Source organism: Planktothrix prolifica NIVA-CYA 540 (genome assembly GCF_963864145.1).
GTDB lineage: Bacteria > Cyanobacteriota > Cyanobacteriia > Cyanobacteriales > Microcoleaceae > Planktothrix > Planktothrix agardhii.
This window is the reverse complement of the sequence record NZ_CAWLTW010000001.1, coordinates 3,824,469-3,882,139: the sequence shown is the minus strand read 5'-3', so window position 1 is coordinate 3,882,139 and position 57,671 is coordinate 3,824,469. Positions and strand designations below refer to the sequence as shown.

Here is a 57,671-nt window from a genome sequence, read left to right as displayed (position 1 = left end):
CCCGTTGTTGCGCTTCAGCGCACTCTGAAGATGGTGCTAAAGCACAACAACGTAAAATTTTATTCCCCCGTTGTTGCGCTTTAGCGCACTCTGAAGATGGTGCTAAAGCACAACAACAAACAACAAACAACAAACAACAAAGGATGATTTATATTCCCCAATTGGAAATAAATAAAGCCTATGTCAAATCAATTTCCCCTTCTTTCGTTTAAACCATTGTTTAAAAAAATTTCCCTGAGAAATCTTCTGATTTTTCCCTTTGTTTTCCAAATTTTTATCGCCGTTGGATTAGTGGGTTGGTTATCATTTCAAAATGGACAACGGGCGGTTAATGATTTAGCAAATCAACTCCAAAATGAGGTTAGCGATCGCATTAGTCAAAAGTTAGATCATTATTTAGCATTGCCCATTCAGGTGAATGAAGTTAATCTTAATTTGCTCAATTTAGGATTGTTAAATTTCCAAGATTTAGACAGTATTCGACGCCATTTTTGGAAGCAGATGAAAGTCTATCCTTCCCTGAGCTATTTTAACTTGGGTACTGTGGATAATCTGTTTCTTGGAGTTGGTCGAGAAGATGATGGAACACTCTATTTAGAATTAATGAAACCCACGGATAAATTTTATTATAACCGTTATTTATTAAATGATCAAGGTGATCCCACAACCCTAATTACCCGTGAAAAATATCTTTACAAAGAAGATAAATGGTATAGTGATGCAGTGGCGGCAGGAAAACCGATTTGGAGTGAAATTTATCAGTGGGGCGATCGCCCGGAAGTGATTTCTATTGCTTCTAGTTCTCCTATCTATGATCAACAAAAAAAATTAGTAGGAGTGATCGGAATTGATCTGATTTTAACCCAAATTAGTAATTTTTTAAAACAGTTAGAAGTGACTCCTTCGAGTAAAATTTTTATTGTGGAACGCAATGGTTTAATTGTTGCCAGTTCCAGTCATGAAAAACCCTATTTAAAAGTTAACGGAGAAGCTCAACGGTTGAGTGCTTTTCAAAGCAGTGATCCCTTAATTAAAGCATCGAGTCAATATCTCCTAAACCGATTTAGCGATTTGAGTAAAATTCAAAATAAACAGAGTATCAATTTTCAATTAGATGGGGAAAATATTTTTGTCCGGGTGCATCCTTGGCAAGATCAATTTGGCTTAAATTGGTTGATTGTGGTGGCTGTTCCTGAGTCGGATTTTATGAAAGAAATTGATCGGAATACCCGCCGAACTGTTATATTATGTTTAATGGCATTAGCGATCGCAACGGGTATGGGAATTGTCATTGCCCATTGGATTACGGAACCGATTTTGAGCCTAAATCGAGCGTCTCAAAAAATTTCCACAGGGGACTTGAATCAATCGGTTAAAGTCAGACGGATTATTGAACTGAGACAACTGGCTTATTCTTTTAATAAAATGGCGGATCAACTTCAAGATTCCTTTGAAAACTTAGAACAAAAAGTTATAGAAAGAACGGCGGAACTAGCCTCTGCCCATGCTCAAATTTTAGTTTTAAATCAACGGTTAAAAGCCGATAACTATCGGATGAGTGGTGAACTAGACTTACTTAAAAGAATGCAGCAATTAATTCTACCCAAAGCCGAAGAATTAGCTTTAATTGAAGGATTAGAAATTGCGGTTTATATGGAACCTGCTTATGAAGTGGGAGGAGATTATTATGATGTTTTATATATGAATGATGTTGTTACTATTGGGATTGGAGATGTTACTGGTCATGGATTAGAAAGTGGAATTTTAATGGTAATGACCCAGGCTGCTGTTCGGGTTCTCAAGGAAATGCAAGAACGTGATCCAGTGAAGTTTTTAAATATTTTGAATCGAGCGATTTATCGTAATCTTCAAAGAATGAATTCCGATAAAAATTTAACTTTATCAATTTTAAATTATAAAAATGGTCATCTGAGTATTACTGGTCAACATGAGGAAATATTAGTGGTGCGTCATGGGGGAAAAGTTGAACGAATTAATACTATAGATTTAGGCCTGCCCATTGGTTTAGATGAAGATATTTCTGAATTTATTGGTCAAGTTATGATTGAGTTAAAGGTCGGAGATATTATTGTTCTTTATACCGATGGCATCACCGAAGCTAGAAATATCAAAAAAGCTCAATATGGTTTGGAAAGACTTTGTGAAGTTGTCGGTAAAAGTTGGGATAATTCGGCGGAGAAAGTTAAGCAGGATGTGATTGCGGATGTTAAGCTATTTATGGGAGAACAACAACAGCTTGATGATATTACCCTATTGATTTTAAAGCAACGCTAACGGACATTGGACATTATTAAGATAATACAAATTTTAGTTTCTATCAAGCAAAATCATGCTATAATAGAGAAGTTGTTATTTTATAATCTGATTTGTTCCACTAAAGGTTAAGTTATTATGATCCAAATTTTTGGAGAGTTTTTGCACCAATTTCCTCCCGATCATGATTCTTTAGAGTTGACCTTTACTCCCACATCCCGACCGATTAAACAGCGCTGGCGCAATAATCGATTATCAGCCCATTTTGTTGCTGATTACTTCTCATCATTTTTACCTTTGGATGCCGATAACCCTAGCCGGGAAAAAAGGATTCAAGAGGGTAAAGGAGCGGTGAGTTATGTCGCCAATGAGTTATTAGAAAATGCCATGAAATTTAATGATGAAAGTGTAAAATCTAAAATCAAATTTGGCATTCACTTTATTGAAGCTGAACATACGGTCACCGCCGCTATTTTTGCCACAAATTCAATTAATTTAGAAGGAGCAAAAAAGTTTCAGGATTTTATTCAAGAATTATTGCATCAAGATCCCAATGAGTTGTATTTTCATCAAGTTGAACGGAGTGTAGAAGATGACAGTGATAATACTTCCGGTTTGGGTTTACTGACGATGATTAATGATTATCAAGCTCAACTGGGTTGGAAATTTGAATCGATTTCCAATCAAGTGACTCTAGTTTTAGTGACCACAATGGCTCAAGTAACCGTGTAGAATTAATGTATTTACAGAATCAGATAGAGGTAGAAAACATGGTAATACAAGAAATTAAAGGTGAAGACCATATCGTTCAATACGATCCTGAATCCGTAACCATTTGTTTTCAAGGAGAACTCAGTTTAGGTGGGCCAGTTGAATATAAACCGATTAAAGACTTACTTGAAGAAGTAACCGCCACGGAACCTACAATCATGACGCTGAATTTGAGAAGTCTATCTTTTCTTAATAGTTCGGGGATTAGTTTGTTGTCAAAATTTGTCATGGGATTACGCAAAAGACCCAATATTCAATTAATTATTTTAGGATCTAAAGAAGTGGCTTGGCAAGATAAATCTTTACAGAATTTAAAGAAATTTTTACCTAGTTTAGAGTTAAAAGTTGAATAGTTTCTATTATTCCTATATAACTTAATCTCCTATCATCAGGCTTAATAATGCAGCTAAACCAAACCCAATAATTATAATTCCTGAAATCCGGTTAATCCATTGTAAAATATGAGTGTTAATTCTATTCTGAAATAAACTAACCCCACTGACTAAGATGAACCACCATAATCCCGATCCTAAAAAGACTCCTAAAACCAGGATTCCCGCATCCCAATAATTGTTTTTTATGCCTAAACCCAATCCAGCAAAAATAGCAATAAATGATAAAATAGTGATGGGATTGGTAATTGTTAGAAAAAAGGTTGAAGCGTAAGCACTTATCATTTTTTTCGATGTTTTTGCCACTTCTTCTGTTGGTTTTTCTAAGGCTATTTTAAATCCCAAATAACATAAAAATAATCCACCCATCAGTTTTAATCCCATTTGTTGACTCACCAAATAATTAGAAATGATGGTCAATCCAAATCCCGCAATAAAGCCATATAAAGCATCAGCAGTAGCGGCCCCCAATCCGGTAAAAAATCCCGCCCAATACCCTTGAGACAAACAACGACGAATACACAAAATCCCGATGGGCCCAACGGGGGCGGCAATGGAAAAACCAATGATTAAACCCTTAGCTAAAAAACTGATATCCATAATCAATTTAAGGACAAAAGGACTTAGATAGCCCTAAAGGGCTTACTACTATATGATCAGGAGGTAAACTCAGCATAACTCAAAACGGAACCATGATCACTAATAATACTTTAGTTTTAGCAACGGATTTAGATGGGACATTTTTAGGGGGTTCTCTACAGGAACGACAGAAATTTTATAACTATTTGCAGTCAAAACGCGATCGCTTATTATTGATTTTTGTCACAGGTAGAAGTTTAGAATTGACCCTGCGTTTATACGAAGAAAAAAACCTAATCATTCCCCGACCCGATTATATTATTGGGGATGTAGGAACAACTGTTTATGAGGGAAAAACCTTAACACCCGTGGCAGAAGTCCAAAATTGGATTGCCGATATTTGGGGAAATTCTAGCGAATTTGCTACCAAAATATTAGTCGATGAACCGGGATTAATCCTACAACCCCTATCCCCTAAATATCGAGTTTCCTATTATTATAAACCCGATCAAAATCAAGACCGAATTATTAAAAAAATTCAAGATGCCGGATTTGATTGTATTACCTCGGCGGATAAATATTTAGATATTTTACCCAAAGGCGTTGCCAAAGGTTCAACGTTGCTAAAACTAATGAATTACTTAAAAATTGCTTCCCATCAAGTGATTACATCTGGGGATTCCTTAAATGATTTACCCTTATTTGAAACCAGAATTAAAAGTATTGCGGTAGGAAACTCCGAATTAAAATTACTCGATAAAATCAAACCCTTAAAGAATGTTTATTATAGTAATTTCCCTGGAGTTACAGGAATTTTTGATGGAATTCAATATTATAATCAAACCTTTTAAAATCTGATGGGCTTTATGATTCAAGATTCTACTATTATGTCTGACTCCTCAGTATCAAATGAACCCTTAACTTTAGCCATTTTAGGTGCGGGGGCTTGGGGTTCAGCCCTCGCCCAATTAGCTCGTTATAATGGTCATACCGTCCATTTGTGGTCACGGCGTTTAGATAATTCCTTAGCCGAAAGTATTGACTCCATTGATGTCTTAGTTTCTGCAATTTCAATGAGAGGAGTTACCGCCACCATCGAGCAACTGCAAACCCTAAAATTACCCGATAAAATCCCGATTGTCACCGCTACAAAAGGTTTAGATCCTGATAGTACCCTAACTCCTTCCCAACTTTGGGGAATGGGGTTTCCTGACCATCCAATTGTAGTTTTATCTGGGCCGAATTTATCCGCAGAAATTGAACAGGGTTTACCCGCCGCCACGGTGGTAGCGAGTGAAGATTTAGAGGCGGCAAAGATTGTGCAACAGGTATTTGCTTCTAATCGCTTTCGGGTTTATACCAGTTTCGATCCGATGGGAACAGAATTAGGAGGAACCCTAAAAAATGTAATTGCGATCGCGGCGGGGGTTTGCGATGGGTTACAGTTAGGAACTAATGCTAAATCGGCATTATTAACTCGCGCCTTAACCGAAATTATTAGAATTGGAACCCATTTAGGGGGGAAAACAGAAACGTTTTTTGGATTATCCGGTTTGGGGGATATGTTAACCACTTGTAATAGCGCTTTAAGCCGTAATTATCGGGTAGGTTATGGATTAGCAAAAGGCAAAACCTTAGAACAAGTATTAACGGAATTAGGAAGTACGGCTGAAGGTGTAAATACTACTAATGTTTTAATTGAAATTGCCCATCGGGAACAGATTCCCATACCAATTTCCTGGCAAGTTTATCAGCTTTTAAATCATCAAATCACCCCCCAAAAAGCCGTAGAAGCCTTAATGGAAAGGGATTTAAAACCCGAATTTTATCGTTAGAAGGTGAAGGAAGAAACCAATTAGGTATCAGACCCAGCACTCCCAGGACTTACGCAAAACAACCATATCTAGTAGGGGCGAACGGCCGTTAGCCCCTACAGATGGTGTATAATTGGGTATTCTGCGTAAGTCCTGACTCCCCTCAAGATTCCGGTCAAACCAGACACCGTTTGATTGTTAAAGATTTTTCTGCTAATCTCTATCTATAGATAGAGGCACGACTAGAGGAGAGTCCCCTATATTGATAAGCGTACTAGGTGCAATCCTTTATTCCCTCTGGTTAGTCTGGTGGAAACAGAGAGTCAATTCAATCGAGTTATCGATTGTGACTCTCTATTATTTTTTGGGGGTTATTTTGTCGGAGTCTATAGCGCTACGCATTAAAGTTAGGACACTTCTAAATCCTGAAACTCATTCACTGCTTACTGATCCGGTGTTCCGGTGTTCCGGTGTTCCCTAGTGCGTAGCGCTATAGTGGGACAAATGGAAAATATCTGCAAACACTTCCCGCTCAGATAAAATTCGCGTAGGATTTGGCGAATCATACACCACTAATAAACCGGGTTGTCCTAAACTATTAAAAAGTTCTAATCCGTCTGCTTTATGGGTAGTGTTGACTATCATTATTTTGGCACTGCTAACTAGCAATATTACTTATAAGCAAAAACAGAAAAACCTTTAACAGTATATGAAGAAAAAGATGTTAGTCATGGACGAAACATTTGCAGAAAAAATTAAAGCACATTGGTTAATTGAAAATCAAGTACATTGGGTCAAAGATGTGAATTTTAATAAAAATAATGGCTATCTTTTGTTATCAATAAATATCAAAATCGTTCATGTTTAATATTTCCAAATTATTTGATAGAAACTAGAGAGAATTTGACCGAAAAAATCATCAATTTTTTTTGAATATAGCGATCGCATTTTTGAAAATGAAAAAACCCTGCCGTGCACGGGGGGTTGTTCCGGTGTTCCCTCTCTCAACTAGGTAATTTATTTTGTGCAATTACTTATATGAATAACTCAGAAATTGTGTCTCATTCTTTTGATAGATGATTTATGAAATGCTTTTCTATATAATCGGGAGTACAAATAGCTTTATCAATAAAAAATGTCTAATTTAATTGAATTTTATCTTTTCGCTCCTTATAACAAAGAAGTAGCTTTAATCGGAAATTTTTCTAACTGGAAAGATATTCCGATGCAAAAGGATGACAAGGGTTATTTTCGGACTCAAGTTGAGTTAGAAGACGAAATCTATCAATACAAATTTCGAGTCCGTTCAAAAAGTTGGTTTTTAGAACCCGATGAGTGGATAGAAGTTGTTGACCCCTACGCCACGGATATTGATGATGCGACTCAAAACGGCATAATTAGGATTAAAGATGGGGAAAAAATTGTTGATACTTATGTTTGGAAAAATGATGACAAACCCTTACCCCCCGATCATAAATTAGTGATTTATGAAATGCACGTCGGGGATTTTTCGGGAGGAGAAGATGATATCCATTCCCGGGGTAAATATCAACACGTTATGGAAAAGTTAGATTATTTGTATGAATTAGGGATAAATGCGATTGAATTAATGCCTGTTAAAGAACATCCAGGGGATCATAGTTGGGGATATAATCCTCGCTATTTCTTCGCGTCCGAGTCTAGTTACGGCACAACGGAACAATTAAAAAACCTGATTGATGAATGTCACGGGCGAGGAATTCGAGTGTTAATTGATGGGGTTTATAACCATTCCGAAGCATCCTGTCCTTTAACTCAAATTGATCATGATTATTGGTATCACCATAGCCAGCAAGATACGGAATATAACTGGGGGCCAGAATTTAATTATGAACAGTATGATGAAAAATTAGGCACTTATCCGGCTCGGAAATTTATTGGGGATACGGTGAGATTTTGGACTAAAGAATATCATATTGATGGTATTCGTTATGATGGAGCCAAGCAAATTGGCAACTATGATTTTATGGCTTGGGTCGTGCAGGAAGCTAAACAGGAAGCTGGGGTAAAACCCTTTTATAATGTGGCTGAATATGTGCCGGAAACCCCCACTATTACCAACAGTGATGGGCCGATGGATGGCTGTTGGCATGATAGTTTTTATCATACTCTCACGGATCATTTATGTGGCGATACCTTTGATTTAGAACAACTTAAAGACATTTTAGATGGTAAACGTCAAGGGTTTATGGGGCCGAATAATATTGTAAATTATTTGGGTAATCATGATCATAATCGCTTAATCGTGGAATTAGGAAATCGTGGAATTTTTGATGATGAAGTCTTTAAACGAGTGAAATTAGGGGCGGCATTATTAATCACGGCCGTAGGTATTCCGATGATTTGGATGGGAGAAGAATTTGGAGAATATAAACCCAAAAGCTTTGAATCTGCTAAACTGGATTGGAAATTACTGAAAAATGACAGTAATCATAGTTTATTTGAACATTATAAAGGCTTGATTTTTCTACGGGAAACTAATCATGCTTTATATAGTGGCAATATTGATTTTTTCCATGAAGATCCTGATAATAAAGTTTTAGCTTATACCCGATGGAATGATCAAGGTTCTCGGATTGTGGTGGTTGTGAATTTCTCTGACAATTATTTTGCAGGTTATCAAGTTTCTCACTTCCCAGCCAATGGAACTTGGCATGAGTGGACAAGTAATTATGATATTCAATCGGGAGATGATAATATTATGATCGATTTACCTGAATATGAAGCTAAAGTTTTTGTTTGGAAAGGATAAATAGGAGGGTTATGATCTACCCACACCCTGCCTTATCTATTAATAGTTTATATAGCAACCGCCAAGGCAGTTAGGACACCAGATGGATCTTGGAACCCAGACGGTGAAGTATTTTCCCCCCTGTTCCCTCCCCCCCTAGCCCCCCGTGCACGGGGGGTTTGGGGGGGCTGTTCCGGTGTTCCCAGATCCGGCGTTCCCTGCTATAGCACCTAACTTTGCTCAATTTTTTGGGCTTGATAGAGTTGTTTAAACAGGCGTTGTTGTTGATTATGATCGACAATAGGTTCGGGATAACCGCAGGATTTGCGATCGCGAGTTGATATCTTTCCGGTGACTAATTGTTCTATTTCTAAACTTCTTAATTCTGGCAACCATTGGCGAATATATTCGGCTTCGGGATCGAATTTTTGGGTTTGACTGGCGGGGTTAAAAATTCTTAATGGTTTGGTATCCATTCCACTGGACGCACTCCATTGCCATCCCCCATTATTAGCAGCTAAATCTCCATCTATTAGGGTTTGCATAAAGTATTTTTCTCCCCACTGCCAATTAATAATTAAATCCTTGGTTAAAAAATTAGCCACAATCATCCGACATCGGTTGTGCATCCAGCCACTTTCATTTAATTGTCGCATGGCTGCATCAACAATTGGATAACCGGTTTTTCCTTCGCACCAGGCTTGAAAATGTTGTTCATTATTATGCCAAGGAAAGGTTTTAAATGGTTCTCGATAGGGGCCTAATTCTAATTCGGGAAAATGATATAAAGCGTGTTGATAAAATTCCCGCCAAGCCAATTCCTGTTGCCAAGATTGAATTTGCTTTCGGGCTTCATCACTGCGACAAGTTTCCATCGCTTCGAGGGTTTTTTCCCAGATTTTTCTAATACTAATTACCCCAAATTTTAAGGCTGCACTTAGTTGAGATGTGCCATCAAGGGCGGGAAAATTACGCTGTTCGTCATATTCATATAAAGCGCGATCGCAAAATTCCTCTAGGCGTTCTTGGGCGGCTATTTCTCCGGGTTCTAAGATTAAGGAATTTTCCCAAATAAAGCCTAATTTTTGGGCGGAAGGTAAGGGAATAACGCCGATTTTTTGGGCTAATTCCTGTTCGGATTCAGTTAAACTAATTAAGCTGGGAGAGAGGGGAGGTTTGGGTTTAGCTTTCGGTTTAAGATTAAAATTACGCCAAAAAGGAGTATAAACTTTATAGGGTTCTTGAGATTGGGTAAAAATTTGATCCGGGGGGTGAAATAACTGATCCCAAGTCGTTTTTGTAATAATTCCTATCGAATTTAATGCTTCTGAAACGATGCGATCGCGTTCTCTAGCCAAGGGTTCAATATCTAAATTAAAGTAAACAGCTTTCGCCTTTAATTCCCTGGCTAATTTAGGAATTATTTCTTCAGGTGTTCCCTCTAATATTAATAATTGACTTCCTAGTTTTTGATATTGTTTCTGTAGATATTCTAAACAACCAATCATATAGTGAACCCGGACTGGGGCGATATCATCTCGGTTTAAAATATTGGGATCTAAGCAAAATAAACCGACCACTTTAGAACTATATTCACAAGCATTGAACAGTCCTAAATTATCATCAATTCTTAGATCTCGTCGATGCCAAAATAAAATTAAATCTTCAGACATGATTGGATTTCAGTATATAAACTCTCTTTATTTTATCCTATTTTAATTAAAATTAATAATTAGGATTGAAGATTAAATATTTAAAAATCGTTTGGCTAATAGAAAACTAGAAATAGTTTTAGCATCTACAGGTTCACCATCTAAAATTGCTTGTTCTAGTTCTTTTGGAGTCATTAAAACCGTCTCAATATCCTCATCCTCATCCTGTTGCGGGGGCGTTTCTAATTTTTCTAAATCTTGGGCTAAAAACGCATAAATAATTTCATCACAATAACCAGGTGCTAATATAAATTGTCCTAATTTTTGCCAGCGATGGGCGCGATATCCGGTTTCTTCTTCGATTTCTCGCTTAACAGTTTCGGCGGGATCTTCATTAGGTTCAATTGTTCCGGCGGGAAATTCTAAAGTTCGTCCGGCGACCGCAAACCGATATTGTTTGACTAAGACTAATTTACCTTCTGAAGTCACGGGAATAACTAACGCCCCCCCGGGATGACGAATACATTCCCAGTCCCCTTCTACTCCATTGGGAAGACGTAAAGTATTGACATCAAAACTAAACTTTCGTCCTTGATAAAACAGACGATTTTGTAAAATAGTTGGGGGTTCCGATCCGGGTTTTGTCATAATATTTTAAGAGTAATTAGGGTTAAAAAAATTAAAGTTTTTGAATTCCTGAACAATCAACGGTTTCTAGGAGTTGAAAGACAGTTTTTTGTGTCACCGGATCAATCCAATTCGGGGCGATTTCCGCCAGAGGAATTAATACAAACGCCCGTTCTCTCATCCGGGGATGGGGAATTTGTAAGGTCGGTGTTTCCCAGATTAAATTATCAAACAAAAGTACATCTATGTCAAGGGTTCTTGGCCCCCAAGGTTCTCGTCGCACTCGTCCGAGTTGGCTTTCAATAGCTAATAGTATTTCTAATAGACTATCAGGTTTGAGTTGAACTTCCAGAATAGCACAACCATTAATATAATCCGGCTGTGGAGGGCCAACAGGAGCAGTTTGATACCAACTCGAACAGGATTTAACTTGGATCTGAGGATGCTGATTTAGGAGAGTTAATGCGGTTTTAACTGTTGTTTTAGAGTCTCCCAAATTACTACCAAATGCGATCGCAACGGGGCTATACTTCATGGTTTTAAATAGAGGGAATAGTAATGGGTAATGGGTAATGGGTAATTGGTAATAGACTGAAATACTGATAGAGACGCGCCATGGCACGTCTCTACACTGATTAACTTCCTCCAGCAAATTGAATCGGACTACCTGGTTGACCAATATTGGCATCAAATTTAAAATCAGTGATACCATCAAGAATTGCAATCAATTCTGTCTCTTTTCCAGTTAATAAATATATCGCTGTTCCTTGGGGTAAATTTTCCGGCGCGGGGGCTGGTAGATAATTACCAGGGCCTAAAAGAATCACATCTTCGGTGGGATTAAAATTAACAATCAGCGCATAATCCACAAATCCAATGATACTTCCTGCCCCATTAACATAATAGGTTTGAGTTCCGTCTCCCAAAACAAAGGTATCATTCCCCACTCCTCCGCTTAAAGTATCAATTTCCACAAATCCCGCCGGTTGAGAATTCGGGTCAACCCCAGTCAAAACATCATTTCCTTTATCACCACTGACAAAATCATTGCCAGCACCGCCAATCAGGGTATCATCGACTTGACCTCCATAAAGGCTATCATCACCTTTACCACCATTGATTTGATCACTTTGCTTATCCCCCCGGAGAAAATCATTCCCTAGACCCCCTACAAGGGAATCTTCCCCCTGACCACCATAGATAAAATCATCATCCTCTGCTCCGAGTATGGTGTCATTATCCTCACCGCCATAAAGGGTATCGCTACGCAGTCCCCCATTCATACTATCGTCACCTTTATCACCTATAATTAGATCTCGACCATCCTCACCTAATAGGCTGTCATTATTAATCCCCCCATATAAGGTATCGTTATCCGCGCCTCCATTGATTAAATCATCACCTTTATTTCCTTGTAGTAGGTCATTTCCCCCTTCTCCGACCAGGGTATCGTTATTTTGACCGCCATAGAGAATATCATTACCTGCATTCCCATTCAGAGAATCATCTCCGGTAAATCCTGAAATCAGGTCATCCCCCCCTAAACCAGCGACTAAATCCGGTCTATCAGTTCCTAACAAAGTATCATTTCCCTCGCTTCCCTGAACCAAAGAGGATGTTATCGGAGTTGGTGTGGGAGTTGTCGGGGTAGGAGTTGTCGGGGTTGGGGTTGTTGGTGTTATAGGGCCTGTGGGAGTTGGGGTTGTTGGTGTTATAGGGCCTGTGGGAGTAGGAGTTGTCGGTGTGGGAGTTGTCGGTGTGGGAGTAGGAGTTGTTGGTGTCGGTGGTGTCGTGGGTGTGGGGGGAGGTGAAGGGGGAAGGGTGGGAATTGGGGGAGTTACGGGGGGCTGAGGTTGAGGAATAACCGGGGTAGGAGGTTCAAGAATATCACCAGTGCCCTCCCTACCTTGGGGAATGGGAGAGAGAATTTCGACCTTTGGGTTAAAGCTGATGGTAACTTCAGGTTGATTATAAAAGGAAGGACTAGAGTTTAACAGATTAAATACAATATTTGTGCTATTATTTTCTCGAATACGGTGGGCTTGGAATTCATTCATAGAATTAACCTCGGTTCTCGGTTAAGATTAGCTTAATCCTTATATATCTCATAAGTTGAACAACTTGTAAAATTTTTTTTGATTAATTTTCTATTTATTCATGTTTTTTAAATATTTTCAAAGCTCGATTCAACTTTTTTTCAATAGAAATATTTTAAAAGTTTCCGTTCGTTTTTTCCTGGCGATCGCTCTTTTTTTATTCATTAATTTTCAACAATCTTGGAGTCAGGGTCTACCCCATTCCCCTGAAATTCGGGGGGTTTGGTTAACTAATGTTGATAGTGATATTTTATATTCTTCCCAGCATTTAACTTCTGGATTACAACGCTTAAAATCCTTAAATTTTAATACTATATATCCGACTATTTGGCAAGGAGGTTATACCTTATACCCCAGTCCCGTTGCTCAAAGAGTGTTTGGAGTTGCAATTGATCCTAACCCGGGATTGAAAAAAAGAGATGTTTTACAGGAAATCGTGACTCAAGGACATCAACAGAATTTTACTGTTATTCCCTGGTTTGAATTTGGGTTTATGGCCCCTGCTAGTTCAGAATTAGTTAAAAAACATCCAAGTTGGCTCACTCGAAAACAAGACGGTAGTTTGATTAAAAAAGAAGGAGTTGAAGAACGGGTTTGGTTAAATCCTTTCCATCCTGAAGTTCAACAATTTATTTTAGATTTAATTGCTGAAGTTGTTAAAAATTATAATATTGATGGGATTCAATTTGATGATCATTTCGGTTTACCTGCGGAATTTGGCTATGATGATTATACCATTAAATTATATCAAAAGGAACATAATGGACAATCTCCTTCTCCTGATTTTTATGAAACCTATTGGGTCAGATGGAGAGCCGATAAAATTAATCAATTCATGAAAAAAACCTTTGAAACCATCAAATCAATTAAACCCAATTGTATTGTATCTTTATCCCCAAATCCTCTACATTTTTCCTTACCTGCTTACCTACAAGATTGGTTTACTTGGGAAAGAAAAGGATGGATAGAACAATTGGTTTTACAGATTTATCGTCCTGATTTAAACCGATTTATCACGGAGTTAGAACGTTCGGAAGTCACCTTGGCAAAAAATCATATTCCCGTAGCTATTGGAATTTTAAGCGGGTTAAAAAATCGTTCGACTCCGATGAATATTATAGAACAACAAATAGCAGAAATCCGCAAACGTAAATTTGCTGGGGTATCTTTCTTTTTCTATGAAAGTTTATGGAATTGGTCAGAGGAATCTGAACAACAACGTCAACAAAAACTAAAACATTTATTCCCCACTTCTGTCAAACCTGATTAAAATAGATTTTGCGACTACCCTATCAAAAAATCAAATTATTTTTTAGAGCAAATCGGATTAACTCTGTACGATTATTACTATCTGTTTTCCTTAATAAACTACTCACATATTTCTCAACAGTTCTGGGACTTAGGTGTAAGTGATCGCCAATGGCAATATTAGAGAGTCCTTCGGATAACAACTCTAGGACTTGATGCTCTCGTTCGGTTAGACTAATCTTTAAAGCGGGTTGTAACCTCCTTGCTACAGGATCTAAATCCCCATCAGGGAAATCCGCAACCGGATCAGATAGACGGACTCGCCATTCCGACTCAATTAATTGCGATCGCTCTAATAAAGCCCGGATCACGACCCCCAACTCCTCTAACTCAAAGGGTTTGGGCAAATAATTATCACATCCGAGTTGATACCCTCGAATTCGTTCTTTGGTACTGGTATGGGCGGTTAAAAAAATCACCGGAAGCAGACGAAAAACAGGACGAGCACGGACTTTCTTGATCAGTTCATAGCCATCCATCTCAGGCATACCAATATCTGTCACGATCAGGTGAGGCTGATATTGCTCCACTAGGTGCAGCGCCTCCCGACCATTCTCCGCGGCAATTACCGAATAGCCCGAAATGTCCAAGTAATCACTAATCGAGAGGCGAGTCCCTAAATCATCATCAACAACTAGAATTGTTAGAGGCATAGGGGCAGAGGGTCAGGGGGAGCAGGGGCAGGGGAGGTAGGGGGGCAGGGGTTTAATTTAGGAGAATTCTCTCTTGACCATTCTTTTACTATTTTGCTTAAATCCTTCTCGTCTACTCCTCTCATCACCCTCCTTATTGTTGAATAAGATGGCATTCCTTGGCTATAGATATTGAATGTTCTTTTCAGGATAACTTCGTTGGCTTTGACAAAATATTCCATCTCTCGATATCCTTGATGCCCTGACATCACCCCTAAAACTACTACTAATAGCACTTCCCATAAACTATACCTTTTTCCCTGATTTTTTCGGAAATCCTTGACTTCTTTTAAATTTTCTATTAAACTTGTTAGCATCTTTATTTTAGAAAAAAATGGTGATCGCTCTCCATTTTATCAGGTGGCGATCGCTCTTTCTTTACTCTTTTTCACCTGACTTTGAAACAGCCCTGAGGGCTGTTTCATGTTTGAAAATTATAGCCTACTTTTGGGTCATAATTCTCAAACATGATAGCTATTTTCCGAATAATTAATATTTCATATAATTGCTATATTAATATTAATTATAGGAGGTATTATCTAAGCAGCATAAATATTCTTATTCCCTATGGAGTAAGACTTACATTCCCGATTTTTATCTATTTTTCCTAAATTAATTGCTCTATTTTTTCATTTTTAACTTTCGGATTAAGAGATAGCCACTAATTTCTCCCAATGATTTCCTAACCACCTTCTTCCCTCTGTTATTGACAAAAATCCTAAACCTCTGAAAATATTCAATCCTAGGGTGTTGAGCAGTGCCCAATTAGTCGCGGCTTGTACTTGATGAATTTTCATACTATCCTCTTTAAATAACACATCTTTTACCCAATGAACTTGATTCTCAATCCCCCAATGCCCTTTAATTTTTTTGGAAAAAAAATCCGCCTTTTCCCAGATACTACTTATATAATAAACCGTTTCTCTATAAGGCTTTTTTCCTCTGTATCCCCACCTTTCTACCTGAATTATACTTTGAATATGTTCCCAAGGGCTTTCAATTTTTATCGAATTTTTAAACACTGATACCCGACGAGTTATTTCTCGTCCATGACCCCTCTCTTTTTGAGTATCTATACTTTCAGCTTTCGTCGTTTTTGTAATTTTTTCAATTTGATTATACAGTTTGATTTGATTCTTTTTAACCGCGATTAAATAATCGTTTTCACTCTCGATAATCTTTCGGACTGTGGTGACATTACAATGTAACGCATCCGCAGTTATTAACTTTCCTTTTAGACCACATTCTTCTATTATCCCTTGGGCTACAGCTTGTTCTGAACCGGTTTTACTCTCGAACTTTTCCGTCGCTAATACTAATCCGGTTTCTTGACTAAATAGAGATACCATTATTACCATGTTTTGCTGCTGATTGCCTGGGTCTTTTACCGTACTTCTTAAACTTTTTCCATCTATTGCTAATCCCTCTATTCCCCCCCCCCTGCCCCCCCAGGGGGAGTAGGGGAGTAAGCGGTGCGAGCGTCCTCGCTCGCTAATAATCAATACATCAATACCTCAACAATTAATAATTGAAAATCAGCAGTTACCAGTGAATACTTGCCATTAAGGATGCTGGTTTTGCTGGATTTCCTACTAATAATACCCCTCGTTGATTGGTAGCTAAATGTCGCAGAATTTTATAAATGGCTTCAATTTGATCAGGGACTCCCGCCTTTTCAGCCAGGGTTTCCAGAGATAGAGCTTGACCTGCATCTTGGAGGACTTGAATAATTTTATGTTGTAATTCCAGAACCTCTGCGGCTGCTTTTTTCCCGGCTTCAACCCCCGGTTGATGGTAAGCGTTAATATTGACTAAAGACGCATATAAACCCACCGCCCGCTCATACAAAGCAATTAACGCGCCAACAATTTCGGGGTTAACTTCTGGAACCGTAATGGTAATTGAATCCCGATGATTTTCATACAATGCTTGCCGGGTTCCGAGTAAAAATCCCGATAAATAATCCCCTGATGTTACACCAGGTTCTACTTCAATAGAAGGCAAGGATCGATCCTGTAAGACTTCAATAAAGGTGGCAAAAAAGTTAGGAACTCCGTCGCGTAATTGTTGAACATAGGCGTGTTGATCTGTTGATCCTTTATTGCCATAAACCGCAATTCCTTGATAGACAATATTACTATCGAGGTCTTTTTCTTTCCCTAAAGATTCCATAACTAACTGTTGTAAATAACGACTAAACAACAGCAAACTATCTTTATAGGGTAAAACCACCATATCTTTTTCGCCCTTACCATTTCCGGCATAATACCAAGCTAAGGCTAATAAGGCCGCCGGATTGGTTTTTACCTCCGGTTTACGGGTAGCGATATCCATAGCTTTCCCCCCGGCCAACATTTCCCGAATCTCAATCCCCTGTAGGGCCGCAGGTAATAGCCCAACGGCCGATAATTCAGAAGTTCGTCCCCCCACCCAATCGGCCATGGGAAAGGTGGTTAACCAGCCTTCAGCATGGGCCTGTTGATCGAGTTTACTGCCAACACCCGTAACAGCCACGGCTTGTTGGGCAAAGTTTAAGTTTTGGGCAGAAAAGGCATTTCGTACCTCAATCATGCCGTTACGGGGTTCTGGAGTGCCACCGGACTTAGAAATGACCAGCACTATGGTACTTTTGAGGCGATCGCCAATTTTAGCCAAAACCCGATCGATGCCTCTAGGATCAGTATTATCAATGAAATGAATATTCAGGACTGGGTGATCTGGGGCTAGGGCTTCCGCCACAAATTCAGGCCCCAAAGCCGATCCGCCAATGCCAATGGATAAAATATCAGTGAATTGGGCTGCGTTTGGCGGTTTAATCTCCCCTTGATGAATCTTGGCCGTAAAGGTTTCTATTTTTTCTAAGGTTTCAACAATTTCTTGCTTGAGATCCTGGGTTGGGGCTAGATCGGGGTCACGCAACCAATAATGGCCGACCATCCGGTTTTCATCGGGGTTGGCGATCGCTCCTTTTTCCAAGGCGTCCATAGCTTTAAAAGCCTGATCAAACTTGGGCAATAAGGATGCAACAAAATCATCGTCAAATCGCATCCGACTAATATCCAGGTACAGTCCTAAGCTGTCGTGGTAGTATAGCCAATCTTGGTAGCGTTGCCAGAGTGCAGTGGCATCCATAGTCTTAAATTCCGCTATATTAATTTTTAGCTTAAAGTATAATGGGTTTAGATTAACTCTTTTTCGGTTAACAATTAAAGTTGACACTCCCCGCGTCTAAAGCCGGGGGATTCTTGAAGACTCCACAAACGAAGTTTCAATGGTGCTGGCAAAAACACCCTAGACGCTCAAAACAACTACCAGTACAAGAGGTATTGTAATTGCGCTTACTTTTGATTTTTTTAACGCTTTCCGAGTCCATCACAACGCCAATTAGGTACGCTCAACATCCTGCCATTATTCGCCCTTTAACTATTCCAAATCAAGTTGGATATGTCCGTTGCCGGGATTGCTCCGCACTAGGATGGTTCAACACGTAGATGGTTATTCTTACTTGCTTTGTCTTCATCATACCACTGTGGCTGAAGCCACACAGTCGTTTCACAGGATTTAAAAATCCCTACCGACTTATCCATGAGTCTGAAGCCAGGGGCTTGCGTCTCGTTTTTTGGTCAATGCTGTCTCTTGATCCGTTAAACTGAAATGTGCTTGCCACCGGATCTATAAATATGGCCAAAATTCTTGCGATCGCCAATGGAAAAGGGGGAGTGGGTAAAACCACAACCGCCATTAACCTGGCCGCCATTCTCGCCAACAACTTTAGCACCCTTTTAGTCGATACAGACCCCCAGGGTTCGGCTTGTTGGTGGGCTGAACAGGGTAACGGGGGAGAAATGCCCTTTGAGCATTCTTCCGAGACTGATCCCAGTTTGCTGTCTCGATTGAAGCAGGTAAAGGACTATGAATTGGTAGTGGTCGATACCCCTCCAGCTTTAAAGTCCGATGCGTTATTAGCCGTGGTACAGGTGGCCGATTATTTGGTATTACCAACCCAAGCCGCCCCGATGGATTTAGTGGCTTTAATTGAAACCGTCAGATCGGCGATTACCCCTTCTAAAGTTCCCCATCGGGTCTTGATGACTAAAGTTGACCCCCGCAGTTTAGGGGATGCTTTTGATGCCCAAAAATCCTTACAAGAAGCGGGGATTCCGGTATTTAAAAACATTATTCGCGCCTATAAAGCCCATGAACGTTGTCCCTTGGAAGGGGTACCAATTATTCAAGCCAAAAGTCATAATTCCAGGGAAGCCGCTTCGGATTATCGACGGGTAGCGGTGGAATTATTGAGGAGTTTAACAGAAAACAAAATTATTTAAACTTAATTTGATTAATTTGATTCTGTAACTCCTCAATTTGTCGGCGCAAATCATCAACTTCATCTTGAGATTTTTCGGCTTTCACATTAACCGAACCCTCTGCGGTGGCTTGTTGATAATTACCGGAACGAATTTTACTATATTCAACTGAATCATTCCACTCTTTTAAATATTGAATTCGTTCCACGGGAAAGGGATGACTTAACATCATGCCTTGACCCCCATTATAAAATAAAAACTTATAGACTTGATTTAAACCATCTTGATCTAAATCGCGATATTGTTCGGATTGACGAATAAATTCATCTAAACTACATTCATGGGCATATTTTGTACTCACTCCCGCTAATTGCATCATGGATTTCATCACGGATTTGAGATCATCCGTTACTAATAATGCCGCTCGGTCTGCCGATAATTCGGCTTTTCTTCGCCATTCATAAAAGGCATAAATTAAGCCACTATTGACTAAATTTCCTAACCCAAAAGTTAATTCCCCAATCATTGAAGCCACACCCATTGCCCAAATTGACATCTGATTTAAAATCGGATGACCACATTTTATATGTCCTAATTCATGGGCTAAAACGACCCTTAGTTCGGCTTCATCTACTAAGTCTAAAAGACCCGTATTCAAAATAATATAGGGGTGTTCCTGTCCGAGAGCATAACTATTAACTTGGGGATTTTGAGAGACAAATAAACCCGGTTCGGGAAAGATATCTAAATCCCTCACACATTCGCGAAAAACATGATAAATACTAGCATATTGTCTGGGCCCTACTTGGAGAGCATTTCCCATTAAGTAAACATATTGAGGACGTTCATAGATAAATTCAACAAATTTACTGGCGATTAAATCAAAGCCTGGAACACTTCTCAAAGCAACTTCTGCTTCTTTATCCAGGGGATGACGAAAGGCTTCGCTAGAAATTCCGGTGTAAGTTGGCATAATAATAATTTACAGGTCATGTTAATACAATGTTGAAAACCCCCAAGGGCTTACGACCTTTTGGATATTCTAATAATGAAGTCATCTGAAGTGCAGGCTCCGTCTGCTGTTGAATCAAACGGAGCCAGAGCCTCCCTGTTCGCATTCCCAGGTGGAACCTGGAAGATGGAACGAGAGGAAAGTCGCCGGGTTTCTAAACCGTTTTTTACCCTAAGAAGCCACTCTTGCGGTGCTGCGAGGACGACGACGACCTGTTAGTTTTGTAGCAGGTTCTTCGTCGGGAATTTGAACTAATAAAACCAACAAAGGATTACTAGCAATTTCACGGCGCAGGACACGCTGGATCGAGCGTTCGACTTGAACTTTTAACCCTTCCCAATCCACTTCTTTAATTTCTGAGTCAAAAGTGCGGGCAAATTCTGTCCAACGTTCACTTAAAACCGTCTCAATAGTTTGGGTTAATTGTTCTTGTAAAGCAGCCTGATTAACGCTATTTACAACACCTTTCAAATGAATCTCAGGCCGTGCTAATAACTTACCATCGGTTCCCACAGCTACCGCCATTGTAACTATCCCTTCTTCGGCTAACTGACGCCGTTCCTTCATGGTTTCATCTTTAACCACCCCAGAGCGAGAGGCATCCACAGGTTCAATTCCGGCTTGAACTTTACCCGCAATTCGGATTGATTCTTTAGTTAATTCCACCACAAAACCGTTATCAATTAACACCATATTTTCTGCTGGAATACCCATACTTTGGGCAGTCTTTTGGTGTTGAACTAACATCCGGTGTTCTCCATGCACAGGAACAAAGAATTTCGGACGAGTTAAAGCTAACATTAACTTCTGATCTTCTTGACATCCATGACCGGAAACGTGAATCCCTTTTTCCCGTCCATAAATCACATTTGCTCCCTGGATCATCAATTTATCAATGGTGTTCACCACTGCAATTGTATTCCCAGGGATCGGGTTAGCTGAAAAGACCACCGTATCGCCTTGCTTAATATTAATTTGACGATGATCGCCGTTGGCAATTCGCGTCAATGCCGATAAAGGTTCACCTTGAGATCCTGTGGTTAAAATCAGTAATTTATCATTAGGAATCCCACTAATGGCATTCAGAGGCACAAATAACCGATCTTCACATTTGATATATCCTAATGTCCGAGCGTGGGCAATCACATTTAACATGGAGCGACCCACCACCGATACCAACCTTCCCTGTTTTTGGGCAATATCTAAAATAATATTCAGACGGTGAACAGAGGAGGCAAAAGTTGTGACTAAAATCCGACCCTGAGCTTGGGCAAAAACCCGCTCTAAGTTGGGATAAACGGAACTTTCCGAAGGGGTAAACCCTGGAATTTCGGCATTTGTAGAGTCACTTAATAAACAGTGAACCCCTTTTTCTCCGTATTCGGCTAACCGTTGGAAATCAAAAAATTCTCCATCTACAGGAGTATGATCAATTTTAAAATCTCCCGTATGAATTACCACGCCCACAGGGGTAGTAATGGCGACGGTAAAACTATCAGCAATGGAGTGGGTATTGCGAATATATTCTACTAGGAAATATTTCCCAATTCTGACCATTTCCCGGGGACGAACCGAGCGTAATTCCGTGCGATCGGCCACGGCGGCTTCTTCTAATTTTCCTTGTAATAATGCCATCGCTAACCGAGGGCCATAAATTACCGGAATATCGAATTGTTTCAGGTGAAAAGCAATTCCCCCAATATGATCTTCATGACCATGGGTAACAATCATCCCCTTAATTTTTTCTTTGTTTTCTCGCAGATAGGTGACATCGGGTAAAACAATATTAACCCCGTGCATTCCATCAGTTGGAAACGCTAAACCCGCATCTAAAATCACAATTTCATCTTCATATTCAAAGATGCAAGTGTTTTTTCCGATTTCATGTAATCCCCCTAAAGGAATAATTTTCAGGGAACCGGAACTAAATACCGGAGTTGAAGTGGGGGTAGCCATGGTTGAGCTTTTTTTTCTAATCACGGGAGTGTTGCTGTTTTTAATCATGCTGATCCTTTTTTGTTAGGGGTTGACAATTGAAATAATCAAGGCAAAATTTAAGAGTTGATAGAATTTCCAGAATTATCCTAATTATTTTGAAAATTCTGTCAATCAGGAGTGGATATTTAGTTTTCACAAAGCCTAGAAAACTGTGCCGAGATCCTACTTAACTAGATTTAATTGACTCAGCACGTCCTTCAATGCGTTTGTCACTTCAGCCGTTGGGTCACACAAAGGCAAACGGGTCGATCCCACATTCCAGCCTAGCAAGTTAAGTGCCACTTTCAACGGAATCGGGTTGGTGGTGACAAACAAGGCTTTAAACAACCCTAATAACCGGATATGGATGTCAGTTGCTACTTGTATTTGACCCGCTTCAAAGGCTTGAATCATCTGTTGGAGTTGCGTTCCCACTAGATGACTGGCGACGCTGACCACCCCGGAACTGCCAACGGCTAACATGGGCAAGGTCAGAGAATCATCTCCAGAGTAGATCGAAAATTCCGAAGGTGTCAACCGTCGAACTTGGCTGACTTGATCTAAATTGCCACTAGCTTCCTTAATCCCCACAATATTCTCAATCTCCGCCAAACGCGCTACCGTTTCTGGGAGGAGATTTTGTCCTGTGCGTCCAGGTATATTGTAAAGCATAATTGGCAAATCGGGACAGGCCTGGGCGATCGCTTGGAAATGCCGATACAAACCCTCCTGGGGCGGTTTATTGTAATAGGGGACAACCTGTAATGTGCCATCTAAACCCAGTTTAGTAGCCTTTTGGGTGGCATCGATCGCCTCTTGGGTGCAATTCGATCCTGTTCCCGCGATTACCTTAGCCTTGCCTGACACTGCCTTCTGCACGACTTGAAATAACTCGTATTCTTCATCCCAAGTCAAGGTCGGAGATTCCCCCGTAGTTCCGCACACAACTACGGCATCGCTTCCGGTGTTCACCAGATGGGCGGCCAACTTTTCCGCCACTGCATAATTCACACTACCGTCTTCGTGAAACGGCGTTACCATAGCCGTTATGACTCGTCCAAAACTTACCATTTGTCTTTAATATCAGTTATCGGTGTTTCCTGCGTTTGTCATGGTTAAAACCTCAACGCCGTAAACCTAAAAGTTGTTTTTCCACTAACAATTCAGCAATTTGCACCGCGTTTAATGCTGCACCCTTGCGAATTTGATCACCACAGAGCCACAATTCTAACCCACAGGGATGGGACAAATCCTGACGAATCCGACCTACTAACACCGGATCACGTCCACTCGCATCAATCGGCATGGGGAAATAGTTGGCTTTGGGATCATCCACCAGTTCCACTCCGGGGGCGGTGCTGAGGATATGCCGGGCTTTTTCTACACTCAAGGGTTGCTCGAATTCTAAGTTAACCGCTTCTGAATGGGCGCGTAACACGGGAACCCGCACACAAGTTGCAGAAATCATCAGATCACTGACCCCAAAAATTTTGCGGGTTTCATTAATCATTTTCATTTCTTCTTCACAATAACCCAATTCATTAATCGGTGTGTTGTGAGGGAAAAGATTAAAGGCCAAGGGATAGGGAAAAATCTCGGTTTTGGGTGTTTCTCCTTGCAAAATGGCTAAAGTCTGTTGCTTCACTTCTTCCATAGCCCTAGCCCCGGCCCCACTTGCCGATTGATAGGTAGCAACAACCATCCGGCGAATCGGTTGTACCTGATATAATGGCCAAACTGCCACCGTCATTAAAATCGTGGTGCAGTTGGGGTTAGCAATAATCCCCTTATGGTGGTTAAGAGCCTCTGGGTTAACTTCCGGGACGACTAACGGGACATCGGGGTTCATGCGGAAGGCACTGGAGTTATCAATCATCACCGCCCCGGCCGCGACTATTTTTGATGCCCAAAGCTTAGAGGTTGCTCCTCCAGCCGATGCCAACACAATATCAACATGATCGAAGCTGGTTTCCGACACCGCTTCCACGGGTAAAGTTTCCCCCCTAAAGGTTAAGGAGGTTCCCGCCGAACGGGGAGAAGCCAATAACTTTAACTCCCCCACTGGAAAATTTCGACTTTCCAGGAGTTCGATTAACTCCGCCCCGACCGCACCCGTTGCCCCTAGAATGGCAACTCGATAAGAATTTGACAAAATTGTAACCTCCGTGATCAAAAAATAGTATTTTTAATAAATCTAAATTTTTATAGGGCGTAAAACTTTTGGGTTAATAATTATTAATCGTTTGGGTAGGGGCTTAATCTCCCTTATCTATTATAGTTTAGCCGTTCCGATTCCAACCAAAATCTAACAAAATCTAATAAATGGTCACACAAGGGCGCATAATCAGTTACGATCACTATTTGATTACACAAACCGACATTAGCAATTTTAACTTGCTAATCCGGTGATTATGGTTCCCCCGCGAGTCAAATATGTTGGGGGTGTTGAATTCAGAATATCACGATTTTTTATGAAAGTAACCCAGGAAAAACTTCCCGCAAGTCAAATTGGATTAGACATTGAGATTACCCCTGAAATGTCTAAAAATGCTTATGAGCAAGTTGTTCGGAAGATGAGCAATTCGGTGAATATTCCTGGGTTCCGCAAAGGCAAAGTGCCTCGCCACATTTTGGTTCAGCGCTTGGGTCAGGAACGAATTAAGGCGGCTGCGTTGGATGATTTGATGAACCAGTATTTACCCAAAGCTGTCGAACAGGAGAATATTCCGGCGATTGGCAACTTTGAGCCCCAAGGCGATATTGATCAACTGATTCAGCAATTTGAACCCGGACAAACCCTGACGATTAAAGTGGTTGTGGATGTGGAACCCGAAGTTCAACTCGGTGAATATAAGGGCTTAAATGTCCAAGCCGAAGAAGTTAAGTTTGACCCTGAACAGGTAGAACAGGTCTTAAAACAGGAACAGGAAAAAAGAGTCACCTTAATCCCCGTTGAAAGTAGACCCGCTCAAGCCGGGGATGTCGCGTTTGTTGATTTTAAAGGGCATTTTACCCCGGAATCAGAAACGGACGAACTTGAAGAAATTCCGGGTGCTAAGGGTGATAATTTCCAAGTGGATTTGGAGGAAGGTCGGTTTATCCCTGGTTTTGTTGATGGAATTGTGGGCATGAATCCGGGAGAAACTAAAACCTTAAACCTCAAGTTTCCCGATGAATATGGGGATGAGGATGTGGCTGGAAAAAATGCCACCTTTATTATTACCTTAAATGAAATTAAGGAAAAAGAACTCCCAGAGTTAGATGATGATTTTGCCGAAGAAGTCAGCGAGTTTTCCACTTTAGCCGAACTGCGGGCTTCTTTGGAAAAGCGTTTTCAAGGAGAAAAGGACGACCAAACCAAGGCTAATCAACGCAAAGCTTTAGTGGAGGCTTTAGCAGAAACCATTGAAGTCGATTTACCGGAAACCTTGATTCGTCAGGAAGTTGACCGACTGATTACCGAACAGGTAATGCAGTTGAGCAACATGGGATTAGATGTTAAGCGGTTATTGACGGGGGAAATGTTACCTCGGCTACGGGAACAAGCCCGTCCAGAGGCGATTGACGCTTTGAAACGTTCTTTGGCCTTGAAGGAAGTCGCCAAACTAGAATCTTTGACCGTCACCGAGGAAGAAATTAAAGCCGAAGAAATTAAAGTTCTTTCAGAACTCAAGGGTCAAGATGTTGATCCTCAACGGTTACGCGCTTTTGTGACCGAAGATTTAGTTCAACAAAAAACCTTTACCTGGCTGGAAGAAAACTCAACGATTGAGTTAGTTCCCGAAGGGACTTTAACCCCTGAAGAAGACGATGAAGACGATGAAGATCAGGAAGATGATGATGAAATTGATAGTACCGAAGCAGAATAATCTGCGGGACGACTATTCAGTCATCAGTTAACAGTTAACAGTTATCAGTTAAGAAGTTTACAGTTAATTTATTAACTCCTCAACTGATAACTCTTTGACTGCTAGGGGCGGGTTATTTTAGATATGAGTTAATCACCTAAATCTGGATGAACCCGCCCCTACAACTGATAACTGATTACTGATTACTGATTCCTACCTCGGTAGGAGTTGTTTTATTGTACTCAACAGTTCTTCGGGACGGAAAGGTTTGGAAATATAGGCATCAGCCCCTTGTCTGATTCCCCAGATGCGATCAAAGTCCTCACTTTTGCTAGAACACATAACTACGGGAATATTCTGGGTTTTGGGATTTTTTTTAATATGGCGACATAACTCATAGCCGTTCATGTTGGGCATAACAATATCTAATACCACTAAATCCAGTTGTGTGACCTGTTCAATTTTTTCTAAGGCTTGAACTCCATCTTCGGCTGAGATCACCTCCATCCCACTGTCTCGCAACATATTAGCAATTATCTCTCGGAGAGCGTTGCTATCATCGACAATCATCACTGTAGTCATTTTTAATTTTGGCTATTAAAAGCTAGAATATAGGGATTTTTGAGAGTGTTTTTACGTTTCTTGATCCTATTCTAGCGGATTTCACCAAAAAACGAGCGGAAGCCCCTAGCTTTAGCTATGGGGAGGTAAGCGGTGGTGGCTTTAGCCACCGTCAAGATTAAATTCTCTAATAAGTCTTTTGAGTGCAGCAGACATACTGCACCCCCACAAACTAGCAATCTTGGTTAACTTTTCAGACTCTAGCTCATCTAGGTACGCGGGGACAGGATGTTTTTTTGTTGCCATGACATTATGCACAAAGTATTAATACTATGTTATTTTAGTGTCAGGAGGTAACAAAATGTTTGGATGTCAGCAAAATCTCATTAGTCCCGACACAAAACTCAAGGCAATCCTAGAGTTTTTGTGCGCAGAGTCTTCAAAATTAACTAATTGTGGGATCTATTATTCTCGTCAAATCTTGCCTAGAAACGGATGCTTTTATTTAGAGCTTGTCTATAAGTCTCAAAATATCCAATCTAATGTCAATCCATTAAATGCTTTGATGATAGATCATGGCATGGATAATTGGTTGATCAACGCAGATTGCAATGGTGCGGCCAATATTGGGCGAAAAGTAGCGACAATACTAGGACTTGATCTTAGTGGAGTCAGTAGAGGGGAATTGACAGCCCCTTTGAGAGTCCCTTTGTGGGCTTAGTCAAGAATCCCCCGCATTTATGCGTGGGGAGTGTCAATGACCAAAACATCCACAACTTACAAATTGAGTTCTTGAGTTCGGTTTTGTTATTGGTGGCAATAGGTAGGAACAGAAATTGAGCCAGTAGGTGCAACAATGGTAGACTGTTGTTTTTGAATTCGGAGTTTTGCCCAATGGCCCGTTTAGCTTTATTGAGTGTATCTGATAAACGAGGACTAATTGAGTTTGCTAAAAGCTTAGTTGAAGAATTAGGTTTCGACTTAATTAGTAGTGGCGGTACAGCAACAGCTTTAAAAGCGGCCGGACTTGCTGTTACTAAAGTCTCTGATTATACGGGATTTCCTGAGATTTTAGGCGGACGAGTTAAAACCCTCCATCCTCGTATTCATGGCGGAATTTTAGCCCGTCGAGATGTGCCTCAAGATTTAAGTGAGTTAGAAACCCATAATATTCGTGCTATTGATTTAGTCGTAGTTAATCTTTATCCCTTTGAACAAACTATTGCTAAACCCGATGTTTCTTTAGCAGACGCGATCGAAAATATTGATATTGGTGGCCCAACTTTATTACGGGCATCGGCTAAAAATTATGCCCATTTAACTGTATTATGTAATCCCGAACAATATGGATCTTATTTAGAAGAATTTAAGCAAAAAAATGGGGAAATTTCTTTAGAATTTCGTCAACATTGTTCCTTAAAAGCCTTTCAACATACGGGAGCTTATGATAGCGCGATCGCAGCCTATTTAGAACAACAAGAACTCAATTCTGAATCTCCCTTACCCCAAAGTTTTGTCTTAGCAGGAACTCAAATTCAATCCTTAAGATATGGCGAAAATCCCCATCAACCTGCGGCTTGGTATCAAACCGGAACTCAACCCACAGGTTGGGCATCGGGTCAGATTTTACAAGGAAAACCCTTAAGTTATAATAATTTAGTGGATTTAGAAGCCGCTAGACGGATTATTTGTGAGTTTCCCGATCAACCCGCCGCCGCCATTTTAAAACATACAAATCCCTGCGGTGTTGCTGTTGCTAATAGCCTATCTACAGCTTATGAAAAAGCCTTTAATGCTGATTCAACCTCTGCCTTTGGGGGAATTGTAGCATTAAATCGAACTATTGATCAAGAGACAGCAACGGCTTTAAGCAAAACCTTTTTAGAGTGTATTGTTGCCCCAGATTGTACTCCAGAAGCGTCTCAAATTCTCAAGAAAAAATCTAACCTACGGGTGTTAATTTTACCTAATTTAACTCAAGGGCCAAAAGAAACAATTAAACTAATTGCAGGTGGTTTTTTAGTCCAAACCGCCGATGATATTGTGGAACAATCTACGGACTGGAAAGTGGTGACAGAAAAGCAACCTACTCCAGAAGAATTAGAGGAATTAATGTTTGCTTGGAAAATAGTTAAGCACGTTAAATCTAATGCTATTGTTGTTACTAAAAATCAGACGACATTAGGCGTTGGGGCCGGACAAATGAATCGGGTCGGGTCAGTGGAAATTGCCCTCAAACAAGCCGGAGACAACGCTAAAGGCGGGGTTTTAGGAAGTGATGCCTTTTTCCCCTTTGATGATTCAGTTCGCACATCGGCGGCGGCAGGTATTTCTGCTATTGTACAACCTGGGGGAAGTATGCGAGATCAAGATTCAATTAAGGCAGCAAATGAGTTAGGATTAGTTATGGTTTTCACGGGTATTCGTCATTTTCTGCATTAATTAAAATATAATCAATATTCCGATAGATGACAACCTATCGGAATATTGTGAAGAAAAAATTTAACATCAGATTACAATTACAAAGATGAAAAATAAACCGTTAAATTTAACCCGGGTAACAACAATAATTTTAGGAATAATTATTGTATTATCATCCAAAGTACAAGCTCAAAACGATTTACCCAGTCCCAGCGAGTTGCGGGGTAAACCCAGTGAAGCGGAACAGGAAAAGTTAGACAAGAAACAATCTCGACAAGCAATATTTCGTCAAGCAATTCAACTCTATCAAACTGGAAATTATGCCGCTTCCGAAGCAATTTTTCGTCAATTGGTAGAAAATCAACCCAAAGAAGCTAAATATCATTTTTATTTAGGAAATTCTTTATTTTATCAACGAAAAATAGAAGAAGCTACTCAAGTCTATCAAGAAGCTATTAGTTTGAATCCTCAATATGGGCTGGCTTATAATGCTTTGGGATTTTTACACGCCAGTCAAGGACAATGGGATGAAGCGATCGCCCAATATCAAAAAGCCTTAGAAATTAATCCTGACTATGCGGAAGCCTTAAAAAATTTAGGGGAATCTTTATGGAAAAAAGGCAATACCGCCGAAGCCAATAATGCTTGGAAAAAAGCCTTAGAATTATATACACAACAAGGGAATAATAAAGCCGTCCTCCAACTTCAAGAAATGTTAAATAAAACCTCACAATAACATTAATCGTAGGGCGGGTTCCATCACAATTTATAATTCCTACAAATAAGATTTGTAAACCCGCCCTACTAGATTTTTTAGATTATCTGATCAACATTAATTCAAGGGAAATTCTTGACTTTCAACCTGTTCTGAAATCGGTACCACCACACAATTAACCACATTTGTAATTACACAAACAACAGGAGATAAATCCGTGCCTTGTAGCAGGCTTCCTCGGAGGGTTGTTTGAGATAATTTAGCCCGATCAATGTTAGTATCAGCTAAAATTGTAGCGGTTAAATTAGCATTTTCTAAAATAGTCCGATCCAAATTAGCTTTGCGTAAATCCGCACCCAATAAGTTAGCACGGGTAAGGTTTGCTGCTTCTAAATCAGTTTGAAATAAAAATGCCTTACGCAAATCAGCATTTTCTAAATTAGCTTGGTTGAGATAGGATTGGCTAAAGTTTGTACCGACTAAACTAGCATCTTTTAAATTTGCCTTGATTAAATTTGCCTGAGCTAAATCCGCTTGGGAAAGATCGGCTTCTCGGAAATCTACCCGTTCTAATATAGTATTCCTTAAATTAGCACCAAATAGGTTAGCAGATGCTAAATTAGCTTGAGTTAAATCGGCACTATATAAATTAGCTTGATTCAGATTAGCACTGCGAAGATCAACACCTCTTAAATCTGATCCTTGCAGTTGAGCTTTAAATAAATTAGCCCCCCGCAGATCAAACTGTTGCAGATTTGCGCCTCTTAAATCACATTCGGGACAACGATTTGTAGTTCTTAATTGTTGCAAATCCGATTCATTTTCCGCTTGAGCGACAGTTGCAAATCCCAATGTAGATAGAATAACAGACAATGCTAAGATTTTAAAATTCATCATCCTCACTCCATTTTTTAGTATTTCTGCTCAATCGTTTTTAACCCTGGGGGTAGCAATAGGTTGAGCATTTGCCCAAATTCTATCACAAACAGCAGAAGTGACAAGATTTTTTTAACTGAATGATTGCCATTTCAGAAAATAGGAGTAAAATTAAGCTGTAATTAACTTAACTTTTTTTCAGGGGAAATTATGGACAACGGAAGTTATGAATTTAATGAATCTCAGAATCAACTGATTTTGGATTTGTCTAAAAAAATGTTATTTGTGAGTTACTTTCTAATTGCTGGTGGAATATTAGGAGCTCTTGGTGGAGTTATTATGTTCCTCAAAGGAGGATTCGGTGAACTGGTACAGGGAGTGATTCTATTAGTTACTGGAATTTGGACAATTAATTCTGCAAAAGCGTTTAAATTAATTGTTGATACCCAAGGAAATGATATCGAAAATTTGATGGGTGCTTTGGGACAATTGCGTAAACTTTATACGCTGCAATATTGGCTATTTTTGATTGCTGTAATTTTTATGGCAATTGCTTTAATTCTGACTATTATCTTTGGTATCGCAGCAGGTGGAAGTTAATCTATAGCAATTCTAAATAATTTATGAAAACCTGTAGGGGTTGGATCTCCCAACCTCTACGATAAAATATTATAACTAATTTAGGATGGCTATATAAGGTTGACTACAATGCAATTATTATATCAATATCGATCAAATATTAAACGAATAGATGCCTTAGATGCTTTGCGAGGACTAGCGGTTTTAGCAATGGTTTTATCCGGTGTAATTCCTTTTAATGGAACTTTACCCGCTTGGATGTATCACGCCCAATTTCCACCTCCTACCCATCAATTTAATCCTAAATTATCTGGACTAACTTGGGTTGATTTGGTTTTTCCTATTTTTCTATTCTCTTTAGGAATAGCGATTCCTTTAGCATTATCTCGGCGTTTATCTCAAGGATGGAAAACTCTTGATATGATTATAGGAATTTTAAAACGGGGATTTTTATTAGCAACTTTTGCGATAGTTTTACAACATTTTAGACCCACAGTTATTAACCCCGAACCCAATTCCGAAAAATGGCAACTCGCCTTAATCGGATTTGGGGTATTATTTTTTATGTTTGTGCAATTACCTAAGTTTATTCCTAAATGGATTAATTTGGTTATAAATTTCCTCGGTTTGGGGGTGGCGATCGCAATTTTAACTCAAATTCAATATCCCCATGATCCTAAATTTCCTCAATTTTCTCTCTATCGGAGTGATATTATTTTATTGGTTTTAACTAATATTATTGTTTTTACTTCTTTAATTTGGTTATTCACGCGAAATTATCCGCAATTTAGAATCGGGTTACTAGGAGTTTTATTGGGTTTAATTCTATCTAAATCCGCCGGAGGATGGATGACAGAAATTCTATCTATATCCCCGATTCCTTGGTTATATCAATTTGAATATTTAAAATATTTATTTATCGCAATTCCAGCAACTTTTATTGGGGAAGAAATTATCAATTATCAACAGGTTGATGACCAAGATATCCCGAAAAATTGGAACCGATTTCGCTTAATTGGAATTATGATTTTAATGGGAATCATTATTTTAAATTTACTCATTGGTTTACAATCTCGCTTACTCCCCCAAACCACAGGAATAAGTTTAGTTTTATTGATTTTCGGTTATCGTTTACTCAAGGAACCTAACCATCCCCTAGAAATGTTATTATATCAAATGTATCAATGGGGAATATATGGGTTAATTTTAGGATTAGCTTTTGAACCCTATCAAGGAGGAATTAAAAAAGATCCCGCCACGATGAGTTATTTTTTTATTACCACGGCGATCGCTATTTTTCTGTTAATTATCTTAACAATTTTAATTGATGGTTTCCAGCAAAAACTCTGGTTTCAGTTATTCATTGATACGGGTAAAAATCCGATGATTGGTTATATCGCCTTTGCTAATTTATTATGGCCGATTTTAGAATTAAAGGGTTGGACTCCTAAAATTGAAGCCCTAACTAATACTCCCACCCTGGGATTTTTGCGAGGATTATCCTATACTATAATTATAGCACTATTTGTGAGTTTATGTACAAGATTAAAATTATTTTGGAAAACCTAATATGAATTCTTTAATTATTCCTTCTGAATTAATAGTAGTAACTGGCCCAGCCCGTTCAGGGAAAAGTGAATGGGCGGAAACCTTAGCCATACAGTCTGAAAAACAAGTGATTTATATTGCTACATCTCAACTAGATCCAACGGATCAAGAATGGCAAATTAGGATTCAAAAACATCAAGAACGTCGTCCGATGTCCTGGGAAATTTTAGAAGTTCCGATAGACTTAACTGCAACCTTAGAAAAAATATCCAGTCAAGATACTTGTATTTTAGTAGATTCTTTAGGAACTTGGTTAGCTAATTTGCTAGATCAAGATCAAATGACCTGGGAAAATACTCAAGATCAATTATTAAAAATATTAGATAAACTTCCAGGAAATATCATCTTAGTGGCCGAAGAAACGGGATGGGGAGTGGTTCCCGCCTATCCCATGGGTAGAACCTTCCGCGATCGTTTAGGGGCGTTAGTGCGTCATTTGGGGGCGATGGCGAACTCTGTTTATCTGGTAACGGGGGGTTATGTTTTAAATTTGACCCAATTGGGTTCCCCGTTGAAGTAGAAATAACCGCTTTGCTGATACCCTATTCCTAAACCAAACTTTGTCTCTACCACGGTCAACTTTAATTTTATGCCTAAATGGTTTGTCTTGCACTGGCGTTTTCTGATTTTATTAATGGTTTTGGGAACAGTATTAGTCCCTTTTTTGTTAACAATTTATATTAAAACTGTTACGAATAATCGTCGATTTACGCAACCAGAAACCGTCCCCAAAGAACCTGTAGCAATTGTGTTTGGGGCGGGAGTTTGGGCGGATGGAACCCCAACACCGATGTTAGCAGATCGGGTAGAAGGGGCAGTGGAATTATATCGTTTGGGGCGAGTTCATAAAATATTAATGACGGGGGATAATGGCACTCCTGAATATAATGAAGTGGTGGCAATGCAGCAATATGCAGAACGTTTGGGAGTTCCAAATAAGGATATTAAGTTAGATTATGCTGGATTTAGTACCTATGAAAGTTGTTATCGGGCTAGAGCAATTTTTGGCATAGAAAAGGCGGTTTTAATTACTCAAAAATATCATCTTCCCCGGGCGGTTTACACCTGTAATAAATTGGGTATAGACTCGGTAGGTCTAGGAACACCAGACTGGGGAAAATTTCAGGATGATTCCATGAGATTCTATACCCAAAGAGAAGTTTTAGCGGTAATTAAAGCTATCCTAGAACTGCATATTGTTCGCCCCAAACCGACATTTTTAGGGCCATTTGAAGGAATGTCATGAATCAGTTATCAGTTATCAGTGAACAGTTATCAGCGTAAGAGTTACAAGTAATCAGTTAGTAGTTAGCGGTTTGAAGGAATATCTTAATGGGCAGCAGTGCGAGCGTCCCCGCTCGCTGACTAACAGACTAACATAAATCAACACTCAACACTCAACACTCAACACTCAACACTCAAAAAGTATTAAACATAATGGCTTTATATTTGGATTCGGCAATTATTTCAGAAGCACAAATAGTTAAAGATTGGGGATGGGTGAAAGGACTTACAACCAATCCTACTTTATTGGCAAAAAGTGAATTATCTCCTGAAGAAACCTTAAAACAGTTAAAACAATTAATTTCGGGGGAAATCTATTATCAATTAATGGCATCGGATTTTCAGGGAATGGTAAGGGAAGGAAAAAAAGCCTTTGAATTACTAGGAGAACAAACGGTTTTAAAAATTCCAGCGACTTCCGTAGGATTTCAAACAGTTGCCTATTTATCTGCCGAAATTCCCTGTTCTGTGACTGCCATTTATAGTGCCGCCCAAGCTGCTGTAGCGATGGAATCGGGGGCCAAATATGCGATCGCCTATGTGAATCGGGCAACTCGATTATTAGGGGATGGTATTGAATTAGTCAAACAAATGAACGACATATTAACAGGAAGTCCGACTAAAATATTAGCCGCCAGTATTAAATCCCCCCAGGAAGCCGCTGCCACCCTACAAGCCGGAGCCCATCATTTAACCTTACCCTTAGAAATCTTAAGGGCAATCACAACCCATGAATTATCAGAACAAACTGTTATAGAGTTTAATCAAAATGGTCGGGGAATCGGCGCTGGTTAAATGGGGATGCTGAATTGATCTCGGTGGCAAACAGCCCAACCCCCTTGGAGGAAATCCCCATCCCCTTTAGAATATTAGAGGGGAGCTTTCCCCGATGTTGATGATTATCTAAAGTTTGGAGAACGATTCGTGGATTTATCGAAGATTGTACCCCAACCCAAACCGGGTTTAATTAACGTTTTGATTGAGATTCCCGCCGGAAGCAAAAACAAATACGAATACGATAAAGAGTTACAAGCCTTTGCCCTTGATCGGGTTTTGTTTGCTTCCGTCCAATATCCCTTTGATTATGGCTTCATTCCCAATACCCTAGGGGAAGACGGAGATCCCTTAGATGGTTTAGTGATTATGGATCAACCCACCTTTCCCGGTTGTGTGATCGCAGCCCGACCCGTTGGGTTTTTAGAAATGATCGATGGTGGCGATCGGGATGAAAAAATTCTTTGTGTTCCCGCAGCCGATCCACGCTACGCAGATGTAAAATCTCTTAAAGATATTCCCCATCATCGCCTAGAAGAAATTGCTGAATTTTTCCGAACCTATAAAAACCTAGAACGGAAAGTCACTGAAATTCTGGGTTGGCAGGATGTGGATCAGGTTGGGCCCCTAGTAGAAAAAGGGATTAAAGCCGCCAGTAAACAGTGAATTACAAATTATGAATTACGAAATTAATTACGAGTTACGAATTACGAATTACGAATTGTGTCTTATCGTAATTATTAATTCGTAATTCATAATTGTTTAAGATGCACCAAACACTACTCTACGCTAAGATTTATCGAAAAAATGGGTAGAAACCCCGTGGTTCTACGACGGCTTTGTGTTAGAATGTGGATGGTCACTGACCCACCCGTGACGATGGATTCAGACAGCCTAACGAGCGAAGCCCAGTTGTACTGGCGGCGCAGACAAATCGGTAGACAGGGAAAAGAGGATAGGGCAATGGGCAGTCCACCCCTAGAATCAACACAAACTTAAGAATTCTCTTTTTGAGACTTCGACACATAAGAACCGCAGGGCTTGCGGGGATAGTCTGTGGAGCGAACATAAGACCAGAAAACTCCTTGTGGGTAGAGGCAGTTGCTAAGAAGCAGAAACCTAAATCGTGAGGTTTGGGAATCACCGTCCGTTTATGGCGGGGAGGATGTCAATTCCATGCCTTTTAAATTGTAGGCTGAGTCAACCTTCTACGTCCAAGGCTAAAACAAACGATGCCAGTTTCTGATCCTTCAGCCCAGAACCCACATTCTTATGATCAAGCAACCCCCATGGATAAGAACTCTGAAACTGATTTTTCCGTAAGATTCTGGGGGGTGCGGGGCAGTATACCCACGCCTGGATCGCAAACGGTTGAATACGGAGGAAATACCTCCTGTGTGGAAATGCGCTTGGGTGAAAAACGCTTAATTTTTGATGCAGGTACAGGCTTAAGAGTCTTGGGAATGGATCTGCTCAGACAAATGCCCGTGGAAGCCTATATGTTTTTTTCCCATACCCATTGGGATCATATCCAGGGATTTCCCTTTTTCGTTCCCGCTTTTATTCCAATTAATCGTTTTCATATTTATGGGGCGATCGCACCGGATGGTAGTACCATCAAAGACCGTCTCTGTGATCAGATGGTGCACCCAAATTTTCCCGTCCCCATCAATGTCATGCAGTCGGATATGAAGTTCTATGACCTATTTCCGGGGGATACATTAACTTTAGATGATATCAAAATCGAAACAGCCCCTCTGAATCATCCCAATGGGGCGGTGGGATATCGAGTTACTTGGCAAGGAAAGACGGCGGTTTATTGTACCGATACCGAACATTTTCCCGATCACTTCGATAAAAATGTTTTACATCTAGCCAGGGACGCGGATGTGTTTATTTACGATGCCACCTACACCAACGAAGAATATCACAATCACCAATTGCCTAGAATTGGTTGGGGACATTCCACCTGGGAAATAGGCGTAGAAGTTGCCAAAAAAGCTGGAGTCAAGCAGGTGGTTATGTATCAACATGATCCGTCCCATACCGATGAAATTCTTGCTCAAATTGAAGCCCAAGTTCAGGCTGTTTTTCCCAATGGTATTGTTGCTAGGGAAGGCATGATCTTAAATCTTGATTAACTCCAATTCTCCAAAAACAGTGCTAATCTGAGCTAGGATTTCAGTGATGTTGCCAGATCATTTGTCTTGGTTATGGGTTTTTTAAGTCAAAACACAATTCAAAAGCAAAAGGGACGTTCTCCTTCCTGGGTATTAATTTTCATAGTCGGGCTCTGGAGTATCGGTATTGCCTTGGGGATAACACAAACACCCCCCCTCGCCCCCTCAGTCGTCCTGGCTGAAAACGCGCCTAGCCCCAATCAGATCGGCAGTGTGGACAGTATTCAACCCGGATATGAACTGGGACATGAACTTTATCTCAACACCTGTTCAAGCTGTCATATTGCTATCCCACCCCAGGTATTTCCCACCCAAACTTGGCAGCAAGTGATTCAAGATCCAGAACATTATGGTGCAACGCTGCAACCCTTAGAAGGGCCATCATTATTGTTAATGTGGAAATATCTCCAGACCTATTCCCGTCCCATTGCTCTCAAGGATGAGACCATCCCCTATCGTTTTAATCGTTCCCGTTATTTTAAAGCCCTCCATCCCCGGGTTGATCTTTCCCAACCTTTGACGGTGAATAGTTGCATCAGTTGTCATCCGGGTGCATCGCAATTTGACTTTCGCAGCTTAACACCAGAGTTGCAAAATTCTCCTTAAGTTAACTGCTTTTATTACTATGATATTATCATTCTTTCCCATCTTTCGTCGATCGCATAAATCCCAAGGAATTCCCCTAAGTTTGGCACTTGTAGTTCCTTTTTTATTAGAAATTTCTATTGCTGTTGGTTTGACAGGTTGGTTAACTTTCAATCATGGAGAAAAAGCTATTAATAAACTCGCACAAGAAATTGAAAATGAAGTTAGTTCTCGGATCGAACAACACTTAAATAATTATCTTTCTACACCCCATAAAATTAATAAAATTAATGCCGATGCTGTTGAATTAGGGTTATTAGATCTGACCAATTATTCTGAAGTTGGGCATTATTTTTGGAGACAACTTCAAGCCTTTGATGTGGGTTACGTTTATTATGTATTACCTACGGGAGAATATGCCGGAGCCGGATATTTTTTAGATTTGAATAAAGCTACTATTGATGAACTTTCTCCTAAAACCGAATGGAATTCTAATATTTATGCAACAGATCCCCAGGGGAATCGAACTAAATTGATGGGATCTTATGATAATTATAATCCCCGCAGTGAAGCCGCTTATACCGATGCAGTTCGGGCAAAAAAACCGATTTGGAGTAAAATTTATCAATGGGATAATTTTCCCGATATTGTCTCTATTTCCGCCAGTTATCCCCTATATAATGATAGCAATAATTTAATTGCTGTCTTGATTTCTAATTTACGCTTATCACAAATTAGTGAATTTTTAAAAAATTTAAAAACCAGTAACTCTGGACAAATATTTATTTTAGAACGTAACGGACTTTTGGTGGCAAGTTCATCGTCTAAACCTCCTTATCAAATGGTTGATGGTGTGGCAAAACGACTGAATGCTGCTGATAGTCAAGATCCACTAATTCGAGAAACCTTTAATACTATCACTCAAAAATTTGGTCAAACTTACTCAATTACTACAACTCAATCTCTACATATTCAAATCAATAATCAACGTCAATTTGTCAATATTAGTCCTTGGAAAGATCAATGGGGTTTAGATTGGTTAATTGTCGTGGTAATTCCAGAATCCGATTTTATGGGGCAAATTAATGCGAATACTCAAAAAACCATTATTCTTTGTTTAATTGCCCTGGGAATTGCTATGATATTTGGACTATTAACCTCCCGTTGGATTACCCAAAAAATCATGGATTTGAGTATTGCTTCCCGGGAAATTGCCAGTGGAAATCTCAGACAAAAAATTCGGATTAAAGGTATTAAAGAAATCATGCTTCTGGGGGATTCTTTTAACCAAATGGCTCAACAATTACAACAATCCTTTACGATTTTAGCCACTTCCAATGAAACTTTAGAACAACGGGTAGAAGAACGTACAGCACAACTCCAAGCCGCGAAAGAAGATGCCGAATCTGCTAACCAAGCTAAAAGTGAATTTTTGGCTAATATGAGCCATGAACTCCGCACTCCCTTAAATGGGATTTTAGGCTATGCTCAAATTCTACAACGGGAACCAACTCTAACTCCTAAACACCGACAAGGACTCCATATTATTTATGAGTGTGGTTCTCATTTATTAACCCTAATTAATGATATTTTAGATTTCTCTAAAATCGAAGCGCGTAAACTAGAACTCTATCCTGTAGATTTTAATTTAGAACATTGTTTATGGGGAATTATAGAAGTTTGTCGCCTGAAAGCTGAACAAAAAGAATTACAATTTACTTATCAATCTTTAACTCCTTTACCCGAAGGAATTTATGCTGATGAAAAGCGGTTGCGTCAGGTTTTATTAAATCTATTAGGAAATGCGATTAAATTTACTGATACCGGGTCGGTTTGTTTTGAAGTCAAGGTTTTATCGGAATCAATCGAATCTGATTCTATCAAAATGTATATGATAAGGTTTAAAATTGAGGATACGGGAATTGGGATGACCTCTGAACAAATTCAAAAAATATTTTTACCCTTTGAACAGGTAGGAGAACACGCCAGAAAATCCGAAGGAACTGGATTGGGATTAGCCATTAGTAATCAAATTGTAGAAATGATGGCAGGGAAGATTAATGTTGAGAGTATTCCAGGAATTGGAAGTAAATTCTGGTTTGATGTCAATTTACCCGCAGCCAAAGATCAACCTATTAAGAAAACTGAAACTTCACAAAAAATTGTCGGTTATCAGGGAGAAAAACAGACTATTTTGATTGTAGATGATCGCTGGGAAAATAGATCCGTTATGGTTAATTTATTGGAACCCCTCGGCTTTGAACTCATCGAAGCAACCCAGGGACAAGAAGGATTAGAAAAAGTTAAACAATTGTATCCTAATGTCGTAATTACTGATTTAATGATGCCTATTCTGGGGGGCTTAGAAATGACTCGACAATTAAGAACCGATCCCGAATTTTATGATCTAATTATTATTGCTTCTTCTGCTTCTGTATTTAGTGCAGATCAAGAAGAATGTTTAAAGGCGGGTTGTAATGGGTTTCTATCTAAACCCATACAAGAAGAAGTTTTATTAAATCAACTCCAAGAAATGTTAAAATTAACCTGGATTTACGAAAGTTCAGAGCCAGTAGTATACAAATCAAGATCACCTGTGTCTGTTAGTTCTTTAATTATTCCTCCTTCTCAAGAACTGATTAACTTGTATAATTTTGCCAAAGGGGGTTACATTTTAGATATTCAAAATGAAGCCGATCGGATTAAACAGTTAGATGCTGAATATACTGCTTTTGCTGATTATATGATTCAATTGGCTGAAACCTTTGAAGACGAACAAATTATCCACTTTATTCAACCCTATATTAATAATTAATAATCCATGAAAAATTCCTATTCCTATTCTATTTTAATTGTTGATGATAACTTGACTAATGTTAAGTTATTTTTAGATATTTTAAATCAATCTGGCTTTAGAGTTTCTATTGCCAAAAGTGGGGAAAATGCTTTACTAAAACTTCAAGACACCTTACCAGATTTAATTTTATTAGATGTGATGATGCCGGGAATTGATGGGTTTGAAACTTGCCGTCAGTTAAAGGAAAATCCTAAAACTAAGGATATTCCCGTAATTTTTATGACGGCTTTGAGTGATTTGGTGAATAAGGTAAAAGGCTTAGAAGTTGGCGGAGTAGATTATATTACTAAACCCATTCAACCGGAAGAAGTATTAGCCCGAATTAATGTGCATTTACAATTAAGAAAAATGCAGCTTCAGTTAATTCAAACGGAAAAAATGTCTTCTCTTGGTCAGTTAGTCGGGGGTGTCGCCCATGAAATTAATAATCCGATTAATTTCATTTATGGAAATATCTTTTATGCTCAACAATATGTGGGAGATTTACTCAAAACAATTCAACTTTATGAACAGTATCTTCCACCGCATATTCCTGAACTTGAACAATGGTCTGAAGAAATTGATTTAGAATTTTTGAAAAATGACCTTCCTCACCTTTTATCCTCAATGGAAGTCGGTGCAAATCGAATTCGAGATTTAGTACGATCATTGCGAGTATTTTCTCGACTGGATGAAGCACAATTAAAAACCGTAGACCTCAAAGAAGGAATTGAAAGTACATTAATGCTGTTAAGTCATCGCTTCAAATCTACCTCCCATCGTCCTGAAATTCAAGTGATTCGAGATTACGATAAATTATCGACTATTGAATGCTATGCTAGTGAAATTAATCAAGTTTTTATTCACTTATTGAATAATGCTATTGATGCGATTGAAAGTAAAGTCATAACGTCAAAAAATCAGACCACATCAGAGAAAGAATTTATCCCTAAAATTACTATTAAAATTGAACCTCACACCGATAAATCTCAATTAATGATTAATATTGGTGATAATGGAATTGGGATGTCCCCAGAAGTAATTCGTCGCAGTTTTGATCAATTTTTTACCACAAAACCTGTGGGACAAGGCACGGGTTTAGGATTGGCAATTACCTATGCTATTATTGTTGATAAACATGGGGGAACCTTAACCTGTAGTTCTGAGGTAGGAGAGGGAAGCGATTTTACAATGATTTTACCGTTTTACCAGGAAATCAGTTATAGCAGGGAACAGGAAACAGGGAACAGGGAACAGGGAACAGGAAACAGGCCGCTTCGTGAGCCGTGAGCCGTGAGCCGTGAGCCAGTCGAACGGTCGAACGGTCGAACGAGAACATAAATCAGTCTATGTCCTAAACTGTCCATTTTGCCAGCGTTAACATCAGTATTACTCCTATTTTGATTCCGACCGCATTAACCCTTGAAAACACTCCTCTAAGACATTCCAATTAATCGAATTATACTTGGTTTGCCCGTCTTTTCTAATTTGAATTAATCCCGCTTCTGCTAAAATTTTAGAATGGTGACAAAACAAAGCCAAACTAATTCCTGCCCGGGATGCCACCTTAGAGCCACTCATTTCCTCTTGTCGTGCTAACATCTCAATTATTCGCAATCTCGTTGGATCACCTAAAGCTGCAAATATTTTAGCTCGTTTTTCCGTATCACTGATGGTTACGGTTAAAGGTGAATAGGTATGGAGATTTTCGCAGGAGTCGGACATAATGGGTTTAAACTAGAGCTATATTTCCATCGGTATCAACCACTTGACACGGATGCTGTATTATTTCTATTCTAACTCCTTTGCATCCAAACTCAAACAGTTAGATAACTGCTTGACTTTTTTGGGTAAATGTTTTATCCTGATTATTAAACAGTTGTTTAACTACTAAACCAAGTCTAGGGCAAAAAGATATAATGAACAGTCAATCTAACCTATTTTCCGCCTTCCAATTGGGTCGCTATACCTTACCCAACCGCCTTGTTATGGCCCCACTAACCCGCAACCGCGCCGGAGTTGGAAACGTCCCCGTCCCCCTCAACGCCGAATATTATGGACAACGAGCCTCGGCGGGATTAATTATTACCGAAGCTACCCAAATCTCCCCCCAAGGAGTAGGCTACCCAGGCACACCTGGAATTCATTCAGCCGAACAGACCGAAGGCTGGAAACTCGTCACCAAAGCAGTTCACCAACAGGGAGGCCGGATTTTCCTGCAACTGTGGCACGTTGGCCGGATTTCCCATCCCTTACTACAACCCAATGGAGCCCTACCCGTAGCCCCTTCAGCCATCGCCCCCGAAGGCACGGCGAGTACCATGGAAGGGGAAAAACCCTTCGTCACCCCCCGGGCTTTAGAAACCGAGGAAATTTCTGGGATCGTAGAGGACTATCGCAAGGCGGCGGAAAATGCTTTAGCTGCGGGTTTTGATGGGGTAGAAATTCATAGTGCCAATGGCTATTTATTGGATCAGTTTCTTCAAGATGGTACCAACAAACGCACCGATCAGTATGGTGGCACACTCGAAAATAGAAGCCGATTTTTATTAGAAGTAACGAGAGCGGTGGTGGGTGTTTGGGGAAGCGATCGCGTCGGGGTGAGACTGTCTCCGGCGGGTACATTTAATAGTATATCCGACTCTAATTCCGTGGCAACCTTTAGTTATGTAGCTAATGCTTTAAATCAATTTAATCTAGCCTATTTGCATATTGTTGAACCGCGATCAAATGCCGATGCTCTGAATAGTTGGGCTAAAATAGATCAGGCAGAAATTCCTTTAGCCGAATTAAGTGCGGGGTTTTTCCGTAACTATTTTAAGGGGGCAATTATCTCCGCCGGATCTCATAATCGAGACAGTGGAAATCAAGCGATCGCTTCTGGAAATGCCGATTTAATTGCTTACGGACGGTTATTTATTTCTAATCCCGATTTACCCAAACGTTTTGAGATTAATGCTCTATTAAATCCTTATGATCGATCTTCATTTTATGGGGGAAATGAAAAAGGTTATACCGATTATCCCACTTTAGAACAACTGCCATCCGTTGCCATTAATTCGTAATCATAGCAGTCGGCCTTGGCAGTTAAGACTGATACTGATCTCTATTGCCTATTGCCTATTGCCTGTTCCCTGTTCCCTGTTCCCTACTATAAAAATTAGTTCTCAAAAATATAGGGGCTAATTAGCCCCTTGGGAATTATCATAGGATTTTACAGTTAAGAAACAGCAACAATTAAGCGGCAATAGGGATATAGATTCTAGCATTTTCAATCCGATTAATAATTGCTTTAACTTGGGATAAATCCTGGGATTCAAACCAATCATCGGTTAAATAATCGTAGGCTTCCCAAGTTTGAGTGGCTTCAAAATCATAGCAGATAAACCATTCCCGATAGAATTCCCCTTGATCGATATCAGGACACAACGAAAGCCATTCATCTCCAGTAAAAGTTTCAATCTTATTAATAATTTCTTGCAAATCTGAAATACTCAAGGAACTATCACAAGGGTTAGTAAAACTGGCAGTAGATTCAAAAGTTGTTAAAGTCAGATTGGATTTCATGGTTAAAATTTAACTCGATGTTCTTACTTTACTTATATTTACTCTGACAAATACAGGGGAGTGTGACACTATTTAAACTAGACCAGTTCCGAGTCATCCTATTAACACAACCGACTCAAAAAATTAAGCTAAAGTTCCAGGGTGCATTAGACAGGTTCGAGAATGGCACAGCCATGTCGTTCGTGTTGGGAAAAACTGTCTAGGGTTTTAATCGCTTCTGGTGAGTGAATTAGGAATCAGGACAAAATCAAGATCACACTAAGGTTTATTGATGGGTTGGATGGGCGTCGAGTTGCTATCCTTTGAAAATGGCCCATGACCCAGAAAATTTTTTCTCTTAAACCTTGTTATCCTCTATGCGGCTACTACCTCAACGTCCTTAGCTTCAGGTTTCACAACAATCCATTTTCCCGTTTGGGGATCACGGTAGGCGATGAAGGGGTTGGGGCGTAGTTCTTTTGCGGAAAGTTGAGTTGCCATAGGTCAGCACTCCAAAGACTTAGCCTTATCTTTAAAATTGTGCCATTCTCAATTGGGGTTTACCGTGATATCATCCTGATCTAATTGTGAGATTGATCAGGGGTTGTGGGTGATGGAAGACACAGGAATTGCGTGATTTGTCCCATTTTAATGGGAATATTTGTATTAGGGTGGGGAATGCGATCGCTCAATTCTACGGAGATTTATAGATAATGTAAACTGAAACTAAAGTCTCTTTACGATCACAAGAAAAAACTAAAATATTCATGATTAATCCTCGTCCCAAAACTGCCAAAAAAACCAGACAAATTCCCCTAAGATTGCTATTGATTGTCCCCTTTGTATTGCAAATTGTGGGGGCGGTGGGATTAGTGGGTTATCTTTCCTATCGCAGTGGACAAAAAGCGGTAGAAAATATGGCGGATCAATTAATGGATCAGGCAACTAATCGAGTACAGGATCACCTCAATATATCCCTACAAACTTCACAGCAAACCATAGCGGTTAATTATCGTGCCACTCAAGGAGGTCGCCTTAATATCAAGGACTTTGAGTTAATCCGTCAGCACTTATGGGAACAGATTAATTTAGCTCCAAGATTAGCGATCACTTCTTATATTAATGAGCAAGGAAAACAAATCGGTTATGGACGGATAATCAACCAAGAATTTGTTGAATTAGCCCAAAAACTAACGGCAGAAAAAGATATCCAGATTGGCACACTTTTCTTATATGAAGTGAATTCTACACAGAAAAAAATCCAGAATCAATATTTAGTTGATCAACAGGGTAAGCCTCGCAAACATACTTATTCAGTACCTGTTGATCATACGGTAGCACCCTGGTATCTAAAAGCCAAAGTCGTTAAAAAACAAACTTGGTCACAAATCAATGTTTCCAAAATTGCCCCATCATTGACTATCAATGCCGTATTTCCTATTTTCGATGGGGGTGGAAAATTTCAAGGTGTTTTTAACTCTAGTTTAATGTTGTCGGATATTAGCACTTTTTTAAATCAATTACGATTCTCGCCATTTGGACAAAGCTTTATCATAGAGCGTTCTGGTGATCTCGTCGCCACATCAACATTGGAGCGTCCTTTTGTAAATCCGATCAATAAACCGCTTGCTCGTTTACCTGCGACTGAAAGTCAGAATGGCTGGACAAAGGCGATCACAATTCAACTGAAACGGCAATACCGAGATTTAGGCCAAATTAAAACGGATTTACACTTTCAAGTTCCTGTTAAGGGAAACACACTCTTTACCCAAGTTGTACCTTATCAAGATCAATATGGTTTAGATTGGCTGCTGGTGACGGCGATCCCCCAGTCTGACTTGATGGGAAAAATTAATGCCAACACCAAAATCACAATTTTACTTTGTTTATTGACTTTAGGAATTGCTACAGGATTAGGAATTATTGCCTCAAATTTAATTACTACACCAATTCAAAAATTAAGTCAAGCCAGTCGGGCGATCGCTGAGGGTGAATTAAGTCAAGTTATAGAAGTCCAAGGGGTTTCTGAACTAGAAACTTTAGCTGATTCTTTTAATCAGATGGCGAGTCAATTACAAACCTCTTTTGAAACCTTAGAACATCGGGTCGATGAACGCACGGTGGAGCTAGTAATTGCCAAGGAAAAAGCCGAAGTTGCTAATCAAGCCAAAAGTACATTTATTGCTAATATGAGTCACGAATTGCGATCGCCCCTGAATGCCATTTTAGGCTTTTCTCAATTAATGCTAAGAAGCTCTAATCTTTCCTCTGAACAATCCGAAAATGCCGGAATTATTTATCGGAGTGGTGATTATCTATTAACCCTAATTAATAATGTTTTGGATTTATCTAAAATAGAAGCGGGAAAAACCACATTAAATCCGACTAATTTTGACCTATATCGGTTATTAGATGATTTAGAAGATATGCTAGATTTAAGAGCTAGTAATGCCGGGTTAAAATTAATTTTTCAACGAGATGAAAATGTCCCTCACTATATTTGTACTGATGAAATTAAACTGCGTCAGGTATTAATTAATTTACTCAGTAATGCGATTAAATTTACCACCAAAGGTGATATTACCTTAACCGTTTTTCAGGAAGAAGAAGAAGACTCAACGGATATTATTACCTTAAATTTCAAAATCCGCGATACGGGAGTAGGAATTTCCGAGGCGGAATTACCTAAACTATTTGAAGCATTTACTCAAACCCAAGCCGGAAAAGAATCCCAAGAAGGAACAGGTTTAGGATTAGCAATTAGTCGAAAATTTGTCCAATTAATGGGAGGGGATATTTCCGTAGAAAGCGAATTAGGAAAAGGCACAACTTTTAGATTTCAAATTCAGGCAAAACCCGGTCAAGATATTCATAATGAACCCACAGAAACCCGACAAAAAATATTAGGATTAGTAGCGGGTCAACCGACTTACAAACTGCTAACGGTTGATGATAAAGAAATTAACCGAAAATTATTAATTAAATTGTTAGAACCCTGTGGATTTGAGTTAAAAGAAGCTAGTAATGGACTAGAAGCGATCGCAATATGGGAGGAATGGGAACCTCATTTAATCTTTATGGATATGCGAATGCCCGTGATGGATGGATATGAAGCCACTAAATATATTAAATCTACCACAAAAGGCAATGCTACAGCCATAATTGCCGTAACAGCCAGTGTATTAGAAGAAGAAAAAGCGATTGTACTTTCGGCAGGTTGTGATGATTTTATTAGAAAACCTTTTACAGAAGATCATATTTTTGGGGTTCTAGCTACACATTTAGGGGTAAAATATATCTTGCAACAAACACAGCATATTTTGACCCCTTCCCAAGATCAAGAAATAACTTCAGATGCTTTAAAAATAATGTCTAAGGACTGGATTTATCAACTCTATACAGCAGCACTGGAAGCCGATGTCCAAGTTGTGATAGAATTAATTAAAGAAATTCCAGATCCAGAAATTCCTCTAATCCAATTTCTAACAAAAGCAGTGCGGAAATTTCAATTTGAACAGATAATTGATTTAATTGATCCCCTGATCAATGATCAATAGCGATTTTCCCAAGCATTCTAGGACAAGAGATTTGGCTGAGTGCAAAAAGAAATGATCTCCGGGAAACATCTCCACAGAGAAAGCCGAGTTGGTTTGTTCCCGCCAAGCTTCTATCTCCAAGGCGTTAGGTTTCAAATCTTCTAATCCACCAAAAGCAGTAATTGGACAATCCAGAGGCGGTAAGTCCTTGTAGGAGTAAGTTTCAACTACCGAAAAATCGGCTCGGAGAGTAGGAAGCAACAGTTCCATCAACTCAGCATTTTCTAGTACCGCTTCCGGTGTACCAGCATAGCGACGCAATTCCTTGATCAATTCCGATTCTGGTAGGGCGTGAATTTGGGGAGTGCGATCGGGAATTTGCGGAGCGCGGTATCCCGAAACGAACAGGTGTAATGGACTTTGGTTATATTCTTTACGAAGTAGCCGCGCCAGTTCAAAGCTAACTAATCCGCCCATACTGTGACCAAAAAAAGCAAAAGGTTTAGTTAGGTGGGGTAATATGGCCCGGTCAAGAGCCTGTATCAGAGGCTCTATTTGGGTAAAAGGGGTTTCCCGCAGTCGAGAATTACGTCCGGGAAGTTCGATGGGACAAATCTCAACCGTTGATGGTAGACTATCAATCCAAGAACGAAATATCGCGGCCCCACCCCCGGCATAATGAAAGCAGAATAGTCGTAATTTAGCTTCAGGATTAGGTTTTGGATATGTTACCCAGGAGTTAGCAGTTGGGGTTAGATTGGGCTTTAGTTGGTCTATTTGCATAAATTTCTGTTTAGTGGAACTTCAACAAATTTTAATTTAAGTGAGTAAATATTTCTTGACGATTGTAGTTCTAAACAGGTATCCTTAGCATTAAGTCTGATTCAGCATCTTGAAACCCCCTTAAAATCTGGATAGATAAAAATAATGGAGCCTAACGATCTAAAGAACTTATCAGATCACGAGAAATCAATCCAAACTAGAGTTTTTAAAGCACTCAATGAAGCCAAAGAAAGATTAAAAGTTGTTGAAGCTAAACAAAGTGAACCCATAGCAATTGTCGGTTTAGGATGTCGTTTTGGCAATAATATTGCCACGGTTGATGGCTTTTGGTCTTTTCTGAAAGCGGGTGGAAATACCCTCAGAGAACTCCCTAATGATCGCTGGAATCGGGATGATTTTTATGATCCAGATCGGAGTAAACCGGGCAAAATCTATGTCTCCCAAGGCGGTTTTCTCGATGATGTTTCCAAGTTTGACCCACATTTTTTCGGTATTGCCCCGAAAGAAGCCCTACACATTGATCCTCAGCAACGGTTACTGTTAGAAGTTGCTTATGAAGCTTTAGAAAATGCAGGCATGGCAACACCAACGGCCAGAATCGGCAAGACAGGTGTTTTTATTGGTATTACTAACAATGATTATGCTCGCCTAATTGCACCGGAGGATGATTATAGTGCCATTGGAGCCTATCATATTTCTGGCAATCATACCAATGCCGCTGCGGGGCGTATTTCTTACCTTTTGAATCTCAATGGCCCAAGTTTAGCGGTAGATACGGCTTGTTCTTCTTCCTTAGTCGCCGTTCATCTGGCTTGTCGTTCTTTGCGTTCCCAAGAATGTAGACAAGCTTTAGTCGGAGGAGTTAACTTAATTTTAACTCCAGAAGTTCCGATTGCCCTATGTCGAAATCAGATGTTAGCCTCCGATGGAAAATGCAAAACCTTTGACGAAAGTGCCGATGGTTTTGGAATTGGTGAAGGGTGTGGAGTTATTGTCTTAAAAAGATTGAGTCAAGCCCTAGAAGATGGCGATCGGATTTGGGCTTTAATTCGAGGAACAGCAGTTAATAATGATGGCGCCAGTGGAGGCTTTACGGTTCCCAATGGTACGATCCAAACAGAGTTAATTGGTGAAGCTCTGACCGATGCCCGGTTAAATGCAGATGCGATTGATTATGTCGAAGCTCACGGCACAGGCACATCTTTAGGAGACCCGATTGAAATTAAAGCTATAGCTGATGCTTTATGCGTCAATCGCTCAAAATCTCAACCATTATTAGTCGGTTCTGTTAAAACAAATCTGGGTCATCTCGCTGCGGCGGCAGGGATTTCAGGTTTGATTAAAACTGTATTATCTATCTACTATTCAGAAATTCCAGCCCATCTTAATTTTAATAACCCTAATCCTCACATTAATTGGGATATTTTACCTATCAATATAGTTACAAAAAGTTGTCCTTGGATTGTCAACAATGGTAAAGATAAATCGGCGGTTGTGAGTTCTTTTGGAGCATCGGGAACCAATGCTAGTGTAATTTTAAGCGAACCTCCTCAAGACCAACCCCTAATCCCCAAAACATCCCCGATATTAATTACTTTGTCAGCTAAAGATCCAGAACGGTTGCGGATTTTTGCTTCCGAATTAATTGCTGATCTGGATCAAAAACCAGATCGGAATATCAATGATATTGCCTTTTCTTTAAATACCGGACGTTTTCCCCATAAACATCGACTATCTTTATTAGTTTCTAGTCTGGATAATTTACAGAAAGGTCTGGAAATTTTTCTGAGTAGTAATTTGGAAGAAAACCAGAAACAAGTAATTTATGGAGAGGCGCAAAGTAATCCTAAAATCGCTTTTCTCTGCAATGATCAAGAAGAAATAGTTACGAGAATGGGAGAAGATTTATTTACAAATGAGCCTGTATTTCATGATGCTTTTATTAAATGCGATCGCCTATTTCAAAAGCACTTAAAATTTTCCCTAGAAGATTTATTATACAAAAATCAAGCCCTAGATTCTCAACATGATCCTTTATCTGTACAACCCATATTATTTGCTTTCCACTATGCACTTTGTGAACTCTGGAAATCTTGGGGAATTTGCCCTACTGCGGTTTTAGGTTCGGGATTAGGTGAATATCTTGCCGCCCAACAAACGGGTGTTTTTTCCCTAGAAGATGCAGTTAAGTTGGTCGCAAGTCGTGCTCATTTTTTATCGCAAAAACTCGATCAAAGAGAATTAGCAGATTTTCAAAAAATCGCCGAAGAAGTTACTTATCACCAGCCCCAACTGACCTTAATTGCTAATGGTGAACTGGCTAATAAAGCTCTGACAACTTCTGCTTATTGGGGACAACAATTCACCGAACCAAAGCAGGTTGCTAAAGGAATTACTACCCTACATCAAATGGGGTATCAAATCTTCCTAGAAATTGGAACTTACCCAGATTTAATCAATATTGGTCGTCAAAATTTAGCTGAAAACTCGATACTTTGGTTGTCTAGTTTAGTCAAAGATTGTCATAGTAATCAGCAAATGCAAATTGTTTTGGGAGAACTGTATATCCGAGGAGTAAATATTGACTGGAAAGGATTTCATCATTCCCATGCAGGACGAAAAATTAGTTTACCCAATTCTCCTTTTATCCGCAAACGTTACTGGATAACTTCAGTTAATCATCAACCCAAAGCAATTAGTAAAGGTAATAATTATTCCTCCGGTCATCCCTTACTAGGTGATCGTTTTCCTTCACCTTTGTCCGATCTTCAATATCGAGGGAGTATTAGCCAGCGTCAACCCGCTTTTTTACAAGAACATCAAGTTTTCAATCAATCCATATTTCCCGGGTCTGCATTGATTGAAATGGCTTTGGCTGCTACACAAAATCAAACTATTATATTAGAAAATATACAATTCAAAAAAGCGTTAATTTTAACAAATAAAGAAGATATATTACAATTAATTGTCACTGATAAAAGTTGGCAAATTTATCATCAAGTTGAGCAAAATTGGGAAATCCTGGTGACAGGGGAAATTGATCAATCAAAATCAATTAATTCAACGGTTGATAACCTAGAAAAAATAAAAGCAAATTGCCCAGAAGAAGTTGAGATTAATTCCTTTTATCAAACTTATCAAAAAGCGGGAGTTAATTACGGTAGCAACTTTCAGCTAATTGAGCAACTTAGGAGGGGTAATAATACGGCTTTTGCTCAAATTAAATTAACAGATACTCTCCGCTTAGAAGCGAAAAAATATCATTTTCATCCCGCGATGTTGGACGCTTGCTTTCAGGTGATTGCTGCTATTTTATTCAAGCAAGAATCATCGGTAACTTATGTACCTGTTCGGATTGCTAAATTTCAATTTTTTCGCACCCCCGACGATATTGTGATTAGTGCTGCGCGACTCCAGCAAAATCATGATCATCCTCTTATGATTATCTCTGATATTGATATTTATTCCCCCCAAGGTGAACTGATTGCATCAATTATAGGCCTAGAACTAAAACCTGTACAATCTCAAGACATTATTCCTCAAGAAAATCAACCCCAAACCTACCTAGAAGAATGGATTCCTTCCGTACCATTATTAGCTAATGGGAGAGATACTTTAGTCACTCCTGATCTGATTAAAGCTCAAATTCAACCCGCGCAATTAGAACAGCAATTAGGAGACAAATTACCCCAATATGAACGCTTACTAGAAGCAATGGAAAGTTTAAGCGTTACCTATATTTGGGAAGCATTAAAACAACTGAATTGGCAACCCAAATTAGGTCAAACTTACCCCGAAGAACAGATTGCTATTCAAGGCGAAATAGTTGAGTTTTATCGTCCTTTATTATCTCGATGCTTAGAAATTTTAGCTGAGGAAAAAATTGTTACTTGGCAACAAAATGGCTGGTTATTGACAAAAGAATTAGAAACCCTTTCATCTCAATCACAAATTCAAGATCTTCGCCAACAATTTCCTGATTATCCAGCAGAAATTAATCTGATAGAACGTTGTGGTTTAGCTTTAGCTGAAGTCATGCGTCATCAAATTGAGCCATTAGAATTAATATTCCCCCAAGGAGATATAAATGCGATCGCCTCAATTTATTCTGAAGCTGCTGGAGCTAAATTAATGAATCAGTTAGTAGCAGTAACTATTAACTCTGCTATCGCTAATTTACCAAGCAATCATCAGCTAAGGATTCTGGAAATTGGCGGCGGAACAGGAGCCACCACTGCTGCAATTTTACCCCATTTATCTCCCGAACAAATTGAATATGTATTTACCGATATTTCCTCCAGTTTTTTAAATAGAGCCAAGGAAAATAACAACAATTATTCCTTCATTCAATATCAAACTTTAGATATAGAAAAAAATCCCTTTAATCAAGGTTTTATCCCCGGAAGTTTTGATATTATCATTGCTGCTAACGTTCTTCATGCCACAGCAGATATTCAAAAAACCCTGGAAAATGTACGATCTTTAATTGCTCCCAATGGACTACTGATACTATTAGAAAGTACCGGAGCCAGACGTTGGGTAGATTTAACCTTTGGCTTAACAGAAGGCTGGTGGTTATGTAGCCAAGACCCTCTCCGGCATGGTTATCCTTTAGTTAATACAGAAACTTGGCAAAATTTACTCACTCAGCATCAATTTGCAGAGATTAATATTATTGAACCCAGCCAACCCCAAACCCGAAATCTATTAAAACAAAGTGTGATCATTGCTAAAAGTAGCGACAGATTGATCCCTTTCCATGCAAAACCTGACTGGAATCAAGTCATCTTTGCTGATACCCAAGGAATTGCTAACAATTTAATTCCTCCATTACAACAGCGAGGCGTTGGTTATTCAATGCTTTTCCCTGAAGATATTAATCCTGATTCTGCCGAAGATTACCTATCAGTATTACAAACCCTTTTAACACCAGAAACCCATCAAATATTGTACTTTTGGGGATTGGAAAAAATAGCAGGAGAAATTGATCAAGAAGTAGAGATTAATTGTCAACGGTTTCTGTTTTTATTACAAGCATTATTACAACAAAAAAATCCCCCAAATCTGATTCTTGTGACTCAAGGAGCCGTACCTGCAAAAGCAATCAAAACTCTAACTTCTCCCGCCCAATCTTCTCTATTAGGAATTGCTTTAAGTTTAGTATTAGAACATCCAGAACTCAATTTTAGAGCCATTGATTTAGATCCTAACGAACAAAACTTAGCAGAAAAGTTATTTCGAGAAATCTACAGCAATACCCCAGAAAATCGTATTGCTCTGCGGGGTGAACAACGTTTTTGTCCGCGTTTAGTACAGCGAAAACTCGCAGCAGGAAAGATCAATTTTAGTCCCGATGGCTATTATTTAATTTCAGGAGGAACCGGAGGTTTAGGGTTAGCTACAGCCCGATGGATGATAGAAAAAGGCGCCCGTCATTTAGTTTTGTGCAGTCGCAGTGGTGCAAAAGCTATTAACCCTGAAAATTTAGCAAGTTTGCAGTCTAATCTTGTCGATATTAAAATTAAAGACTGTGATGTGACAGATGCAGAAAAACTGCATATTTTACTAGAAGAATGCCGTTCAGAATATCCGGTGCGGGGCATTTTTCATATTGCGGGAACCCTAGATGATACAACATTACTGCGACTAACACCAGAGAGTTTTAATTATGTTTTAGCACCGAAAGTCAAAGGAACTTGGTTGCTACATAAACTCACCTTAAATGACCCTTTAGATTTCTTTGTTTGTTATACCTCTGCTGTGTCTTTAATTGGCTCGGCAGGACAGGCAAATGCCGCCGCTGCTAATGCTTTTGAAGATGCTTTTATCTATTATCGTCAGGCGAATAATTTACCAGGAACTGTGATCAACTGGGGGCCTTGGAGCGAAATTGGTGCGGCAGTAGATCGTAATGTTTTAGAGAGATTAGCCTCTAAAGGTTATGCAGCAATTAAACCTAATTTAGCTCTTAATACCCTAGAAAAAATCTTATTTAATCAGATTATTCGCGCGGGTGTAATTACTATTGACTGGCAACGTTTTCCTTATATTAACCAAAACTTTTATCAAAACTTCCGATCTCAAGCCAAACCCCAAACTTCTAATCCATCTTCCGATATTTTAAAACAATGGCAAACCCTACCCATAAAACAGCGTAGTAGTTGGTTAATTAATCATCTGAGTTTGTGTGTATCCAATATTTTAGGACACTCAAATGATGAAACTATTGCTCCCCAACAAGGATTTTTTGATTTAGGAATGGACTCTCTCACCTCTACAGAACTTCGCAATCTTTTGCAAACAGATTTTGATTGTTCCCTACCATCAACCATTGCATTTCGTTTTCCAAATGTGGAAACTTTAGCCGATTATTTACTGCGGGAAGTCTTAGATATTTCTGAACCAATACTAACTCCTATTCCCGAAAAAATACCATCAAAAATCCATCAAAAACAAATTAAAGAATCTACCCCAGACAAACCACAAATAGAAGAAGATCCGATTGTAATTGTCGGTATGGCTTGCCAATTTCCTGGCGGTGCTAAGGATTTAAAATCATTTTGGGAACTTTTAGAACAGGGAAAAGATGCAGTCGGAGAAATTCCTGAAAATCGCTGGGATATGAAAATCTGGTATGATCCCGATCCCGATAAAGCAGGTAAAATATACTCTCCTTATGGTGCATTTTTAGAGCAAATTGATCAATTTGATGCTGAATTTTTCGGCATTATTCCCAGGGAAGCGATCGCCATCGATCCTCAGCAACGTTTACTATTAGAAACCGCTTGGCAAGCATTAGAAATGTCAGGACAAAATCCGCAAAAATTACGCAATAGTCAAACGGGCGTTTTTATTGGGTGCATGACTCAAGATTATGCCCAATTAAGTTATTCTCCAAAGGCAATTAATGCCTATACGGGTTCGGGAACTTCTGTTAGTGTAGTTTCCGGTCGGCTTTCTTATATCCTGGGTTTGCAAGGCCCATCAATGACAATTGATACCGCTTGTTCTTCCTCATTAGTGGCAGTAAATTTAGCTTACAATGCCTTGCGAAATGGTGAGTGTGATCTGGCTTTAGCCGGGGGGGTTAATGTTATTATTACCCCAGTTATTTCTTTAATTGAAAGTCGTGCCCAAATGCTGGCACCCGATGGACATTGTAAGACCTTTGATGAAAGTGCAAATGGAATGGTGCGAGGCGAAGGTTGTGGAATAATTGTTCTAAAAAGATTGAGTCAAGCTATTAAGAATGGCGACCATATTTTAGCCAAAATTTATGGTACAGCAGTTAACCATGACGGCCCCAGTAGTGGATTAACAGTCCCGAATGGTGCAGCGCAAGAAAAATTATTATATCAAGCTCTGAAGACAGCAAATCTGCAACCAGAACAAATAGATTATATCGAAGCTCATGGTACCGGAACTGCCCTTGGAGATCCGATTGAATTAGAAAGTATGGCGGCAGTTTTTGGTAAACGTCCTCCGAATCAACCTTTAGTTATTGGTTCTGTCAAAACAAATTTAGGACACTTAGAAGGAGCAGCAGGAATTGCCGGATTAATTAAAACAGTTTTAGCTTTACAACACCATAAAATTCCTCCCCATCTTCACTTTAAAAAACCCAACCCTCGGTTTGATTGGAGTTCTAATATTTTTGAAGTTCCTGTAGGCGGAAAAACCTGGAATCCCAGTGAACGCCAAAGAATTGCCGGGGTAAGTTCCTTTGGCTTTAGTGGAACAAATGCTCATATTATTGTGGGAGAAATTGACTCTAGTTTACCTAAAAAATCTGAGCCTAACTTTTACCTATTACCGCTTTCGGCTCGTTCTGAAAAATCTCTCCAAGAGTTAACTAAAAATTATCAAAATGCTTTGAATGGGTCTGTCAATTTTGCTGATGTTTGTTTTACGGCTACTACAGGACGGGCTATTTTTCAGCATCGAATATGTATTTTAGCTGAATCAATGACAACAGCACAAGCAGCACTGGTTAGTTTCCAAAAAGGTGAGGATTCTCAACAATTAATTACACCAATTTTATCAGAAAACAAGCTAAAAATAGCTTTTCTATTTTCAGGACAAGGATCGCAATATTCAGGAATGGGAGAAACCCTTTATCACCGAGAACCTGTCTTTAAAAATACTTTAGATCTTTGTAATGAAATCCTAGAACCTATTTTAGAAAAATCCCTGTTAGATTTAATCTTTAAATTGCCCAATAGCCAGCTATTAGAACAGACTCAAATCACCCAGCCCGTGCTATTTTCTTTTGAATATGCACTGGCTAAATTATGGCAATCTTGGGGAATAGAACCGTCAGCACTTTTAGGACATAGTATTGGCGAATATGTAGCAGCTTGTTTAGCCGGAGTTTTCTCTTTAGAAGATGCTTTAAAATTAGTTACCCAACGGGGTCGGTTAATGGGAGAATTACCCCAGAATGGCAGTATGACAGCTATTTATGCTGATTATGAAACCGTAGTGGCGGCCCTTACTTCCTATCAAAATCAAGTTAATATTGGTTCGGCTAATGGCTCAATTACAGTGATTTCTGGGGTAAATGAAATTGTTGATCAACTAGAGAAAATCTTTATAGATCAAGGCTATAAAACTAAACGTTTAGCCGTATCCCATGCTTTCCATTCTCCTTTAATGGAACCAATTCTTGATGATTTTGCTAAGGTTTTAGAGAATATTTCATTGCATAAACCTAGCTTAACAATTATTAGTAATATCACAGGTAAACCCATTGGTCAAGAAATTGCAACTTCCGATTATTGGGTTAATCATCTTAGGAGTACGGTGCAGTTTAGTCAAGGGTTTCAGTTCTTAATTGATAGTGGTTATCGCTGTTTTTTGGAAGTTGGTTCTAAACCTGTATTATTGGGTATGGCGCGACTAATTTCGCCAAATCAAGAAATATTATGGCTCCCTAGCATTGTACCTGGACAAGATGAACAAGCCCAAATGTATAGAAGTTTAGCGACACTTTTTGTTAATGGTTATTCTGTAGAATGGACGGAGGTATTTAAACAAGGGAAACGGATTTCTTTACCAACTTATCCATTTCAACGAGAACGTTATTGGATATCAAATTCTGAATTTTCTATCACCGACATAAAAACTAATTTACATCCTTTTATTCGGGATTTTAAAAAGTTAGCGACGGGGGAAATTGTATTTGAGGGTGAAATCAGTTCTGATCAGCCAAATTATCTTCAAGAACACAAAGTATTTGAAAAAGTTTTATTTCCAGCGACAGGATTTA

Annotated in this window: 44 protein-coding genes and 2 pseudogenes (2 of these 46 cut by a window edge); 25 read left to right on the top strand and 21 right to left on the bottom strand. The window is 39.4% G+C overall.

Translation table 11 applies throughout. The features are described from left to right. Nucleotides 1-133 carry the 5' portion of a hypothetical protein gene (locus AC559H_RS17020; protein ID WP_148292260.1) on the bottom strand. The gene continues 95 nt to the left of window position 1, outside the view, so the window shows 133 of its 228 coding nt (coding positions 1-133); its start codon is at nucleotides 131-133; its stop codon lies off the left edge, out of view. A 47-nt stretch (nucleotides 134-180) separates the two neighbouring features. Between AC559H_RS17020 and AC559H_RS17015 the strand changes: the two genes are divergently transcribed. The 3 genes from AC559H_RS17015 (at nucleotide 181) to AC559H_RS17005 (ending at nucleotide 3,398) form a co-directional block, all read left to right on the top strand. Beyond that, nucleotides 181-2,295: a SpoIIE family protein phosphatase gene (locus AC559H_RS17015; RefSeq protein ID WP_026798559.1), complete on the top strand. Its 2,115-nt coding sequence runs from the start codon at nucleotides 181-183 to the stop codon at nucleotides 2,293-2,295. 117 nt (nucleotides 2,296-2,412) lie between these two features. After that, complete coding sequence (locus AC559H_RS17010) at nucleotides 2,413-3,006, top strand: slr1658 family protein (RefSeq protein WP_026787666.1); 594 nt, start codon at nucleotides 2,413-2,415, stop codon at nucleotides 3,004-3,006. A gap of 38 nt (nucleotides 3,007-3,044) precedes the next feature. Next, a complete protein-coding gene (locus tag AC559H_RS17005) occupies nucleotides 3,045-3,398 on the top strand; it encodes a slr1659 superfamily regulator (RefSeq protein WP_026787665.1) in 354 nt (117 codons plus the stop codon). A gap of 21 nt (nucleotides 3,399-3,419) precedes the next feature. Here AC559H_RS17005 and AC559H_RS17000 read toward each other — a convergent pair whose 3' ends face one another. Beyond that, nucleotides 3,420-4,037 carry a LysE family translocator gene (locus tag AC559H_RS17000; protein ID WP_026795506.1) on the bottom strand — a complete coding sequence of 206 codons (618 nt, stop codon included), beginning with the start codon at nucleotides 4,035-4,037 and terminating at the stop codon, nucleotides 3,420-3,422. Between the two features lie 92 nt (nucleotides 4,038-4,129). Between AC559H_RS17000 and AC559H_RS16995 the strand changes: the two genes are divergently transcribed. Both AC559H_RS16995 and AC559H_RS16990 read left to right on the top strand, forming a co-directional pair. After that, on the top strand, nucleotides 4,130-4,867 hold the full coding sequence (locus AC559H_RS16995; protein ID WP_026798558.1) for an HAD-IIB family hydrolase: 738 nt from the start codon (nucleotides 4,130-4,132) through the stop codon (nucleotides 4,865-4,867). Between the two features lie 36 nt (nucleotides 4,868-4,903). Further along, nucleotides 4,904-5,851, top strand: coding sequence for an NAD(P)H-dependent glycerol-3-phosphate dehydrogenase (locus AC559H_RS16990; RefSeq protein ID WP_026798557.1), 948 nt, complete (start codon nucleotides 4,904-4,906; stop codon nucleotides 5,849-5,851). A 456-nt stretch (nucleotides 5,852-6,307) separates the two neighbouring features. Here the strand turns inward: AC559H_RS16990 and AC559H_RS16985 are convergent, their stop codons facing one another. Further along, nucleotides 6,308-6,475, bottom strand: a complete 168-nt coding sequence (locus AC559H_RS16985; RefSeq protein ID WP_144018136.1) for a DUF3616 domain-containing protein — start codon at nucleotides 6,473-6,475, stop codon at nucleotides 6,308-6,310. A gap of 85 nt (nucleotides 6,476-6,560) precedes the next feature. On the opposite strand from AC559H_RS16985, the gene AC559H_RS16980 reads away from it, so the two are divergent. Both AC559H_RS16980 and AC559H_RS16975 read left to right on the top strand, forming a co-directional pair. Then, on the top strand, nucleotides 6,561-6,698 hold the full coding sequence (locus AC559H_RS16980) for a hypothetical protein (protein ID WP_158442131.1): 138 nt from the start codon (nucleotides 6,561-6,563) through the stop codon (nucleotides 6,696-6,698). 267 nt (nucleotides 6,699-6,965) lie between these two features. After that, nucleotides 6,966-8,621, top strand: a complete 1,656-nt coding sequence (locus AC559H_RS16975; RefSeq protein WP_026798556.1) for an alpha-amylase family glycosyl hydrolase — start codon at nucleotides 6,966-6,968, stop codon at nucleotides 8,619-8,621. 209 nt (nucleotides 8,622-8,830) lie between these two features. On the opposite strand, the gene AC559H_RS16970 is transcribed toward AC559H_RS16975, so the two are convergent. The 4 genes from AC559H_RS16970 to AC559H_RS16955 form a co-directional block, all read right to left on the bottom strand. Then, nucleotides 8,831-10,273 carry an FAD-binding domain-containing protein gene (locus tag AC559H_RS16970; RefSeq protein WP_026798555.1) on the bottom strand — a complete coding sequence of 481 codons (1,443 nt, stop codon included), beginning with the start codon at nucleotides 10,271-10,273 and terminating at the stop codon, nucleotides 8,831-8,833. 72 nt (nucleotides 10,274-10,345) lie between these two features. Further along, on the bottom strand, nucleotides 10,346-10,900 hold the full coding sequence (locus AC559H_RS16965) for an NUDIX hydrolase (protein ID WP_026787659.1): 555 nt from the start codon (nucleotides 10,898-10,900) through the stop codon (nucleotides 10,346-10,348). 31 nt (nucleotides 10,901-10,931) lie between these two features. Then, the gene (gene folK / locus AC559H_RS16960; RefSeq protein WP_026787658.1) at nucleotides 10,932-11,414 is read right to left on the bottom strand and encodes a 2-amino-4-hydroxy-6-hydroxymethyldihydropteridine diphosphokinase; all 483 of its coding nucleotides are present in this window, start codon (nucleotides 11,412-11,414) and stop codon (nucleotides 10,932-10,934) included. A gap of 100 nt (nucleotides 11,415-11,514) precedes the next feature. Next, entirely contained in the window at nucleotides 11,515-12,936 is a 1,422-nt protein-coding gene (locus AC559H_RS16955) for a calcium-binding protein (RefSeq protein WP_051319732.1), read from the bottom strand. 100 nt (nucleotides 12,937-13,036) lie between these two features. On the opposite strand from AC559H_RS16955, the gene AC559H_RS16950 reads away from it, so the two are divergent. Beyond that, a complete protein-coding gene (locus AC559H_RS16950; RefSeq protein ID WP_071782750.1) occupies nucleotides 13,037-14,245 on the top strand; it encodes a glycoside hydrolase family 10-like protein in 1,209 nt (402 codons plus the stop codon). Between the two features lie 22 nt (nucleotides 14,246-14,267). Here AC559H_RS16950 and AC559H_RS16945 read toward each other — a convergent pair whose 3' ends face one another. From AC559H_RS16945 to AC559H_RS16930, 4 genes and pseudogenes are all read right to left on the bottom strand, one after another. Then, on the bottom strand, nucleotides 14,268-14,936 hold the full coding sequence (locus AC559H_RS16945; RefSeq protein ID WP_026787655.1) for a response regulator transcription factor: 669 nt from the start codon (nucleotides 14,934-14,936) through the stop codon (nucleotides 14,268-14,270). Nucleotides 14,937-14,989: 53 nt separating this feature from the next. Then, a pseudogene (locus tag AC559H_RS16940) lies at nucleotides 14,990-15,292 on the bottom strand (transposase family protein); the annotation flags it as partial. A gap of 330 nt (nucleotides 15,293-15,622) precedes the next feature. Beyond that, nucleotides 15,623-16,408 (bottom strand): annotated as a pseudogene (locus AC559H_RS16935) (ISAs1-like element ISPlr1 family transposase); the annotation flags it as partial. A 109-nt stretch (nucleotides 16,409-16,517) separates the two neighbouring features. Then, nucleotides 16,518-18,107, bottom strand: a complete 1,590-nt coding sequence (locus tag AC559H_RS16930) for a glucose-6-phosphate isomerase (RefSeq protein ID WP_026795511.1) — start codon at nucleotides 18,105-18,107, stop codon at nucleotides 16,518-16,520. Nucleotides 18,108-18,655: 548 nt separating this feature from the next. Between AC559H_RS16930 and AC559H_RS16925 the strand changes: the two genes are divergently transcribed. Then, on the top strand, nucleotides 18,656-19,303 hold the full coding sequence (locus AC559H_RS16925) for a ParA family protein (protein WP_042154235.1): 648 nt from the start codon (nucleotides 18,656-18,658) through the stop codon (nucleotides 19,301-19,303). Here the strand turns inward: AC559H_RS16925 and AC559H_RS16920 are convergent. The 4 genes from AC559H_RS16920 to AC559H_RS16905 all read right to left on the bottom strand — a co-directional run bounded on the left by AC559H_RS16920 (nucleotide 19,296) and on the right by AC559H_RS16905 (nucleotide 24,423). Further along, nucleotides 19,296-20,255: a M48 family metallopeptidase gene (locus tag AC559H_RS16920; RefSeq protein ID WP_026795513.1), complete on the bottom strand. Its 960-nt coding sequence runs from the start codon at nucleotides 20,253-20,255 to the stop codon at nucleotides 19,296-19,298. The genes AC559H_RS16925 and AC559H_RS16920 overlap by 8 nt on opposite strands. A gap of 210 nt (nucleotides 20,256-20,465) precedes the next feature. Then, entirely contained in the window at nucleotides 20,466-22,250 is a 1,785-nt protein-coding gene (locus AC559H_RS16915; protein WP_026795514.1) for a ribonuclease J, read from the bottom strand. A gap of 204 nt (nucleotides 22,251-22,454) precedes the next feature. Then, nucleotides 22,455-23,342, bottom strand: a complete 888-nt coding sequence (dapA, locus tag AC559H_RS16910) for a 4-hydroxy-tetrahydrodipicolinate synthase (protein WP_026795515.1) — start codon at nucleotides 23,340-23,342, stop codon at nucleotides 22,455-22,457. A 52-nt stretch (nucleotides 23,343-23,394) separates the two neighbouring features. Further along, nucleotides 23,395-24,423 carry an aspartate-semialdehyde dehydrogenase gene (locus AC559H_RS16905; protein ID WP_026798554.1) on the bottom strand — a complete coding sequence of 343 codons (1,029 nt, stop codon included), beginning with the start codon at nucleotides 24,421-24,423 and terminating at the stop codon, nucleotides 23,395-23,397. A gap of 319 nt (nucleotides 24,424-24,742) precedes the next feature. Here AC559H_RS16905 and tig point away from each other — a divergent pair, with 319 nt between their 5' ends. Next, nucleotides 24,743-26,140: a trigger factor gene (gene tig / locus AC559H_RS16900; RefSeq protein WP_026798553.1), complete on the top strand. Its 1,398-nt coding sequence runs from the start codon at nucleotides 24,743-24,745 to the stop codon at nucleotides 26,138-26,140. A 192-nt stretch (nucleotides 26,141-26,332) separates the two neighbouring features. Here tig and AC559H_RS16895 read toward each other — a convergent pair whose 3' ends face one another. Further along, the gene (locus AC559H_RS16895; protein WP_026795517.1) at nucleotides 26,333-26,701 is read right to left on the bottom strand and encodes a response regulator; all 369 of its coding nucleotides are present in this window, start codon (nucleotides 26,699-26,701) and stop codon (nucleotides 26,333-26,335) included. Nucleotides 26,702-27,574: 873 nt separating this feature from the next. Between AC559H_RS16895 and purH the strand changes: the two genes are divergently transcribed. Both purH and AC559H_RS16885 read left to right on the top strand, forming a co-directional pair. After that, on the top strand, nucleotides 27,575-29,122 hold the full coding sequence (gene purH / locus AC559H_RS16890; RefSeq protein WP_026795519.1) for a bifunctional phosphoribosylaminoimidazolecarboxamide formyltransferase/IMP cyclohydrolase: 1,548 nt from the start codon (nucleotides 27,575-27,577) through the stop codon (nucleotides 29,120-29,122). 85 nt (nucleotides 29,123-29,207) lie between these two features. After that, nucleotides 29,208-29,837 (top strand): tetratricopeptide repeat protein, encoded by a 630-nt coding sequence (locus AC559H_RS16885; protein ID WP_026795520.1) that lies wholly within the window; start codon nucleotides 29,208-29,210, stop codon nucleotides 29,835-29,837. Nucleotides 29,838-29,933: 96 nt separating this feature from the next. Here AC559H_RS16885 and AC559H_RS16880 read toward each other — a convergent pair whose 3' ends face one another. Then, on the bottom strand, nucleotides 29,934-30,713 hold the full coding sequence (locus AC559H_RS16880) for a pentapeptide repeat-containing protein (protein WP_237745606.1): 780 nt from the start codon (nucleotides 30,711-30,713) through the stop codon (nucleotides 29,934-29,936). Nucleotides 30,714-30,902: 189 nt separating this feature from the next. Here AC559H_RS16880 and AC559H_RS16875 point away from each other — a divergent pair, with 189 nt between their 5' ends. The 10 genes from AC559H_RS16875 (at nucleotide 30,903) to AC559H_RS16830 (ending at nucleotide 41,828) form a co-directional block, all read left to right on the top strand. Continuing rightward, nucleotides 30,903-31,292, top strand: a complete 390-nt coding sequence (locus tag AC559H_RS16875; protein WP_026787642.1) for a hypothetical protein — start codon at nucleotides 30,903-30,905, stop codon at nucleotides 31,290-31,292. 108 nt (nucleotides 31,293-31,400) lie between these two features. Continuing rightward, nucleotides 31,401-32,840, top strand: a complete 1,440-nt coding sequence (locus AC559H_RS16870; protein ID WP_026795522.1) for a DUF5009 domain-containing protein — start codon at nucleotides 31,401-31,403, stop codon at nucleotides 32,838-32,840. Nucleotide 32,841: 1 nt separating this feature from the next. Next, the gene (gene cobU / locus AC559H_RS16865) at nucleotides 32,842-33,399 is read left to right on the top strand and encodes a bifunctional adenosylcobinamide kinase/adenosylcobinamide-phosphate guanylyltransferase (RefSeq protein ID WP_026795523.1); all 558 of its coding nucleotides are present in this window, start codon (nucleotides 32,842-32,844) and stop codon (nucleotides 33,397-33,399) included. Between the two features lie 69 nt (nucleotides 33,400-33,468). Beyond that, nucleotides 33,469-34,125, top strand: a complete 657-nt coding sequence (locus tag AC559H_RS16860; protein ID WP_026795524.1) for a SanA/YdcF family protein — start codon at nucleotides 33,469-33,471, stop codon at nucleotides 34,123-34,125. Nucleotides 34,126-34,316: 191 nt separating this feature from the next. Continuing rightward, nucleotides 34,317-34,958, top strand: coding sequence for a transaldolase family protein (locus AC559H_RS16855; protein WP_026787638.1), 642 nt, complete (start codon nucleotides 34,317-34,319; stop codon nucleotides 34,956-34,958). A 129-nt stretch (nucleotides 34,959-35,087) separates the two neighbouring features. Further along, nucleotides 35,088-35,603, top strand: a complete 516-nt coding sequence (locus tag AC559H_RS16850; RefSeq protein ID WP_026787637.1) for an inorganic diphosphatase — start codon at nucleotides 35,088-35,090, stop codon at nucleotides 35,601-35,603. A gap of 566 nt (nucleotides 35,604-36,169) precedes the next feature. Next, the gene (locus AC559H_RS16845) at nucleotides 36,170-37,078 is read left to right on the top strand and encodes an MBL fold metallo-hydrolase (protein ID WP_026795525.1); all 909 of its coding nucleotides are present in this window, start codon (nucleotides 36,170-36,172) and stop codon (nucleotides 37,076-37,078) included. Nucleotides 37,079-37,150: 72 nt separating this feature from the next. Continuing rightward, a complete protein-coding gene (locus tag AC559H_RS16840) occupies nucleotides 37,151-37,723 on the top strand; it encodes a hypothetical protein (protein WP_026795526.1) in 573 nt (190 codons plus the stop codon). Between the two features lie 19 nt (nucleotides 37,724-37,742). Then, nucleotides 37,743-40,517: a hybrid sensor histidine kinase/response regulator gene (locus tag AC559H_RS16835; RefSeq protein ID WP_051319750.1), complete on the top strand. Its 2,775-nt coding sequence runs from the start codon at nucleotides 37,743-37,745 to the stop codon at nucleotides 40,515-40,517. Nucleotides 40,518-40,523: 6 nt separating this feature from the next. Next, complete coding sequence (locus AC559H_RS16830; protein ID WP_051319751.1) at nucleotides 40,524-41,828, top strand: sensor histidine kinase; 1,305 nt, start codon at nucleotides 40,524-40,526, stop codon at nucleotides 41,826-41,828. Nucleotides 41,829-41,933: 105 nt separating this feature from the next. On the opposite strand, the gene AC559H_RS16825 is transcribed toward AC559H_RS16830, so the two are convergent. Next, on the bottom strand, nucleotides 41,934-42,263 hold the full coding sequence (locus AC559H_RS16825; RefSeq protein ID WP_026795528.1) for an ArsR/SmtB family transcription factor: 330 nt from the start codon (nucleotides 42,261-42,263) through the stop codon (nucleotides 41,934-41,936). A 194-nt stretch (nucleotides 42,264-42,457) separates the two neighbouring features. On the opposite strand from AC559H_RS16825, the gene AC559H_RS16820 reads away from it, so the two are divergent. Continuing rightward, nucleotides 42,458-43,603 (top strand): alkene reductase, encoded by a 1,146-nt coding sequence (locus AC559H_RS16820; protein WP_026795529.1) that lies wholly within the window; start codon nucleotides 42,458-42,460, stop codon nucleotides 43,601-43,603. Nucleotides 43,604-43,775: 172 nt separating this feature from the next. On the opposite strand, the gene AC559H_RS16815 is transcribed toward AC559H_RS16820, so the two are convergent. Both AC559H_RS16815 and AC559H_RS16810 read right to left on the bottom strand, forming a co-directional pair. Then, nucleotides 43,776-44,105 (bottom strand): hypothetical protein, encoded by a 330-nt coding sequence (locus tag AC559H_RS16815; RefSeq protein ID WP_051319752.1) that lies wholly within the window; start codon nucleotides 44,103-44,105, stop codon nucleotides 43,776-43,778. Nucleotides 44,106-44,459: 354 nt separating this feature from the next. After that, nucleotides 44,460-44,585, bottom strand: coding sequence for a hypothetical protein (locus AC559H_RS16810; RefSeq protein WP_264477052.1), 126 nt, complete (start codon nucleotides 44,583-44,585; stop codon nucleotides 44,460-44,462). A gap of 266 nt (nucleotides 44,586-44,851) precedes the next feature. On the opposite strand from AC559H_RS16810, the gene AC559H_RS16805 reads away from it, so the two are divergent. Then, complete coding sequence (locus AC559H_RS16805) at nucleotides 44,852-47,641, top strand: ATP-binding protein (RefSeq protein WP_036833394.1); 2,790 nt, start codon at nucleotides 44,852-44,854, stop codon at nucleotides 47,639-47,641. Here AC559H_RS16805 and AC559H_RS16800 read toward each other — a convergent pair. After that, nucleotides 47,612-48,403, bottom strand: a complete 792-nt coding sequence (locus AC559H_RS16800) for a thioesterase II family protein (protein WP_036833395.1) — start codon at nucleotides 48,401-48,403, stop codon at nucleotides 47,612-47,614. The two genes, AC559H_RS16805 and AC559H_RS16800, sit on opposite strands and share 30 nt — an antisense overlap. A gap of 144 nt (nucleotides 48,404-48,547) precedes the next feature. Here AC559H_RS16800 and AC559H_RS16795 point away from each other — a divergent pair, with 144 nt between their 5' ends. Continuing rightward, on the top strand, nucleotides 48,548-57,671 hold the 5' portion of the coding sequence (locus AC559H_RS16795) for a type I polyketide synthase (RefSeq protein ID WP_026795533.1). It continues 2,606 nt past the right edge of the window; only the first 9,124 of its 11,730 coding nucleotides appear in the window; its start codon is at nucleotides 48,548-48,550; its stop codon lies beyond the right edge, outside the window.

Coding starts and splice junctions, on each gene's coding strand:
- AC559H_RS16830 (WP_051319751.1), top strand. CDS start 40,524: ATGAAAAATTCCTATTCCTATTCTATTTTAATTGTTGATGATAACTTG.
- AC559H_RS16820 (WP_026795529.1), top strand. CDS start 42,458: ATGAACAGTCAATCTAACCTATTTTCCGCCTTCCAATTGGGTCGCTAT.
- AC559H_RS17010 (WP_026787666.1), top strand. CDS start 2,413: ATGATCCAAATTTTTGGAGAGTTTTTGCACCAATTTCCTCCCGATCAT.
- AC559H_RS16950 (WP_071782750.1), top strand. CDS start 13,037: ATGTTTTTTAAATATTTTCAAAGCTCGATTCAACTTTTTTTCAATAGA.
- purH (WP_026795519.1), top strand. CDS start 27,575: ATGGCCCGTTTAGCTTTATTGAGTGTATCTGATAAACGAGGACTAATT.
- AC559H_RS16885 (WP_026795520.1), top strand. CDS start 29,208: ATGAAAAATAAACCGTTAAATTTAACCCGGGTAACAACAATAATTTTA.
- AC559H_RS16855 (WP_026787638.1), top strand. CDS start 34,317: ATGGCTTTATATTTGGATTCGGCAATTATTTCAGAAGCACAAATAGTT.
- AC559H_RS16800 (WP_036833395.1), bottom strand. CDS start 48,403: ATGCAAATAGACCAACTAAAGCCCAATCTAACCCCAACTGCTAACTCC.
- cobU (WP_026795523.1), top strand. CDS start 32,842: ATGAATTCTTTAATTATTCCTTCTGAATTAATAGTAGTAACTGGCCCA.
- AC559H_RS16815 (WP_051319752.1), bottom strand. CDS start 44,105: ATGAAATCCAATCTGACTTTAACAACTTTTGAATCTACTGCCAGTTTT.
- AC559H_RS16965 (WP_026787659.1), bottom strand. CDS start 10,900: ATGACAAAACCCGGATCGGAACCCCCAACTATTTTACAAAATCGTCTG.
- AC559H_RS16930 (WP_026795511.1), bottom strand. CDS start 18,107: ATGGATGCCACTGCACTCTGGCAACGCTACCAAGATTGGCTATACTAC.
- AC559H_RS16915 (WP_026795514.1), bottom strand. CDS start 22,250: ATGGCTACCCCCACTTCAACTCCGGTATTTAGTTCCGGTTCCCTGAAA.
- AC559H_RS16805 (WP_036833394.1), top strand. CDS start 44,852: ATGATTAATCCTCGTCCCAAAACTGCCAAAAAAACCAGACAAATTCCC.
- AC559H_RS16975 (WP_026798556.1), top strand. CDS start 6,966: ATGTCTAATTTAATTGAATTTTATCTTTTCGCTCCTTATAACAAAGAA.
- AC559H_RS16840 (WP_026795526.1), top strand. CDS start 37,151: ATGGGTTTTTTAAGTCAAAACACAATTCAAAAGCAAAAGGGACGTTCT.
- AC559H_RS16870 (WP_026795522.1), top strand. CDS start 31,401: ATGCAATTATTATATCAATATCGATCAAATATTAAACGAATAGATGCC.
- AC559H_RS16825 (WP_026795528.1), bottom strand. CDS start 42,263: ATGTCCGACTCCTGCGAAAATCTCCATACCTATTCACCTTTAACCGTA.
- tig (WP_026798553.1), top strand. CDS start 24,743: ATGAAAGTAACCCAGGAAAAACTTCCCGCAAGTCAAATTGGATTAGAC.
- AC559H_RS16995 (WP_026798558.1), top strand. CDS start 4,130: ATGATCACTAATAATACTTTAGTTTTAGCAACGGATTTAGATGGGACA.
- AC559H_RS16925 (WP_042154235.1), top strand. CDS start 18,656: ATGGCCAAAATTCTTGCGATCGCCAATGGAAAAGGGGGAGTGGGTAAA.
- AC559H_RS17000 (WP_026795506.1), bottom strand. CDS start 4,037: ATGGATATCAGTTTTTTAGCTAAGGGTTTAATCATTGGTTTTTCCATT.
- AC559H_RS16980 (WP_158442131.1), top strand. CDS start 6,561: ATGGACGAAACATTTGCAGAAAAAATTAAAGCACATTGGTTAATTGAA.
- folK (WP_026787658.1), bottom strand. CDS start 11,414: ATGAAGTATAGCCCCGTTGCGATCGCATTTGGTAGTAATTTGGGAGAC.
- dapA (WP_026795515.1), bottom strand. CDS start 23,342: ATGGTAAGTTTTGGACGAGTCATAACGGCTATGGTAACGCCGTTTCAC.
- AC559H_RS16845 (WP_026795525.1), top strand. CDS start 36,170: ATGCCAGTTTCTGATCCTTCAGCCCAGAACCCACATTCTTATGATCAA.
- AC559H_RS17005 (WP_026787665.1), top strand. CDS start 3,045: ATGGTAATACAAGAAATTAAAGGTGAAGACCATATCGTTCAATACGAT.
- AC559H_RS16810 (WP_264477052.1), bottom strand. CDS start 44,585: ATGGCAACTCAACTTTCCGCAAAAGAACTACGCCCCAACCCCTTCATC.
- AC559H_RS16920 (WP_026795513.1), bottom strand. CDS start 20,255: ATGCCAACTTACACCGGAATTTCTAGCGAAGCCTTTCGTCATCCCCTG.
- AC559H_RS16985 (WP_144018136.1), bottom strand. CDS start 6,475: ATGATAGTCAACACTACCCATAAAGCAGACGGATTAGAACTTTTTAAT.
- AC559H_RS16860 (WP_026795524.1), top strand. CDS start 33,469: ATGCCTAAATGGTTTGTCTTGCACTGGCGTTTTCTGATTTTATTAATG.
- AC559H_RS16955 (WP_051319732.1), bottom strand. CDS start 12,936: ATGAATGAATTCCAAGCCCACCGTATTCGAGAAAATAATAGCACAAAT.
- AC559H_RS16990 (WP_026798557.1), top strand. CDS start 4,904: ATGTCTGACTCCTCAGTATCAAATGAACCCTTAACTTTAGCCATTTTA.
- AC559H_RS16880 (WP_237745606.1), bottom strand. CDS start 30,713: ATGATGAATTTTAAAATCTTAGCATTGTCTGTTATTCTATCTACATTG.
- AC559H_RS17015 (WP_026798559.1), top strand. CDS start 181: ATGTCAAATCAATTTCCCCTTCTTTCGTTTAAACCATTGTTTAAAAAA.
- AC559H_RS16970 (WP_026798555.1), bottom strand. CDS start 10,273: ATGTCTGAAGATTTAATTTTATTTTGGCATCGACGAGATCTAAGAATT.
- AC559H_RS16895 (WP_026795517.1), bottom strand. CDS start 26,701: ATGACTACAGTGATGATTGTCGATGATAGCAACGCTCTCCGAGAGATA.
- AC559H_RS16945 (WP_026787655.1), bottom strand. CDS start 14,936: ATGCCTCTAACAATTCTAGTTGTTGATGATGATTTAGGGACTCGCCTC.
- AC559H_RS16875 (WP_026787642.1), top strand. CDS start 30,903: ATGGACAACGGAAGTTATGAATTTAATGAATCTCAGAATCAACTGATT.
- AC559H_RS16835 (WP_051319750.1), top strand. CDS start 37,743: ATGATATTATCATTCTTTCCCATCTTTCGTCGATCGCATAAATCCCAA.